The 56,086-nt window shown below is 62.4% G+C and carries 55 protein-coding genes (1 of these 55 cut by a window edge); 40 read left to right on the top strand and 15 right to left on the bottom strand.

Going from position 1 to position 56,086, the window contains the following annotated elements; translation table 11 throughout:
* The 16 genes from ACMLHZ_RS03895 to ACMLHZ_RS03820 form a co-directional block, all read left to right on the top strand.
* Positions 1-572: the 3' end of a hypothetical protein gene (locus tag ACMLHZ_RS03895; protein WP_418666488.1), read on the top strand. The gene continues 1,282 nt to the left of window position 1, outside the view; only the last 572 of its 1,854 coding nucleotides appear in the window; its start codon lies beyond the left edge, outside the window; its stop codon occupies positions 570-572.
* Positions 573-606: 34 nt separating this feature from the next.
* Positions 607-2,475, top strand: a complete 1,869-nt coding sequence (locus tag ACMLHZ_RS03890; RefSeq protein ID WP_418666487.1) for a hypothetical protein — start codon at positions 607-609, stop codon at positions 2,473-2,475.
* A 9-nt stretch (positions 2,476-2,484) separates the two neighbouring features.
* On the top strand, positions 2,485-3,417 hold the full coding sequence (locus tag ACMLHZ_RS03885) for a DUF1385 domain-containing protein (RefSeq protein WP_418666486.1): 933 nt from the start codon (positions 2,485-2,487) through the stop codon (positions 3,415-3,417).
* Positions 3,411-4,280 (top strand): peptide chain release factor N(5)-glutamine methyltransferase, encoded by an 870-nt coding sequence (gene prmC, locus ACMLHZ_RS03880; RefSeq protein ID WP_418666485.1) that lies wholly within the window; start codon positions 3,411-3,413, stop codon positions 4,278-4,280. Before ACMLHZ_RS03885 ends, prmC begins: the two co-directional genes overlap by 7 nt.
* 147 nt (positions 4,281-4,427) lie before the next feature.
* The gene (gene recA / locus ACMLHZ_RS03875; RefSeq protein WP_418666484.1) at positions 4,428-5,579 is read left to right on the top strand and encodes a recombinase RecA; all 1,152 of its coding nucleotides are present in this window, start codon (positions 4,428-4,430) and stop codon (positions 5,577-5,579) included.
* 6 nt (positions 5,580-5,585) lie between these two features.
* Complete coding sequence (locus ACMLHZ_RS03870; protein WP_418666483.1) at positions 5,586-6,242, top strand: regulatory protein RecX; 657 nt, start codon at positions 5,586-5,588, stop codon at positions 6,240-6,242.
* 121 nt (positions 6,243-6,363) lie between these two features.
* On the top strand, positions 6,364-7,692 hold the full coding sequence (gene rimO / locus ACMLHZ_RS03865) for a 30S ribosomal protein S12 methylthiotransferase RimO (protein ID WP_418666482.1): 1,329 nt from the start codon (positions 6,364-6,366) through the stop codon (positions 7,690-7,692).
* Between the two features lie 4 nt (positions 7,693-7,696).
* Positions 7,697-8,269 carry a CDP-diacylglycerol--glycerol-3-phosphate 3-phosphatidyltransferase gene (pgsA, locus tag ACMLHZ_RS03860; RefSeq protein WP_418666481.1) on the top strand — a complete coding sequence of 191 codons (573 nt, stop codon included), beginning with the start codon at positions 7,697-7,699 and terminating at the stop codon, positions 8,267-8,269.
* Between the two features lie 343 nt (positions 8,270-8,612).
* Positions 8,613-9,572, top strand: coding sequence for a uroporphyrinogen decarboxylase family protein (locus tag ACMLHZ_RS03855; protein WP_418666480.1), 960 nt, complete (start codon positions 8,613-8,615; stop codon positions 9,570-9,572).
* A complete protein-coding gene (locus ACMLHZ_RS03850) occupies positions 9,573-10,256 on the top strand; it encodes a GntR family transcriptional regulator (protein ID WP_418666479.1) in 684 nt (227 codons plus the stop codon).
* Between the two features lie 57 nt (positions 10,257-10,313).
* Positions 10,314-11,270: an ABC transporter permease gene (locus ACMLHZ_RS03845; RefSeq protein WP_418666478.1), complete on the top strand. Its 957-nt coding sequence runs from the start codon at positions 10,314-10,316 to the stop codon at positions 11,268-11,270.
* Positions 11,271-11,288: 18 nt separating this feature from the next.
* Entirely contained in the window at positions 11,289-12,170 is an 882-nt protein-coding gene (locus ACMLHZ_RS03840) for an ABC transporter permease (RefSeq protein ID WP_418666477.1), read from the top strand.
* An 81-nt stretch (positions 12,171-12,251) separates the two neighbouring features.
* The gene (locus tag ACMLHZ_RS03835; RefSeq protein ID WP_418666476.1) at positions 12,252-13,886 is read left to right on the top strand and encodes an ABC transporter substrate-binding protein; all 1,635 of its coding nucleotides are present in this window, start codon (positions 12,252-12,254) and stop codon (positions 13,884-13,886) included.
* 166 nt (positions 13,887-14,052) lie between these two features.
* Positions 14,053-15,033: an ABC transporter ATP-binding protein gene (locus ACMLHZ_RS03830; RefSeq protein ID WP_418666475.1), complete on the top strand. Its 981-nt coding sequence runs from the start codon at positions 14,053-14,055 to the stop codon at positions 15,031-15,033.
* The gene (locus ACMLHZ_RS03825) at positions 15,023-16,018 is read left to right on the top strand and encodes an ABC transporter ATP-binding protein (RefSeq protein ID WP_418666474.1); all 996 of its coding nucleotides are present in this window, start codon (positions 15,023-15,025) and stop codon (positions 16,016-16,018) included. The genes ACMLHZ_RS03830 and ACMLHZ_RS03825 overlap by 11 nt, the downstream gene beginning before the upstream one ends.
* Entirely contained in the window at positions 16,015-17,415 is a 1,401-nt protein-coding gene (locus ACMLHZ_RS03820; RefSeq protein ID WP_418666473.1) for a Sapep family Mn(2+)-dependent dipeptidase, read from the top strand. Before ACMLHZ_RS03825 ends, ACMLHZ_RS03820 begins: the two co-directional genes overlap by 4 nt.
* 71 nt (positions 17,416-17,486) lie before the next feature.
* Here ACMLHZ_RS03820 and ACMLHZ_RS03815 read toward each other — a convergent pair whose 3' ends face one another.
* Both ACMLHZ_RS03815 and ACMLHZ_RS03810 read right to left on the bottom strand, forming a co-directional pair.
* Complete coding sequence (locus ACMLHZ_RS03815; protein ID WP_418666472.1) at positions 17,487-18,578, bottom strand: YhcH/YjgK/YiaL family protein; 1,092 nt, start codon at positions 18,576-18,578, stop codon at positions 17,487-17,489.
* Positions 18,579-18,624: 46 nt separating this feature from the next.
* Entirely contained in the window at positions 18,625-19,482 is an 858-nt protein-coding gene (locus ACMLHZ_RS03810) for a MurR/RpiR family transcriptional regulator (protein WP_418666471.1), read from the bottom strand.
* 336 nt (positions 19,483-19,818) lie between these two features.
* Here ACMLHZ_RS03810 and ACMLHZ_RS03805 point away from each other — a divergent pair, with 336 nt between their 5' ends.
* From ACMLHZ_RS03805 to ACMLHZ_RS03790, 4 genes are all read left to right on the top strand, one after another.
* Positions 19,819-21,165: an ABC transporter substrate-binding protein gene (locus tag ACMLHZ_RS03805; protein WP_418666470.1), complete on the top strand. Its 1,347-nt coding sequence runs from the start codon at positions 19,819-19,821 to the stop codon at positions 21,163-21,165.
* Positions 21,166-21,278: 113 nt separating this feature from the next.
* Positions 21,279-22,205: a carbohydrate ABC transporter permease gene (locus ACMLHZ_RS03800; RefSeq protein ID WP_418666469.1), complete on the top strand. Its 927-nt coding sequence runs from the start codon at positions 21,279-21,281 to the stop codon at positions 22,203-22,205.
* 13 nt (positions 22,206-22,218) lie between these two features.
* Complete coding sequence (locus ACMLHZ_RS03795; RefSeq protein WP_418666468.1) at positions 22,219-23,046, top strand: carbohydrate ABC transporter permease; 828 nt, start codon at positions 22,219-22,221, stop codon at positions 23,044-23,046.
* Positions 23,047-23,137: 91 nt separating this feature from the next.
* Complete coding sequence (locus tag ACMLHZ_RS03790; RefSeq protein WP_418666467.1) at positions 23,138-24,121, top strand: alpha/beta fold hydrolase; 984 nt, start codon at positions 23,138-23,140, stop codon at positions 24,119-24,121.
* A 63-nt stretch (positions 24,122-24,184) separates the two neighbouring features.
* Here the strand turns inward: ACMLHZ_RS03790 and ACMLHZ_RS03785 are convergent, their stop codons facing one another.
* Positions 24,185-25,045 (bottom strand): MurR/RpiR family transcriptional regulator, encoded by an 861-nt coding sequence (locus tag ACMLHZ_RS03785; RefSeq protein WP_418666466.1) that lies wholly within the window; start codon positions 25,043-25,045, stop codon positions 24,185-24,187.
* A 277-nt stretch (positions 25,046-25,322) separates the two neighbouring features.
* On the opposite strand from ACMLHZ_RS03785, the gene ACMLHZ_RS03780 reads away from it, so the two are divergent.
* The 11 genes from ACMLHZ_RS03780 to ACMLHZ_RS03730 all read left to right on the top strand — a co-directional run bounded on the left by ACMLHZ_RS03780 (position 25,323) and on the right by ACMLHZ_RS03730 (position 36,577).
* Positions 25,323-26,240, top strand: coding sequence for a dihydrodipicolinate synthase family protein (locus ACMLHZ_RS03780; protein WP_418666465.1), 918 nt, complete (start codon positions 25,323-25,325; stop codon positions 26,238-26,240).
* 83 nt (positions 26,241-26,323) lie between these two features.
* Positions 26,324-27,535: an AGE family epimerase/isomerase gene (locus tag ACMLHZ_RS03775; protein WP_418666464.1), complete on the top strand. Its 1,212-nt coding sequence runs from the start codon at positions 26,324-26,326 to the stop codon at positions 27,533-27,535.
* Between the two features lie 60 nt (positions 27,536-27,595).
* Entirely contained in the window at positions 27,596-28,477 is an 882-nt protein-coding gene (locus tag ACMLHZ_RS03770) for an ROK family protein (protein WP_418666463.1), read from the top strand.
* Positions 28,478-28,759: 282 nt separating this feature from the next.
* Positions 28,760-30,766 carry a 1,4-alpha-glucan branching protein GlgB gene (glgB, locus tag ACMLHZ_RS03765; protein ID WP_418666462.1) on the top strand — a complete coding sequence of 669 codons (2,007 nt, stop codon included), beginning with the start codon at positions 28,760-28,762 and terminating at the stop codon, positions 30,764-30,766.
* Between the two features lie 70 nt (positions 30,767-30,836).
* A complete protein-coding gene (locus ACMLHZ_RS03760; protein ID WP_418666461.1) occupies positions 30,837-32,051 on the top strand; it encodes a glucose-1-phosphate adenylyltransferase in 1,215 nt (404 codons plus the stop codon).
* Positions 32,045-33,169, top strand: a complete 1,125-nt coding sequence (glgD, locus tag ACMLHZ_RS03755; protein ID WP_418666460.1) for a glucose-1-phosphate adenylyltransferase subunit GlgD — start codon at positions 32,045-32,047, stop codon at positions 33,167-33,169. The genes ACMLHZ_RS03760 and glgD overlap by 7 nt, the downstream gene beginning before the upstream one ends.
* Positions 33,170-33,278: 109 nt before the next feature.
* Entirely contained in the window at positions 33,279-34,697 is a 1,419-nt protein-coding gene (gene glgA, locus ACMLHZ_RS03750; protein ID WP_418666459.1) for a glycogen synthase GlgA, read from the top strand.
* Positions 34,698-34,739: 42 nt separating this feature from the next.
* On the top strand, positions 34,740-34,931 hold the full coding sequence (locus tag ACMLHZ_RS03745) for a hypothetical protein (RefSeq protein ID WP_418666458.1): 192 nt from the start codon (positions 34,740-34,742) through the stop codon (positions 34,929-34,931).
* 24 nt (positions 34,932-34,955) lie between these two features.
* The gene (locus ACMLHZ_RS03740) at positions 34,956-35,156 is read left to right on the top strand and encodes a hypothetical protein (RefSeq protein WP_418666457.1); all 201 of its coding nucleotides are present in this window, start codon (positions 34,956-34,958) and stop codon (positions 35,154-35,156) included.
* A gap of 95 nt (positions 35,157-35,251) precedes the next feature.
* Positions 35,252-35,455, top strand: a complete 204-nt coding sequence (locus tag ACMLHZ_RS03735; RefSeq protein WP_418666456.1) for a hypothetical protein — start codon at positions 35,252-35,254, stop codon at positions 35,453-35,455.
* A 168-nt stretch (positions 35,456-35,623) separates the two neighbouring features.
* A complete protein-coding gene (locus ACMLHZ_RS03730; RefSeq protein WP_418666455.1) occupies positions 35,624-36,577 on the top strand; it encodes a serine hydrolase in 954 nt (317 codons plus the stop codon).
* A gap of 58 nt (positions 36,578-36,635) precedes the next feature.
* Here the strand turns inward: ACMLHZ_RS03730 and ACMLHZ_RS03725 are convergent, their stop codons facing one another.
* Positions 36,636-36,953, bottom strand: a complete 318-nt coding sequence (locus tag ACMLHZ_RS03725) for a hypothetical protein (protein ID WP_418666454.1) — start codon at positions 36,951-36,953, stop codon at positions 36,636-36,638.
* Between the two features lie 184 nt (positions 36,954-37,137).
* Here ACMLHZ_RS03725 and ACMLHZ_RS03720 point away from each other — a divergent pair, with 184 nt between their 5' ends.
* Together ACMLHZ_RS03720 and ACMLHZ_RS03715 are read left to right on the top strand one after the other, a co-directional pair.
* Entirely contained in the window at positions 37,138-37,350 is a 213-nt protein-coding gene (locus ACMLHZ_RS03720; protein WP_418666453.1) for a helix-turn-helix domain-containing protein, read from the top strand.
* The gene (locus ACMLHZ_RS03715; protein WP_418666452.1) at positions 37,347-37,559 is read left to right on the top strand and encodes a helix-turn-helix transcriptional regulator; all 213 of its coding nucleotides are present in this window, start codon (positions 37,347-37,349) and stop codon (positions 37,557-37,559) included. Before ACMLHZ_RS03720 ends, ACMLHZ_RS03715 begins: the two co-directional genes overlap by 4 nt.
* 126 nt (positions 37,560-37,685) lie before the next feature.
* On the opposite strand, the gene udk is transcribed toward ACMLHZ_RS03715, so the two are convergent.
* From udk to ACMLHZ_RS03680, 7 genes are all read right to left on the bottom strand, one after another.
* Complete coding sequence (udk, locus tag ACMLHZ_RS03710) at positions 37,686-38,306, bottom strand: uridine kinase (protein ID WP_418666451.1); 621 nt, start codon at positions 38,304-38,306, stop codon at positions 37,686-37,688.
* Between the two features lie 93 nt (positions 38,307-38,399).
* Entirely contained in the window at positions 38,400-40,136 is a 1,737-nt protein-coding gene (locus tag ACMLHZ_RS03705; RefSeq protein WP_418666450.1) for an ABC transporter ATP-binding protein, read from the bottom strand.
* Complete coding sequence (locus ACMLHZ_RS03700; protein ID WP_418666449.1) at positions 40,133-41,899, bottom strand: ABC transporter ATP-binding protein; 1,767 nt, start codon at positions 41,897-41,899, stop codon at positions 40,133-40,135. The genes ACMLHZ_RS03705 and ACMLHZ_RS03700 overlap by 4 nt, the downstream gene beginning before the upstream one ends.
* Before the next feature lie 244 nt (positions 41,900-42,143).
* A complete protein-coding gene (gene fumC, locus ACMLHZ_RS03695; protein WP_418666448.1) occupies positions 42,144-43,520 on the bottom strand; it encodes a class II fumarate hydratase in 1,377 nt (458 codons plus the stop codon).
* A gap of 10 nt (positions 43,521-43,530) precedes the next feature.
* Positions 43,531-44,709 carry an NAD(P)-dependent malic enzyme gene (locus ACMLHZ_RS03690; protein ID WP_418666447.1) on the bottom strand — a complete coding sequence of 393 codons (1,179 nt, stop codon included), beginning with the start codon at positions 44,707-44,709 and terminating at the stop codon, positions 43,531-43,533.
* A 58-nt stretch (positions 44,710-44,767) separates the two neighbouring features.
* A complete protein-coding gene (locus ACMLHZ_RS03685; RefSeq protein ID WP_418666446.1) occupies positions 44,768-45,466 on the bottom strand; it encodes an aspartate/glutamate racemase family protein in 699 nt (232 codons plus the stop codon).
* A gap of 6 nt (positions 45,467-45,472) precedes the next feature.
* Positions 45,473-46,897: an aspartate ammonia-lyase gene (locus ACMLHZ_RS03680; protein ID WP_418666445.1), complete on the bottom strand. Its 1,425-nt coding sequence runs from the start codon at positions 46,895-46,897 to the stop codon at positions 45,473-45,475.
* A 152-nt stretch (positions 46,898-47,049) separates the two neighbouring features.
* Between ACMLHZ_RS03680 and ACMLHZ_RS03675 the strand changes: the two genes are divergently transcribed.
* Positions 47,050-47,982 carry a LysR family transcriptional regulator gene (locus tag ACMLHZ_RS03675; protein WP_418666444.1) on the top strand — a complete coding sequence of 311 codons (933 nt, stop codon included), beginning with the start codon at positions 47,050-47,052 and terminating at the stop codon, positions 47,980-47,982.
* Positions 47,983-48,144: 162 nt separating this feature from the next.
* Here the strand turns inward: ACMLHZ_RS03675 and ACMLHZ_RS03670 are convergent, their stop codons facing one another.
* The 4 genes from ACMLHZ_RS03670 to ACMLHZ_RS03655 form a co-directional block, all read right to left on the bottom strand.
* Entirely contained in the window at positions 48,145-49,002 is an 858-nt protein-coding gene (locus ACMLHZ_RS03670; protein WP_418666443.1) for an NAD(P)/FAD-dependent oxidoreductase, read from the bottom strand.
* Between the two features lie 118 nt (positions 49,003-49,120).
* Complete coding sequence (locus ACMLHZ_RS03665) at positions 49,121-49,384, bottom strand: sporulation transcriptional regulator SpoIIID (protein WP_418666442.1); 264 nt, start codon at positions 49,382-49,384, stop codon at positions 49,121-49,123.
* Between the two features lie 85 nt (positions 49,385-49,469).
* Positions 49,470-49,877, bottom strand: coding sequence for a hypothetical protein (locus ACMLHZ_RS03660; RefSeq protein ID WP_418666441.1), 408 nt, complete (start codon positions 49,875-49,877; stop codon positions 49,470-49,472).
* 17 nt (positions 49,878-49,894) lie between these two features.
* The gene (locus ACMLHZ_RS03655) at positions 49,895-50,140 is read right to left on the bottom strand and encodes a helix-turn-helix domain-containing protein (protein WP_418666440.1); all 246 of its coding nucleotides are present in this window, start codon (positions 50,138-50,140) and stop codon (positions 49,895-49,897) included.
* A gap of 488 nt (positions 50,141-50,628) precedes the next feature.
* Here ACMLHZ_RS03655 and ACMLHZ_RS03650 point away from each other — a divergent pair, with 488 nt between their 5' ends.
* The 6 genes from ACMLHZ_RS03650 to ACMLHZ_RS03625 all read left to right on the top strand — a co-directional run.
* Positions 50,629-51,918, top strand: a complete 1,290-nt coding sequence (locus ACMLHZ_RS03650) for an adenylosuccinate synthase (protein WP_418666439.1) — start codon at positions 50,629-50,631, stop codon at positions 51,916-51,918.
* A 187-nt stretch (positions 51,919-52,105) separates the two neighbouring features.
* The gene (locus tag ACMLHZ_RS03645; protein ID WP_418666565.1) at positions 52,106-52,789 is read left to right on the top strand and encodes a DUF554 domain-containing protein; all 684 of its coding nucleotides are present in this window, start codon (positions 52,106-52,108) and stop codon (positions 52,787-52,789) included.
* A 71-nt stretch (positions 52,790-52,860) separates the two neighbouring features.
* Positions 52,861-53,373 carry an N-acetyltransferase family protein gene (locus tag ACMLHZ_RS03640; RefSeq protein WP_418666438.1) on the top strand — a complete coding sequence of 171 codons (513 nt, stop codon included), beginning with the start codon at positions 52,861-52,863 and terminating at the stop codon, positions 53,371-53,373.
* Positions 53,374-53,595: 222 nt separating this feature from the next.
* Complete coding sequence (locus ACMLHZ_RS03635; RefSeq protein ID WP_418666437.1) at positions 53,596-54,288, top strand: TetR/AcrR family transcriptional regulator; 693 nt, start codon at positions 53,596-53,598, stop codon at positions 54,286-54,288.
* A complete protein-coding gene (locus tag ACMLHZ_RS03630) occupies positions 54,281-55,864 on the top strand; it encodes a biotin/lipoyl-binding protein (protein ID WP_418666436.1) in 1,584 nt (527 codons plus the stop codon). The genes ACMLHZ_RS03635 and ACMLHZ_RS03630 overlap by 8 nt, the downstream gene beginning before the upstream one ends.
* Before the next feature lie 11 nt (positions 55,865-55,875).
* Positions 55,876-56,086, top strand: a 211-nt coding sequence (locus ACMLHZ_RS03625) for a hypothetical protein (RefSeq protein WP_418666435.1), incomplete at its 3' end; no start/stop codon positions are given.

The raw sequence follows: 56,086 nt of genomic DNA, 5'->3' as shown, positions 1-56,086 counted from the left end.
TCAGCCGTTATATGGCCCCGCTGCCCGCCGCCATGCTGCTGCTGGCCCTGGGGCCGGTGCTGGGCACGGTGAAGGGGTTGAAAAAACGGCCGCGCGCAGCAATCTGTGCGGGCTGCGCCGCGGCACTGCTGGTGTGTGCCGGCCCGCTGGCCTACTGGACGCCCGCCGGGTATGAGGCGGCGGCAAAGGGCATCGACCGGCAGCAGTATGAGGAGGCCGGGCGGCAATGCAGCGCTGTGCTGCAAGATCTTAATGCCCCGGAGCGCGCGCGCATGGTGCTGGTGACCGATGGCCTTGCCACCGACCGGCCAAACCAGCTGCGCAAGTATTTTTTGCTGCCTGTGCAGACCCTGAACTGGTCCGAGGCGCAGTACGGGAGCTGGGAAAAGACCGGGGAGATCTGGCAGAATGCTCTGGTGGAAGCCGGTTACAACTATGTGTGGTGCGCGCCGGAAAGCGGGCCCACCCTGGAGGTGTATGGCATGAGGGACGCCTTGGGCAGGCCGCTGGAGCCCGGCGCGGTGTACGCTGTAACACAGGACGGGCGGTTTGAGCTGGAGCGCCTGGACTGAACCCGCAAACCAGAAAGAAAGGAGATGGGCCCCGGTGATACCGCTTTTGTTGCTGCTTGCGGCTGCGGTCGGCTTGGCCGCCCTTGCGCGCCGCAGTTTTGCCGAGACCCTGCCCCTTACGGTGCTGGCCGCGGTGCTTGTGACCTACCTGTGCACCGGGGCGGGATATAAAAGCCTGGCCCTGCCCCTGGTCGGGGCGGCGGCCTTGACGTTGGTGCTGCTGGCGGGGATAAAAAGCGCGAAAGAGGGTGGCGCGTTGCGGTGGCGCGCACTGGCAGGCCCCGCGCTGGCCGCATTTTTGGCGGCTGCAGCGGCCGCATTTTTCTGTGCGGGCCATATGCGGCTGATCAATTTTGACGATGTGGCTCACTGGGCCCTTTACACCCGCCAGCAGTGCGGGCTGGAACATTTTCCAAATGTGCTGGAAAGCGCCTCGGATTTTGCCGATTATCCGCCGGGCGTGCAGTTGTTGGCGGTGTTTTTGCAGATCGGCGCGCCCTTTCGGCATGCAATGCTGTTCACAGCCCAATTTTTGTGGGCAGCGGCCCTCGCTCTGCCGTTGCTGAAAGAGGCGCAGTGGAAAAACCGCTGGTGGAAAAATGCCCTGTGGGTGGTGGGCGGCGGCTTGCTGCTTCTTGGCCTGCCCGCCTGGTTCACAAAATTTTATACATATTCGCTCTCCGCCGAGGCGGTTATGGGCTTGCTGCTGGGGTATGCGCTGGTCACGGCCTGGCAGGCGCGTGAGCCCCGGCTGCTGGACGCCGCAGGGGTCAGCATGGCCCTTTCGCTTCTCATGATCGCCAAGAGTACCGGCCCTATGTACGCGGTCTTTGGACTGGCCGCGGTGCTTCTTTTATGGGCAAAACCGCTGTGGACGGCGCTGCACAGACCGATCACGGCGCTCACAGCACTGGTGGCGGTGGCCGCACCCTTTGCGTTTTGGGGCAGCTGGAGGCTGCTGTGTGCGCTCAAGCATACCAGTTCTTATTTTACCCAGGATGCGCCCGATGCGTACAGCGCCGCAAATTTGAAAGAGTTTTTCAGCTTTGGACCCAGGGTGCGCCCGGTAGCGATGCACTATCTGGAATATTTCTGCACGGAGGCCATGAACCAGGCGCGCTTCGGGCTTTCCGCGTTGGCGTTTTTGGCGGCGGTATGGCTTTCGGCGGCGCTGGCGATGCGCTGGCAGCGGGAGCGCCGCCGAAAGGTCCTGGCCGTGTTCGGACTGCTCACCGCCTGCTTTTTGATCTACGCGGTCATGCTGTGTTATTCCTACCTGTACCTGTTTCAGGACTGGGAGGGAGCGGAGCTGTCGGCCTATCACCGTTACATCATGCCCATGCCGCTGGCCATAGGCATGCTGGCAGCTGCAGTTCTGGCGCCGCAGCTGCGGCGCCTGTGGCGGCCTGGCCGCCGCTGGCAGGGCGCGGCAGCTGGGTTGGCACTGGCAATCACCTTTGGCTGGGGCGCTTTCAGCCGGCTGACCCCGGTTGGCTATACTGCACAGCTGGCCGGCAGCCAGCCTGGCTGGTACGCGGAGTACGGGCAGTACGAGGCCGAGTGTGCAGGGGCCGCGGCGGTGCTGGGGCAAACTGAAAACCGGGTGGCTATTTTGACGGAGCAGCCCGCCTGGGGCCATTCCTCCCGGCTGTTCAAGTATTTTTTTGCACCAGCGGGAACCTTTTCCTTAAATCCTCTGGAATATGGGAACCTTGCGGCGGCCCTTCAAGATTTGCTCACAAATCAGCAGTATACTAATGTTTGGTGTGCACCGGATTCCGGGGGCCTGCTCGCGGAGTTCGGTTTCACAGACAGCGAGGGCCGGGCGCTCCGGCCCGGTGCTGCGTACGAAATACAAAACGGCGCCCTGGTAAGGCTGGACCTTCCGGGCCAAGGAGAATAGGAAAAACAGATGGAAAAACCAAAGGCATGTTTCAAGACCAGCGTGGGCGGGCAGGCTCTCATGGAGGGCATCATGATGCGCGGCCCCGAAAAGATCTGCGTGGCGGTGCGCAAGCCGGACGGCTCGATCGACCTGAGCTATGACCAGGTGAAACGCCACCCCTGGCAAAAAATCCCGCTGGTGCGGGGGGCCGCCAACATGATCGAAAACCTGGTGCTGGGCTACCGCTACCTTATGCACTCGGCCGAGATCAGCATGGGGGAGGATTACGAGGCCGAGCAATCGAAATTTGACAAATGGCTGGAGGCGCACGCCGGGCCCCGCATGCAGAGCTTTCTGCTGGCGTTGGCGGCGGTGTGCGGGGGCCTTTTGGCCATTGTGCTGTTTTTGGTGCTGCCCACCGCCATTGTGGGGCTGATCGACCGCTTTTTGCCGCTGGGCGGCTTTAAGGTGGTGGTGGAGGGGGCGCTTAAGCTGGCGCTGTTCGTGGGGTACCTGTTCCTGTGCACCCGCATGAAAGAGATCCACCGGGTGTTTGAGTACCACGGCGCGGAGCACAAGACCATTGCCTGCTACGAGGCGGGCGAGCTGCTCACGGTGGAAAACGTGCGCACCAAAAGCCGCTTCCACCCCCGGTGCGGCACCAGCTTTTTGATCCTGGTACTGATCGTCAGCATCGTGCTGTTCAGCGTGCTGCCCTGGACCAGCACCGGCCTGCGGGTGGTGCTGAAGCTTCTTCTCCTGCCGCTGCTGATGGGCATCAGCTACGAGCTCATCAAGTTGGCGGGCCGGTACGACAACCTGTTCACAAGGATCATCAGCGCGCCGGGGCTGTGGCTGCAGCGGCTTACCACCTTTGAACCGGACGACTCGATGATCGAGGTGGCCATTGCTGCTGTGACCCCCGTGCTGCCCGAAACCCCCGAAGGGGCCGCATGGTGAGGAGCCGGGAGGCTTTTCGCGGCGTGCGCGACCTGCTTTTGCAGGCGGGCGTGCCCGACGCCGCGTTTGACGCGGGCGTTCTGATGGAACTTGCCGCCGGCAGGGATTGGCGCTGGCGGGAGGAGCCTCTCACTGGGGGCGAGCAGGCCCGCCTGAGCGAGCTTGCCCAACGCCGCGCCGCGCGGGAACCGCTGCAATACCTTGCGGGCCGGTGGCCTTTTTTGGATTTTGAACTGCAGGTGGGGCCGGGGGTGCTTGTGCCCCGGGCAGACACCGAGCTGCTGTGCGAAACAGGCGCTGGCCTTTTGGCGGGAAAACCGGAGCCCGCGGTGCTGGACCTGTGCGCCGGCAGCGGCTGTGTGGGGCTGGGGCTGAAACGCCTTGTGCCCGGCGCAAGGGTGACAGCGCTGGAAAAAAGCCCGGAAGCGTTTCACTGGCTGCAAAGAAACGCCGTCTCTGCGCTGCCGGGCAGCAGCGCGGCGGCCCCGGCCCTGCGCGCGGTGCAGAGGGATGTGTTCGGCTTTGAGGCGCAGCTCACCCCCGGTGGGCTGGATTTGATCCTGGCGAATCCGCCCTATGTCACAGAAGCCGAGCTTGCCCTCCTTGCGCCGGAACTCAGCTTTGAGCCGAGGGAGGCGCTGTACTCCCCCGGGGAGGGCCTGGCGTTTTACCGGCACATCGCGCCTGCCTATCGGCCCGCACTGGCGCCCGGCGGTTGGCTGGCCTTTGAGATCGGCTGGCAGCAGGGCGCGGCGGTGCAGCAGTTATTGCTGGCGGCGGGGTATCAAAATGTGGAGTGCCGCCGGGATCTTTCCGGAAACGATCGGGTCGTTTTGGGTCAGAAAACAGAAATTGACCTTTAAAACGGTCTTTTAAGAAGTTTTTACAACTAAAGGTTGTAAAATGCGGCGAAATCGTGTATAATAAACAGGAAAGATCATTTGGGCGGCGGCCGGGCCCCTGGGCCTTCAACGCGGCTGCCGCCGGCATGTAAGGAGCAGTGTTTAGCTATGGCAGAAAAGAAACCCATTCCCTCCCCCGAGCGCAAGGCGGCCGGGGACAAAAAAGACGCGCTGGAAACCGCCCTGGCACAGATCGAAAAGCAGTTTGGCAAAGGCGCCGTGATGAAGCTGGGCGCCAACGTGGCCATGCAGGTGGACGCCATCAGCACCGGCAGCCTGTCGCTGGATATTGCGCTGGGGGTAGGCGGTATGCCCCGCGGCCGCGTGATCGAGGTTTACGGCCCTGAATCCAGCGGCAAAACCACCCTGGCGCTGCATGTGCTGGCAGAGGCGCAGAAGGCCGGCGGCGAGGTGGCCTTTATCGACGTGGAGCACGCGCTGGACCCGGTGTATGCCCGGGCTTTGGGTGTGGACATCGACAGCCTGCTGGTCAGCCAGCCGGACACCGGCGAACAGGCCCTGGAGATCTGTGAAGCGCTGGTGCGCAGCGGCGCCATCGACGCCATTGTGATCGACTCGGTAGCCGCCATGGTGCCCCGCGCCGAGATCGAGGGGGAGATGGGCGACTCCCATGTGGGACTGCAGGCCCGCCTGATGAGCCAGGCCCTGCGCAAGCTCACCGGCGTGATCGGCAAGACCGGCACCGTGTGTATTTTTATCAACCAGCTGCGCGAAAAGGTGGGCATTGTGTACGGCAACCCGGAGGTCACTGCCGGCGGCCGCGCGCTGAAGTATTATTCCAGCGTGCGCATCGACGTGCGGCGGATCGAGGGCCTGAAGGATTCCAGTGGCCAGTTTATCGGCAACCGCACCCGGGCCAAGGTGGTCAAAAACAAGGTTGCGCCTCCCTTTAAGGAAGGCGAGTTCGACATCATGTTCGGCGAGGGCATCAGCAAGGTGGGCGAGGTGCTGGATTTGGCCGTCAAGCTGGGCATTGCGCAGAAGAGCGGCGCCTGGTTCAACTACGGCGAAACCCGCCTTGGCCAGGGCCGCGACAACGCCAAGATCTACCTGAAAGAGCACCCTGAACTGATGGAGGAGATCGAGACCCAGGTGCGCGCCAACGCCGACAAGCTGCTGGCCGCCGGCAAAAAGCCCATTAAGGGCGGCGTTGCCCCGGTGGCTGCCCCCGCGCCGGCACCCGCCGCAAAGGCGGCCAAGGCCAGCGAGGACGATCTGGACATCATGGTGGAAGATTAACCGGGCGTGGAAACGATCACGGTCACCCGCATCAGCCAGACAAAACGAGGGCGTTTTGCCCTGTTCTGCGGGGAAGAATTTTTGTTCAGCGTGGACAGCGAGACCTTTTTTGCGGAGCGCCTGGAGGAGGGCCGGGAGTTTGAGCCGGCCGGGCTGGACGAGCTGCGGGCCAAAAGCGACACCCGCAAGGCAAAGGATAAGGCGCTGGAGTATCTCTCGCTGCGGGACTACGCCTCGGGCGAGTTGTACGACAAGCTCTGCCTGAAATTTGACCCTCACTCTGCGGCTGCGGCGGTGGCGAAAATGGGCGAGCTGGGCCTGTTGAACGACGAGGCGTTTGCCCGGCACAGGGCGAAATATCTGCTGGGGCAAAACAAGTCCCGCAGCCAGATCGCCCGGCATTTGGCGGGAAAAGGCGTGGACCGCGCCATCGTGGACGCGGTGCTGGCTGAATTTTACGACGACGCGGGGTGTGACGGGGAGGAGCTGCCGCCCGACGCGGCGGCGGCCCTGCGGCTTGTGGAAAAGAGCTATGGCCGCAGGCTGGCCGAGGGGAAGCGGGAAAACGTGCTGGCCGCCCTGGCGCGGCGGGGCTTTTCGCTGCGGGACGCGCGGGCGGCCATTGAGCGCTGGCAGCAGGAGAACCCCGGCGCGGGGGAGTGAGGGCGCGGGGCAGCGCTGGACATTTGCCCCCCAAGCGTGCTACAATAAAGGGCGGAGAGCCGGAAACGGCCCTCCGCCCCTTGCTTTGAATTTATCAACTTTACCATAAGGAGAAACGGATTTGAAGATCGCCCTTATCTCGTTGGGGTGCCCCAAAAACCAGGTGGACGCGGACGTGATGTGCCACGCGCTACTGAAAGCAGGGCACACCACCATCGCCGACCTGGCTGAGGCGGACGTGATCATCGTGAACACCTGCGGCTTTATTGAGAGTGCAAAGGCCGAGGCCATTGAGAATATTCTGGATGCCTGCGCCCACAAACAGCACAACCCGGCGCTCAAGGTGGTGGTGACCGGCTGCCTGGCCGAGCGCTACCAGGCCGAAATCCGGAAGGAAATACCCGAGGTGGACGCGGTGGTGGGCATCGGCTCCAACACCGCGCTGCCCGCCATTCTGGAGCGGCTTGCCGGGCCTGCCGCCCGCCCCGAGGAATGCTATGGCCCCAAGACAGACCTGCCCCTGGGAGGCAAGAGGGTCATCAGCACCCCTGCCCACTACGCTTACTTAAAGATCGCCGAGGGCTGCAACAACCGCTGCCATTACTGTGCCATCCCGCTCATCCGGGGCCCGCTGCGCAGCCGCCCGCTGGCCGACTGTGTAGCCGAGGCCCGCTGGCTGGCAGGCGAGGGGGTCAGGGAGCTGGTACTGGTGGCGCAGGATCCCACCGCTTACGGCAGCGACTGGGGCAAAAACAGCATCTGCGAGCTGCTGGACGAGCTGAACCGGGTGGAGGGAATCCGCTGGATCCGCATCCTGTACGCTTACCCCGAGCGCATCACGGATGAATTCATTGCCGCGCTGCGCCGCAATGAAAAGGTGGTGCCGTATCTGGATCTGCCCATCCAGCATTGCAGCGACCGTATTTTGAAAGCCATGAACCGCCGGGGGGACCGGGCGGTGGTGGAGAGCGCCATTGCCTGGTTGCGTGCCGGCGTGCCCGGCATCACCCTGCGCACCACCCTGATCGCGGGCTACCCGGGGGAAACCGAGGCCGAGTTCGACGAGCTGTGCCGCTTTGTGCGGCAGACGAAGTTCGACCGGCTTGGCTGCTTTGCTTTCAGCCCCGAAGAGGACACGGTGGCCGCCGCCCTGCCCGGCCAGGTTCCGGAGGAGGAAAAGCAGCGCCGGGCCGACGCCATTATGCGTATCCAGGCAGAGATCAGTGCCGGGGCCCTGGCCCAAAAGGTGGGCCGCACCCTCGAGGTGCTCTGCGACGGAGTGGACGAGGAGAGCGGTTTGTACCTGTGCCGTTCGGCGGCCGACGCCCCCGAGATCGACGGAAATGTGTGTGTAAAAAGCGACAAAACGTTATATCCTGGCGAATTTTACAAAGTGTATATTGAGGAGAGCGACCTATACGATCTGTACGGATCGATTTTGGAGGAGTAACGCCATGAATCTGCCCAACAAGCTTACCCTGGCCCGCATCGCTCTGGTTCCGGTTTTTATGTTCTGTGCAAGCCACCCCTTTCACCCGGCCTGGATGCTGGCGGCGGCGTTGGTATTCACCCTTGCCAGCCTGACCGACTTTTTGGACGGCTACCTGGCCCGCAGGTGGAACATGGTCACTGACTTTGGAAAATTTGCCGACCCCCTGGCCGACAAGCTGCTCACCACCACAGCCTTTTTGTACATGATGACCATGAACGCCTGCAGCCCGGTGGTCCTGGTCATCATTCTGACGCGGGAGTTTGCGGTGTCCGGCGTGCGCATGCTGGCAGCGGCGCAGAACCGGGTGGTGGCCGCCAACCTGTGGGGCAAGGTAAAGACCGTGCTGCAGATGCTCACCATCATCGTGTTTTACTTCGGCATGGCCCTGGAGGCCTGGCAGGGAAGTGTGGGCGTGAGCGTCTACCTGAGCCAGATCGCGGGATATGTGCTGTGCTGGCTGGTGGCGGCGGTGACCCTTTTGTCCGGCGTGATCTACCTGTGGCAGAACCGCGACTGTTTTATGCGCGCAAAATAACAAGGCGCTTGCTGCCCGGCAGCCCAATGCCGGCGTTTAGCGGCGATGCTTCGGCCCCCTGGGGGAGCGGCCGGAACAGGTGCAGGAAAGGTTTTTTAAAACAGCCCTTTCGGTGAAAATGTTTTACCGAAAGGGCTGTTTTCTGTGTAAAAAGCTTAAGGTTTGTGCAAGCGGACGAATTTTGTCGAAAAAGCTTGTGGATGTAGGCCATTGAAAGCTCGGGAAAGAGGTGCTATTATTTCTAGTATAATCACTGATACGCTTAGAGAACGCACCAGAAAAACAAAATCGTTTTCGCCCTTCCGGGGGCGTAACGGATCAATCGAGAGCGAGGAAAAAACAAATGACCAAAAAGGAACGCGTGCTTGCGGCGATCCGCGGCTGCCAGCCGGATGCGGTGCCCACCTGCTTTTCCATGCACTTCCCGAAAGACCAGAACGCGGGCGAGGCGGCCATCCGGCAGCATCTTGACTTTTTTCGGCAGACCGACACGGATGTGCTCAAGCTGATGAACGAGAATCTGATCCCGGATATGGGGCCCATCCGCAGCCCCGCTGATTGGGCGCAGGTGCGCACCCTTTCCATGAAGGACGGCTTTATGGTGCGCCAGATGGAGCTGTGCCGCCGCCTGCTGGAAGAGAGCCCGGCGGAGGCCTTCCGGGTGGGGACCCTGCACGGCATCTGCGCCTCGGCCATCCACCCCATTGAGCACCGCTATGGGTACCGCGAGGTGCGGGAGATGCTGTGTGGGCACCTGCGCGAAAACAAGACCCCCGTGCTGGACGCCATGAAGCGCATCAACGAGGTATTGTGCCAGCTGGCGCGCGCCTATGTGGAGGCGGGCATGGACGGCGTGTTTTTTGCAAGCCTGGGCGGCGAGCGCCATTTTTTTACCGACGAGGAGTTCGCCGAGTACATTGAACCGCTGGATCTCGCCGTGCTGGAGACCGTGAAGCGCGCGGGGGGGCGCACCATTCTGCATATCTGCAAGGAGAATTTGAACATGGAGCGGTACGCCCGCTATGCCCCGCTGGCCGATGTGGTGAACTGGGGCGTATATGAGACCGGGTTTTCCCTGCGGCAGGGCCGGGAGCTGTTCCGCGGGTGCGCGGTGATGGGCGGGTTTGCCAACCACGCCGGCACCGTGCTGGTGGACGGCCCGGCCGAGGCGGTAAAGGCGCAGGCCCGCCAGGCAATGGCGGAGGCCGGCCGCGCCGGGTTCATCCTGGGGGCGGACTGCACGCTGCCCACCGGCATTGATTACAGCCTGATCCGCGCCGCCGTGGAAGCGGCGCGGGAATAAATGGGAAAGGGGAGCAGCGGCGTGTACGCTTCACGACCAGACCGCGAGGAGAAAAAATCCATTAAGGAGCAGATCTCTGAGAGCATTTTTGAGGATATTACCACCGGCATTTACCCGCCGGGCACGGTGCTCAACGAGGGCACGCTCATGGAAAAATACGGGGCCAGCAAATCACCCGTGCGGGAGGCGCTGGTAGAGCTGTGCAACGAGGGGGTGCTCACAAACATCCCGCGCTTCGGCTACCAGGTGGTGCCCATCACGCCGGGCCAGTTCCGCGACATGCAGGAGCTGCGCCTGATCATTGAGGAGAGCGCGCTGCGCCGCACCGTGCCCTTTATCACGGACGATCAGCTTGCTGAGCTGGAAGAAAACGTGCGGGCCGGGGCGTACCTGGCCGAGGAAAAGGACGTGCTCAAGCACTGGCGGCACAACATGAGCTTTCATCTGCTTTTGTGCAAGCAGTGCCAGAACCTGTATCTCTATAAAACGCTGGTGGGGATTCTGCGTTTTTTCTCCCGCGGGGCCCTGCAATACTATACCAACTCTTGGGAGAAGAGCAAGCGCACCGACACCACTTCCCACGAGCGCATTCTGGAGGCCCTGCGCGCCCGTGACACCGAGACCGCCGCGGCCCTGCTGCGCAAGGACATCGCCTGTATGGAAGAGGAGATCATCCGCCCCTGACCGGGAGCCGCGCCCACGGGCCCCGGGCCCGGCGGCGGGGAAAGAAGGGAAGCTGCCATGAAAACAAAATACGTTTTAAAACGCCTGCTGATCGCCATTCCCACCTTTTTCGGCATCACGATCCTGGCGTATATCATTTCCTCCATGGCGCCGGGCAGCCCGCTGGACATGCTGCTGGCCGACCCGCGCATGACCGCCGAGGAGATTGCCCGCCGGGAGACGGCCCTGGGGCTGGACCAGCCGGTCATCGTGCAGTATTTTACCTGGCTTGGGCAATTTTTGCAGGGCAATCTGGGCTTTTCCTACCGCACCGGCCGCGGGGTGCTCACCATGATCGGCGAGCGGCTGGGGCCCACCCTGCTGCTCACCTGCTCCTCGCTGGTGCTCTCGCTGGCGGTGGCGCTGCCGCTGGGCATTCTGGCGGCAAAAAAGCCCTATTCCGTGTGGGATTACAGCGCCTCGGGCCTGTCGTTTTTGACGGCGGCCACCCCGAACTTTTTTGTGGGGCTCATCTTTATCTACTGGTTCGTGGTAAAGCTGGGCATTCTGCCCATGGGCGGCATGTACGACACCACCGGCGTGCGCACCTACGCCATGCTGGCGCGGCACATGATCATGCCCACGGTGGTATTGTCGTTTCAGCAGATGGGCAGCTGGATCCGCTTTACCCGCAGCAGCATGTTGGAGGTGCTGGGCGAGGATTACATCCGCACCGCCAAGAGCAAGGGCCTGCGCTGGAACACGGTGGTATACCGCCATGGGCTGCGCAACGCGCTCATCCCGGTGGTCACCGAGATCGGCATGTCCATCCCGGCGCTGGTGGGCGGGGCGGTTGTGACCGAGCAGATCTTCAACTGGCCGGGCATCGGCTCGCTGATGGTGCAGTCCATCAATGCGCGGGATTACCCTGTGATCATGGGCATCACGGTCATGGTGGCCGCGGTGGTGCTGGTGGGAAACCTGCTGGTGGATTTGACCTATGGCCTGCTGGACCCGCGCATCAGCTACAAATAAGGAAAGGGGCGCTTTTGAATGAGCAAGAAAAACAGCCCTGCGGGCAGTGCAAAGGCGACCTATTTCCGCAACGTGCTGGAGCGCTTTTCGGCCCACAAGCTGGCGGTGGCGGGCCTGTGCATCCTGGGGCTTGAGATTTTACTGGTAACGGTGCTGCCGCCGCTGCTGCATCTGGATCCCTACACTTCGGACATTTTGGCCTTTGGCGCCCAGCCCGGGCCGGGGCATGTGCTGGGAACCGACGATGTGGGCCGCGACCTGCTGGCGCGCCTGGTATACGGCGGGCGGGTTTCTTTGATGGTGGGCCTGGCCTCGACCTTGATCAGCCTGTGCTTTGGGGTGCCGCTGGGGCTCATTGCAGGCTACTTCCGCAAATGGCCCGAGACCATCATCATGCGGGTGGCGGACGTGTTCATGTCGTTCCCGGCCATGATCCTGATCCTGGTGCTGGTGGCGGTGGTGGGGCCCTCGGTCTGGTCGGTCACGCTGGTGATCGGCGTGATGGGCTGGCCCCAGTTCGCCCGGCTCATTTACGGCAACGTGCTGGCCGTGCGCGAAAAGGAATATGTGGAATCAGCCCGGGCCATCGGCACAAAAAGCACAGGAGTCATTTTAAAATACATCCTGCCCAACGCCTTTACCCCGGTGCTCATCGCCATGACCTTTCGCACCGCCCAGGCAATTATTATGGAATCGGCCCTGAGCTTCCTGGGCATGGGGGTGCAGCCGCCGCAGGCGTCCTGGGGCAACATGATGTATGACGCGCAGTCCATCACCGTTTTGTCCAGCCGGCCATGGATGTGGGTGCCGCCCGGCATCTGCCTGATCCTGACCGTGCTCAGCATCAACTTTTTCGGCGACGGCGTGCGCGACGCGCTGGACCCCAAAATGAAGATCTGAGCAAGCCGCTCTTTGTCACCCGCCCCGGAGGGGGCTGAACGATACACCGTGACCCCAAACATTTAAGGAGGAAAAACGACCATGAAACTGAAAGCCATATTCGCAGCGTTACTGGCAGCGCTGATGTTCACCGCCTGCGCGCCCCCGGCGGCGCCCACCGACTCCACCCCGGCCGGAGGCCCCTCTTCCACCACGGCGCAGCCTGCCGGCGAAAAGGTGGTCACCATGGCCATCAGCTCCACCTGGGAGACCCTGATGCCCTTCAACACCTCCAGCAATTATGGCGACGTGATCTTTGACCAGCTGTATGACCGGCTGGTGTTCAACCGGGGCGACAACACCTTTGAACCCCGCCTTGCCTCCGCCTGGGAGGTGGGGGAGGACGCGAAGTCCATCACCTTTACCATTGACCCAAACGCCAAATGGCACGACGGCCAGCCTGTGACCGCCGAGGACGTGGCCTTTACCGCGCAGCTGGTGAGCGACCCGGCCATCAACTCCTCCAAGCGTTCCTTTTTGAATTACTTTGAGGGCGTGGACGACAGCGGCGCCGAGCTCTCGGCCGATTCCATCGGTGTGGAGGTGCTGGAGGGCAACAAGGTGAAATTCAACCTGAAGCGCCCCATGGACCCGGAGATCATTCTGGGCGTGTTCAATAAGAATTTCTTTGTGCTGCCCAAGCACATCCTGGAAGACAAGACCGTGGAAGAGGTGAACGGACCCGACCTGTGGGAGGCGCCCATCGGCAGCGGCCCCTTCAAGTTCGGCAGCTCGATCGCCGGCGAAGAGATCCAGCTGGACTGCAACGAGAGCTATCACCTGGGCAAACCCGATTTTGACAAGCTGGTGATCCGGGTGACCCAGTCGGCCAATTTGGTGGCCGGCCTGATGAGCGGCGACATCGACATCCTGGCGGGCAGCGGCCTGGCCGCCATTCCTCTGGAAGACTGGGAGACCGCCCAGGCGCAGGAAAACCTGAACTGCGTTTCCATTGAGAACTACTCCTACCAGTACATGGTGTACAACACCCAGCGCGAATATATGACCGCCGAGGTGCGCCGCGCCATCGACATGGCCATCAACCGCAGCACCATCGTGGATCAGCTGCTCAAGGGCGAGGGCCAGATCCTGGCCACGCCCTGGGGCCCCAACCACCCCTACTGCAACAAGGAAGTTTATCCCCCCGAGTATGACCCCGAGACCGCAAAGCAGATGCTGGAAAACGCCGGCTGGGATACGGGCCGCGAGCTGCTCATGATGGTGCCCACCGGCAACAAGGTGCGCGAGCGCAGCGCTGTGCTGATCCAGCAGGACCTGGAAAAGGTGGGGGTGAAGATCAAGCTGCAGAGCGTAGACTTTCCGACCCTGATGTCCTCCATGCAGAACGGCGAAACAGATTTCGGCCTGGTGGGGGCCAGCCCCGCGGCGGATCCGGACGACCACAAGCCCGCGCTGGAGCCCGGCTCCTCCACCAACTTTTCGCTGCTCACCGACCCCACCCTTTACGAGCTGATGAAAAAGGGCCTGGAGGCCACCAGCTTTGAGGCGCGCAAGGCCATTTATGACGAGGAACAGGTGAAATTCCGCGAGATCTGCAACCTTTCCATGCTCTATTCGCCCAACACCCTGTTCGCCTACAACAAGCGCATTCAAAACGTGCAGCCCACCGACTCGAACTTTTTGAACTGGGCCACCTGGGAGTGGAAGGTGGACTGACACCCCGGGCGGGCCTTTGCACAGCAAACGAACCATTTCCCCATGTGTGGGGCCGGGGGAGGCAGAGGGCCCTCCCCCGGCCCTCACCCGGGCGCACGGCCTTTGCGGCGCGCCCGGGTGAGGGCAAACCTGCCCGCAGACCCAATGAGTGCAGCGAGGTGCTACCATGGAACTACTCAGCGTAAAAAATCTTGAGACCCGCTTTACCACCCGCAAGGGAACGGTGACCGCGGTGGCCGGGGTGAGCTTTGGCGTGGACAAGGGCGAGATCCTGGGCATTGTGGGAGAGTCGGGCTGCGGCAAAAGCGTCACCTCCCTGTCCATTATGGGGCTGCTGCCTAGTTCCGGCACGCTGGCCCCGGGCAGCAGCATTGCCCTGGAGGGGCAGGAGCTCACCGCCCTGAGCGAGGGGCAGATGTGCAAAATGCGGGGCAACCGCATCGCCATGATCTTTCAGGATCCCATGACCAGCCTGAACCCGGTCATGACCATCGGCCGCCAGATGATGGAGCCGCTCATGATCCACCAGGGCATGGATCGCGCCGCCGCTGCCCAGCACGCCGTTTCCATGCTGGAAAAGGTGGGCATCGCCGCACCCGAGCGGCGCATGAAGGAATATCCGCACCAGTTTTCCGGCGGGATGCGCCAGCGGATCATGATCGCAATGGCACTGTCCTGCAACCCGGCACTGCTCATTGCCGACGAGCCCACCACCGCCCTGGATGTGACCATCCAGGCGCAGGTGCTGGAGCTGATCCGCCAGCTGCGCGACGATCTGGGCACCGCCGTGATGCTGATCACCCACGACATGGGCGTGGTGGCCGAGATGGCGGACCGCATCCTGGTGATGTATGCCGGCAAGGGGGTGGAATACGCCCCGGTGCGCCGGCTGTTCCGGGAGCCCCTGCATCCCTACACCCAGGGGCTGCTGCGATCCATTCCCCGGCTGGACGGCGGCAGCGAAGAGCTGTATACGATCCGGGGGCAGGTGCCAAACCAGTACGACATGCCAGCAGGCTGCCGTTTTTGCGACCGGTGCCCCTATGCGAAAGAGATCTGCCGGGCCAGACAGCCGGATCAGTATCAGGTGGGCGAAAGCCTGGTGAGCTGCTGGAAATACGAGGGAGGCGGGGAATATGGCGAGTGAAGCGCGCGCGCAGAGCCCGCTGCTGGAAACACGGCAGCTGACCAAATACTTTTACTCCTCCGGCGGGCTGCTGAAAGGTCGGAAACGGGCGGTGCGCGCGGTGGACGGGATCGACCTGGCGATCCGGGAGGGCGAGACCTTTGGCCTGGTGGGGGAATCCGGCTGCGGCAAGTCCACCCTGGGGCGCACGATCCTGCGGCTGATCGAGCCCACGGGCGGCAGCGTGCTGTACCGGGGGCAGCCCATTGAGGCGCTGGGGCGGGAGGAGCTGCGCCTGCTCAAGCGCAAAATGCAGATTGTGTTCCAGGACCCCTACGCCTGCCTGAACCCGCGCATGACCGTGCTGGACCTGGTCAAAGCCCCCCTGGATGTGTTCGGGATCGGCACGGGTGAGGAGCGGGTGGCCAAGGTGGTGGATATGCTGGAATATGTTGGCCTGGGCGGCCAGCACCTGAACCGCTATCCACACGAGTTTTCGGGCGGGCAGCGGCAGCGCATCGGCATTGCCCGCGCACTGGTGCTGGAACCCGAGTTTATTATGTGCGACGAGCCGGTGAGCGCGCTGGATGTTTCGGTGCGGGCGCAGGTGCTGAACCTGATGGGCCGCATCCAGGCTGAGCGCGGGCTGACCTACCTGTTTATCTCCCACGATCTGTCGGTGGTGCGGCACATTTCCGACCGCATCGGCGTGATGTACCTGGGCCGCCTGGTGGAGGTGGCCGGAAAGGACGAGCTGTACCGGCGGCCGCTGCACCCCTATACAAAGGCCCTGCTCTCCGCCATCCCCATTCCGGACCCGGAGGTGAAGCGGGAGCGCGTTCTGCTGAAAGGCGATGTCTCCTCGGCCTACGACCCGCCGGCGGGCTGCCGGTTTGCCGCGCGCTGCCCCTACGCCACCGACCGCTGCCGGAACGAGACCCCTGCGCTGCGTGAGCTGGCACCGGGGCACCAGGCGGCCTGCGTGCGGGCGGAGGAACTGGCGTGAGCGCCGCGGTGAGCCGCGGGGCGGCGCGCGCCTGGGCGCTGGAACACAGGGAGGAAATGGTGCGGGACGTGATGCGCCTGGTGCGCATCCCCAGCGTGGCTGATCCGGCCGGCAGCGGAGCCGCGCCCTTTGGCCCCGCCTGTGCCGAGGCGCTGGCCGAGGGCCTTGCGCTGTGCCGGGAGCACGGCTTTTTGGCCCGAAACCTTGCGGGCCGCTGCGGGGTGGCCCTGTGGCCGGGCAAAACGGCGGAAAGCCTGGGCATCTTCAGCCACCTGGATGTGGTGCCCGCGGGGGAAGGATGGGCTTCGCCGCCCTTTGAGCCGCGGGTGGAAAACGGGTATATTATAGGCCGCGGCAGCGGGGACAACAAGGGCCCCGCGGTGGCGGCGCTGTACGCCCTGCGATGCCTGAAGGAGCTGGGCGCCGGGCTGGAGCACTCGGTGCAGCTGTATCTCGGGTGCAGCGAGGAGACCGGCATGGCAGACCTTGTGTATTACACGCAGCATGAACCGCAGCCTGTTTTCAGCCTGGTGCCGGACGTGAATTTTCCGGTGTGCTGCGGCGAAAAAGGCATTCTGACCGCCGATCTTACCTGCCGGGTCGAGGGCTCGAATCTGCTGGACTTTGGCGGCGGGGTGGCCTCCAACGCGGTGCCGGACCGGGCGTTTGCCCTGCTGGCCGGCGTGCCGCTCACAGAGGTGGAGCCGCTGCTGGCCGGGGCGCCGGGTGTGGAAGCGGCGGCCGAGGGCGGCAAGCTGCGGCTGACGGCCCGGGGGATCGCCGGGCACGCCGCCTTCCCGGAGGGCACCGAGAGCGCCATTCAGAAGCTGGCGGCCTTTCTGGCCCAAAATGCGCTTGTTACCGGCCCGGCCGCCGGGGCCATGGCCTTTTTGGCCGCCGCCTTTGGCGACGCGTACGGCGAGGGGCTTGACATCGACTTCCGGGATGAAGTTTCGGGCCGCACCACCCACGTGGGCGGTATGGCACGGCTGAGCCAGGGTGTGCTCACCCAGAACATCAACGTGCGCTACTGTGTGCGGGCCGACCAGGCCGCGCTCATCCGCCGCCTGAAGGCACGGTGCAGCGCGGGCGGCTTTGCAGTGGAGCGGCTGCACAACGACCCGCCCTGTTACACCCCGCCCCAGCACCCGGCCATTGCGGAGCTGCTGCGGGCCTATGAGGCGGTGTATGGCGGCGGGACGGAGCCCTATGTGATGGGGGGCGGAACCTATGCGCGCAAGCTCAAAAATGCCGTGGGGTTTGGGCCGGGCGTGCCGGATCCGGCGCCCCTTTACGGGGGCGGGCATCAGCCCAACGAGGGGGTGCGCATCCAGCTGCTCACCAACATGATCGAGATCTACGCAGACGCACTGCAGGCCATTGACAGGCTGGTCTGAAACGGCCTTTTCATACAAACGAAGGCGCCCGCCGGGGAACATTCCCCGGCGGGCGCCTTCGTTTGCGTATTCTATTTCAGAAGTTCTGCCAGCGCGCCGGCAAGGGCGGCGTGCGCCCCGCTTGTGAGGTGCATGCCGTCCAGCCCGTGCACCTGAATGCCCGGGATCTGCCCTGCGTCCAGAAAGCGGCAGCCAGCGGCCCGGGCGACTTTTTGGTATTGGGCGGCAAGGCCGGCGGCGCGCACGGCGCAGCCTCTGCCCATTTCATCTGCGAACATCAGCCCCTCATAGGCGGGCTGGATGGGGGCGGGGCAGACCACCAGGATATCCGGCGCCTCACGCCAGGCCAGGGTGGCCTTTGCCTTTTCCAGCAGCCGGGCCAGCCCCTTGCCGATCAGGTAGCTGTTGGCGCCGAACCGCTCCTTGCAATCGTTGGTGCCCAGCATGACGACCAGCGTGTCGATGGGCATGTGGCTATTCATGACAGGGGTGATGGCCTCCAGCCCGCACAGCCCCTCGGTGAGGGGGTCGCCGAACACGCAGGTACGGCCGGGCAGGCCCTCTTCGATCACGTCTGTTTGCGGGCCAAGCAGCGCCTGCAGCAGGCGGGGATAGCGCTCGGCCTCGCTGTAGCGGCCGCCGGAGGCGGGGTCGTAACCGTAGGTGTTGGAATCGCCGAACACCAGAATGCGGCGCCTGGCGGCCGGGCGGTAGCCCAGCGGTATTTTTATCACGACCTTTTCCACCGGGCCGGGGGCCGTGTCCATCATGCCCACCCGGTGGGCCTCGCCCGGCCAGCATACCAGGAACTGCCCGGGGCCGACCAGGCAGTCGACACCGGGCCCGCCCGCGTAAAAGCCGATGTCCTCCTGCTCGCGGAAGGGCTCGAGCGCAGAAAGCCCCTCCACCGGCCGCACAGAGATCTTTTCAGTGCCGCGCACGGTGTAGTGCACATCCACAAAGCGGCGGTGCGCTTCGTATCTGCACTCGGCCCCAGGGCGGGTGGTAAGGCGCACGGGGGAGGCCTGAAGCCTGCCCCCGCCCAGCCCGGCAGGGCTTTCCGGCAAAGCGCCGGGGGGCAGGCCCTGCAAAAATTCCAGCGCCTCGGCCACGCCCGGAATATCGGAATACCGGGCGGCATGTTCCAACCTGTCAAATAACAATGAGGTTCTCTCCTTTCGTGTGCGAAAAAATCCGGGGCGGGCCCGCTCAGAGCATCTTGCCCGCCAGGACGGCCGCTGTGGCCTCCTGATTGGCCATGGCCTGCTCGGGAACCCGGCGGCAGTAATCGTTGAACAGCACGTCCACCACGAACAGCAGCGCCACCTTGGCGGCCACGCTGCCCATCTGCAGGGGGCCCTCCCGGGCGCAGCACTGCAGCACGGCGCTGGCGTAAGCGGCGGCCGGGGATTTGGCAAAACGGGTGAGAAGGATCACCTTTGCGCCCCGCTCCCTGGCGGCGCCCAGCACGGCCTCCATATCCTTTGTGGCGCCGGAATAGGAGCAAAACAGCACCACGTCCCGCCCGGTGAGAAGGGCGGCGGCAACCGCCTGCATGTGGGCGTCCTCGATGCAGTAAAAATTGGGGGCGATGGTGGAAAAGCGCGCCCATGCCTCCATTGCCAGGATCAGTGAGCCCCCCTGCCCAAAGCAGAACACCCGGTCCGCCGCCAGCAGCAAGGCGGAAGCCTTTTCCACCTCGCCGGGGCGCAGGGTGGCGAGGGTTTGCTCCAGGACCTCCATGTGGGAGGAATATACCTTTTGATAGACCTCTTCCATGGCGTCACCCGGCCCCACCGCGCCATAGGCGCCGCCGGGCTGGCTGCCGCCTGCCTGGCCCTGGGCCTTGGCCAGCGCCAGCTTGAATTCATTGTAACCCTTGAAGCCGAGCGTTTTGCAAAAGCGAAAGATCGTGGCCTCGGCCACGCGGCACTCCTCTGCAAGGGAAGTGATGGACATGAATTGGGGGTTTCGATGATGGGCAAACACATAATCCGCAACTTTTTTTTCAGACTTTGTCAGTTTTTCGTAGCGGCGGGCCAGTTCTTCGATCACATCCCCTTGCATTGCGGCGCTCCTCCTTCCTGGGTATCTCTGAAAATGCTGGTATGAACGTGCGTTGTGAAAAAAATTTGCAAAGCGGAAAACGCGCTTTTTATCTGCGAAATATGGATGATTATCCAGTGTTTCAGCGGTTTTTATTATATAGTAGCCAAAAGCGCAAAAGCAATCAAAAATTAATTTGTTACCAAATTTTGTAGCACTGTACAAAAAATGAAGAAATTTTTCATCAGATTGGAGGATTGAAAATTTTTTTCGTAAGTGGTACCATAAGACTGCAATGGAACAGGGCACATGGGCCTTGTTCCGCACACGACAGTGAGATATCAGGAGGAGAAAAGCATGAAAAAGAAGGCCCTTGCACTTTGCCTGGCCGCTGCGCTGGCAGCCAGCGCGTTTACCGCCTGCGGCGGTAAAACCCCCTCTAGCAACGCCCCGGCCTCCAACCCCGGCAGCGCGCCGGCGTCCGCCCCGGCTGAAAATGTGGAGATCACCTGGTGGGCGCCCCCCACCTTCATCCAGGACGGCGACGATGCCGCCGGCACCTACGAGCAGACCATCATCGACGCGTTCCAGGCAAAATACCCCAACATCAAGGTGACCCTGGAGACGATCGACTTTACCAACGCCGGTGAAAAGATCACCGCCGCGATCGAGGGCGGCACCGCCGCTGACGTTCTGTTCGACGCCCCGGGCCGCATCATTGAGTACGGCAAGAACGGCAAGTTGGTCAGCCTGGACGACATGTTCACCGACGACTTTGTAAAAGACGTGAACAACAACGACCTGCTGAGCTCCTGCCAGGGCAACGGCACCTACTACATGTACCCCATCTCCGCATCCCCCTTCTACATGGCCATCAACGAAAAGATGTGGACCGACGCCGGCGCCATGGAATATGTGAACCTGGAGGGCGACCGCAGCTGGACCACCGACGACTTTGAGAAAGCCCTTGAAAAGCTGCACGCGGCCGGCTACAACCCCGGCGTTCTGTTCTGCTCCGGCCAGGGCGGTGACCAGGGTACCCGCGCTTTTATCAACAACCTCTACGGCGGCAGCACCGCGAACGCGGACCGCACGCAGTATACCTTTAACAGCGAAGAGGGCATCAAGGCCCTGACCAAAGCCCAGGAATGGATCAAAAAGGGCTGGCTGGGCAACGGCGTTGCCTACAACGGCGGGCAGTCCATCGAGCTGTTTGTGGCCGGCACCACCTCGTTTGAGTTCTGCTGGGGCACCTCGGCTGCGGGCAACAACGCCGCCACCATGGAAGCCAACGGCGTGACCCCCATTTCGCTGCCCTTCCCCTCCGACGACGGCAAGGCCAGCCTGGAATACCTGGTGAACGGCTTCTGCGTGTTCGATAACGGCGACGCCGCCAAGGCCGAGGCCGCCAAGACCTTTATCCAGTTCATCTGCGACGACAGCGAATGGGGCCCGCAGAATGTGATCCGCACCGGCGCGTTCCCCGTGCGCACCTCCTTCGGCAACCTGTACCCCAACGACGCCGAGCGCGAGCTGCTGGCGAAGTTCACCACCATGTACGGCCCCTACTACAACACCATGGACGGCTTTGCCAACATGCGCACCGAGTGGTGGAACATGCTGCAGGTGGTCACCGGCGGCGGCGATGTGACCGAGGCCGTGAACAAGGCTGTGGAAGCCTCCAACGCCGGCATGGCCGGTTGATCCCCGCATTTTAAGACGTTTCAGTTAGACCGCAATGTGTGAGGCCGTCCCGCCCTCCCATGAGGGAGGACGGGGCGGCTTTTGCTTATCCAACATCGCATGGAGGGATCGCAATGGCGAAAAATAGGAAAAATCAGGACGGCAGAAGCCATGCTCTGCAGCGCAGGGAGAACATTGTTTCGTACCTGTTCCTGGCACCGGCGCTGCTGTTCTTTGTGTGCTTTGTGGTGCTGCCCATGGGCATGGGAATCGTCACGAGCCTGTTTAATTATACCATGAAATCACCGGTATCCGCGGATACTTTTGTAGGACTGAAAAATTACATCACCCTGTTCCAGGACGATATTTTTCTGAAAGCGCTGCGGAACACTTTTGTTTTGGTGATCGTGGCGGTGCCGGCGGTCACCCTGTTTTCGCTCTGGGTGGGCGCCTCGATCTACAATATGCGGGGCGGCGTGCGCTCGTTTTTCCGGTGCGTGTTCTACCTGCCGGTGGTCACCGGCACGGTGGCCGTGGTGGTGGTCTGGCGCTGGATGTTCGACAGCTACAACGGCATCTTCAATTACATCCTCAAGGCCGTGGGCCTGATCCACGAGAACATCCAGTGGCTGGGCGACGCCCGCTTTGCCCTGGGGTGCATCATTCTGATCCTGTTCACCACCAGCGTGGGCCAGCCCATCGTGCTGTATGTGGCCGCCCTGGGGAACGTGGACCAGTCGCTGGTGGAGGCCGCCGAGGTGGACGGCGCCACCAAGCTGCAGACCTTCTGGCGCATCAAGTGGCCCAGCATCATGCCCACCACCCTGTACGTGCTGGTGATCACCACCATCAACACCTTCCAGTGCTTCTCGCTGGTGCAGCTGCTCACCTCGGGCGGGCCGATGCACTCGACCGACACGGTGATGTACTACCTGTACACCAACGCGTTCAGCCTGTATAAGTACGGCTTCGCCAACTCGATGGGCGTTGTTCTTGCCATCATCATCGCCATTCTGAGCGCGGTCCAGTTCAAGGTGATGAGCAAAGACGTGGAATATTAAGGAGGGCAGAGCGATGCTAAAAAAGAAAATCACGCCGTATTCGGTGTTTTCGATGGTGGTGCTGGCAGTGGTCGCCTTCACTTTCATCTTCCCGTTTTACTGGATCATCACCGGCGCGTTCAAGACCCAGACCGTGGCCATTCAGCTGCCGCCCCAGTGGTTCCCCACCGAACCCACGCTGGATAACTTTGTGAAGCTTTTCAAAAACCCGGCCCTGAACTGGTTTTTAAACAGCGTGGTCACCTCGTTGGGCAGCATGGCCCTGGTGTGCATCACCGCCTCGCTGGCGGGGTATGTGCTGGCCAAAAAACGCTTTTGGGGCCAGAAGGTCATGTTCAGCCTGATTATCTGCGCCATGGCCCTGCCAAAGCAGGTGGTGCTGGTGCCGCTGGTGCGGATCATGTCGACCATTCATCTGTCCGATACGTTGTGGGCGGTGATCCTGCCCACGGTGGGCTGGCCGTTCGGCATCTTTTTGATGAAGCAGTTCTCCGAAACCATCCCCACGGAAATGCTGGAGGCTGCCCGGATCGACGGCGCGGGGGAGCTGCGCACCTTCCTGAGTGTGGTGTGCCCCATCATCAAGCCCGGGTTCGGCGCTCTGGCCATCTTTACCTTCATCAACACCTGGAACGATTACTTCCTGCAGTTGATCATGCTGCGCTCCCGCTCGAAGCTCACCATTGCGCTGGGCATTGCCACCCTGCAGGCGGAGTTCGCCACGAACTACGGCCTGCTGATGGCGGGCGCGGCGCTGGGCGCAGTGCCGATCGTGACGGTGTTCCTGTGCTTTCAGAAATACTTCACACAGGGTATTACAATGGGCGCGGTGAAGGGCTGAGCCGCCCGCCGGCAGGACCCGGCGAAAAATAAGGCAAGCCGGGCCGCCCACCAGGGCGGCCCGCATTTTGAGTGGAAAGGGGCGTGCTTTTATGCCGCAAATCGACTGGCCCTTGGAACAGCTTAAGACCTACCGGGGCAAAAGCCCGAGACCCGCCGATTGGCAGGCCTATTGGGCCAGGGCCCTGGGCGAGCTGGAAACGGCCGATTTGAGTTACACCTACGAAAAGGACCCCATCCGGGTGCCGGGGGTGGAGTGCGGGCATTTGTGGTTTCGGGGAGTGGGCGGCGCGCGGGTGCACGCCCAGCTGATGCGCCCCACCGGCTTTTTGGGGCCGCGCCCGGCCATGCTGCTGTTTCACGGCTACGAGGGCCACTCGCACGACTGGTACGAAAAGCTGCCCTTTGCCCAGAGCGGCATCGCGGTGGCGGCGCTGGACGTGCGGGGCCAGGCGGGCCTTTCGCAGGACACGCTGCAGATCGGGGGCAGCACCTTCCGCGGGCACATCGTGCGCGGGGTGGATGAGGAGGACCCCGACAAGCTGTTTTTCCGCAGCGTCTACCTGGATACGGTGCAGCTGGCACGCATTGTGGCAGGGCTGGAGTTTGTGGATGAACGGCGCCTGGCAAGCGTGGGCTTTTCGCAGGGGGGAGCGCTGGCCATTGCCTGCGCGGCCCTTTCCGGGCAGATGGAACGCACGGTGGCGGGGTACCCCTTTTTATCCGACTTCCGCCGGGTGCGGGAACTGGATTACCCGAACCCCGCCTACGACGAGTTGAAGCTTTATTTCCGCCTGCGGGATCCCCGCCACGAAAAAGAGACCCGGTTTTTTGAACGCCTGGGTTACCTGGACGTGCAGTGGATGGCGGAGAAACTCACCGCCCCGGTGCTGTTCTACACCGGCCTTGCGGATATGATCTGCCCGCCCTCGTGCCAGTTTGCGGTGTACAACCGCATCACGGCCCCGAAACGCCAGGTGATCTACCCGGACTACGGCCACGAGCTGCTGCCCGGCGCCTGGCAGGAGATCCTGCTGTGGCTGCTGGCGGAGGGCGCGCCCGGCCAGACGCTGTGAGAGCGCGGCGCTTTGGGACAAAAAACTCCCGCCGCACGGGGCGGCGGAAGGAGCGTTTGCGTTTTACAGATGGCGGCAGGCCAGCGCGCTGGTGGTGAGGTCCTTGTTGCGCATGGTGGCCTGCTTGTTGCGGCGGCAGTACTCGTTTACCAGCAGGTCCACCACAAACAGCAGCGCCATTTTGGCAGCGATGCTGCCCGCCTGCAACGGCCCCTCGTGGCCGCCGCACAGCAGCACCACATCGGCCAGCCCGGTGGCGGGCGAGTCGGCGTCGTGGGTCACGAGCAGCACCTTCGCGCCGCGGGCGCGGGCGGGCCCCAGCACGTCTGCCGCCTCCCGGGTGGAGCCGGAGTACGAGACATACAGCACCACGTCATCCGGCGCCAGCAGGCTGGCGGCCATGACCTGGGCATGACCGTCCTGGATGGTGAAGAATTTGGCCGATATGGTCAAAAAGCGGCTCCAGGCCTCCATGGCGATGATCTGGCTGCCCCCGCTGCCAAAACAATATACCTTGCCGGCTTTTTCCAGCAGATCGCCCGCCTTCAGCACGGCCGCCTCGTCGGTGCGGGCCAGGGTGCCGGCCAGAGCCTCCATGTTGGCGGTGTACAGCCGGTGGGCCATGGTTTCCACCGTGTCGGCCGCGGTGATTTCGCCGTAAGAGGTGTAAGCCGCATAGGGCTGGCTGGTATCGCCCAGGCTCGCTTTTGCCATGGCAAGCCGCAGCTCGTTGTAGCCGGAAAAGCCCAGGGACCGGCAAAAGCGGAAGATGGTAGCCTCGGCCACGCCGCACTCCGTGGCAAGCTCCGAGATCGACAGGTACTGCGCCTCGGCGTAGTGGATGCGCAGGTGGTCGGCGATCTTGCGGGCCGAGGGGGTCAGGTTATCGTAGTTTTGTGTGATTCGAAAGGTCAGATCGTTCATAACGAATGTCCTCGCCGACCGGAAACCCGGCCTGTTCCAGAATTTTTTGCAGAGGAAGCTTTTTCGGGGGCGTTCCCTATATTTCCATTATAGGGGAAAGGGCGGGCGGTGGCAAGAAAAACGGGCAAAATTTCTGCCTGCCCGCCCTCCAACGGACAAGCGGAGGCCCCGGGTTTGTGGCAAAAAACAGAGGCGCTGCAAAAAAATATATTTTTTGCATAGAACTTGAATTGAAAAAAGTTTTTATTGATGTTACTATAAAAGGAGAGAATCAGTTATGAAAGACAGTTCCAAGTACCAGGGCGTTATTCCCGCCTTCTACGCCTGTTACGACCAGCAGGGGGCCGTGAGCGCCGAGCGGGTGAAGCTGCTCACCCGCCATTTTATTGCCAAAGGGGTCAGGGGAGTCTATATCTGCGGCTCTTCCGGCGAGGGGATTTACCAGAGCGTTGCGGAGAAAAAGACCATTATTGAAGCGGTGATGAGCGAGGCCAGAGGAAAGCTTACGGTGATCGCCCATGTGGGCTGCAACAACACGGCCGACAGCATGGAGCTGGCCGCCTATGCCGAGAGCCAGGGTGTGGACGCCATCGCTTCCATCCCGCCCATTTATTTCCACCTGCCCGAGCACGCCATCGCCCAGTATTGGAACGATATTTCGGGCGCGGCCCCGAACACCGATTTTGTGATTTATAACATCCCGCAGCTGGCGGGGGTGGCGCTTACCATGCCCCTGTTCCGCGAGATGCGCAAAAACCCCCGGGTGGTGGCTGTGAAGAACAGCAGCATGCCGGTGCAGGACATCCAGATGTTCAAAATGGAGGGCGGGCCGGACTTTGTGGTGTTCAACGGCCCGGACGAGCAGTTCATTGCGGGCCGGGCCATTGGCGCGGACGGCGGCATTGGCGGCACCTACGGCGTGATGCCCGAGCTGTTTTTAAAGGCCGACGCCCTGCTGCGCGAACAGAAAATGGACGAGGCCCTGGCGGTGCAGTACGCCATTGACGAGATCATTTACGCCATGTGCGAATGCCGGGGCAACCTGTACGCGGTGATGAAGGAGATCCTGCGCATCCGCGAGGGGATTGACATCGGCGGGGTGCGCAAACCCATGCCGAACCTTTTCCCCGAAGATATGCCCCAGGTGCAGAAATGCGCCGGCATGATCAGCGCCGCGATCGAAAAATACTGCTGAAAACGCACCCCCGCCAGGGCCCCGCTGCGGAGCCCTGGCGTTTGGAGATTTTGCGGGCAAAGCCCCCAAAGGAGAGAAGTACCATGGACAAACACGCACAGGAACTAAAAGCCACCCAGGCCTGGGTGCGGCAGGAGCTGGACCGCTGCCTTGAGTTCTGGCTCAAAAACGGCATGGACCACCAGCACGGCGGCGTTTATACCTGCCTGGACCGCACCGGAAAGGTCTTTTCCACCGACAAGAGCGTGTGGATGCAGGGCCGCTGCGGCTGGATTTTTGCCTACCTATGCCGTGTTTACGGCAAAAAGCAGGAGTGGCTGGACGCCAGCAAAAGCTGCATCGACTTTTTGGAAGAGCACTGCGTGAACCGGGCGGCGGGCGGCCGGCTGTATTTTACTGTTACGGCGGACGGCAGGCCCCTGCGCCAGCGCCGCTACTGTTTTTCCGAGGGCTTTTACGCCATGGCCAACGCCGAGTATTACGGGGTGACCGGCGATGCGGCCTGCCTTGAGCGGGCCCGCGCGGCCTATGAGCTGATCTACCAGCTCAACAACGGCCTGATCCAGGACCCCACCGGCCTTGGCCCCAAGACCATCCCGGAGACCCGGACCGGCCGCGCGCTGGCCGACCCCATGATCTACCTGAACATCACCGCCGTGATGCGCCGCTGCGACCCCGAGCGCACCGCGCTGTACGACGCGCGGGCCAGGGAATGCTGCGAGACCATTTTTAAATACCATCACAAGCCGGAGATGAAGTGCACGCTGGAAACCGTGGGCATGAACGGCGAATTGCAGATGGATTTTACCGCGGGGCGGGTGGTGAACCCGGGGCACGACATTGAGTGCAGCTGGTTTTTGATGGAGCAGGCGAACTACGAGCAGAACGCTGCGCTGCACCAAAAAGCCCAGAACGTGTTCGATTACGCCTATGAGGCCGGCTGGGACAGCGAGTACGGCGGCCTTTTGTACTTCATCGACTGCAAGGGCCTGCCCCCTGAGGCCTACGAGCACGACATGAAGCTGTGGTGGCCCCACGACGAGCTGCTGATCGCCAGCATGATGCTGTACCGGGACTTGGGCGACGACAAGTACCTGGCGATCTTTGACAAGGCGCTGGACTACTGCAAAAAGGTGTTCAGTGACCCTGAATACGGCGAGTGGTACGGCTATCTGCGGCGGGACGGCAAGCCCACCGAGCCCCCCTGCAAGGGTTCCACCTTCAAGGGGCCCTTCCACCTGCCCCGCATGCTGGTGATGGTGGACCAGACCATCAGCCAGATCCTGGCCCGCTGAGCGGGTGTGTTTGAAAAACGGCCGGCGCCCGGACCGGCTTTAAAAGGGAGGAAAACGCCAATGCGAGTTGGATGCATCGACATCGGCGGGACTGCCATCAAGAGCGGCGTGCTGGAAAACGGCGCGCTCACGGACCTTGCCAGCGCGCCCACCAGGGCCGCCGAGGGCGGCCGCGCCGTGCTGGAGCAGGCCGCACAGATTGCGGCGGGCATGCGGGGAATCGGGGCGCTGGGCGTTTGCACCTGCGGCGAGGTGGACACCGACGCGGGCGCAATCCGCCTGGCCGACAACATTCCCGGGTATACCGGCCTGCCCGTGCGGGAGATCCTGTGGCAGCTCACCGGCCTGCCGGTCACCGTGGAAAACGATGCCAACGCCGCCGCCGTGGGCGAGGCCAGGTTCGGCGCGGGCCGCGGTTTGGAGCATTTTGTGTTCGTGAGCTACGGCACCGGCGTGGGCGGCGCGCTGATCCTTTCGGGCGGGCTTTACCGGGGCAGCCGGTTTTCTGCCGGCGAGGTGGGCGGCCTTGTGACCCACCCCGAGGCGCTTCGGCCCGGGCAGGTGGGCACCGGCACCTACGAGCGGTATGCCAGCGCCACCGCGCTGGTGGCCCGGGCAAAAGCCGCCGACCCGGCCCTCACGGACGGACGGGCCATTTTTGCGCGGCTGGCCGAGCCGCAGGTAAAGGCCGTGGTGCGCGCCTGGCTGGCCGAGGTGGCGGCGGGGCTCATCAGCCTGAACCACCTTTTGAACCCCGAGGCGCTGGTGCTGGGGGGCGGCGTGATGGAGCAGCCCTGGGTGCTGGAGCAGCTGGAGGCGCTGTGTGCGCCCAACACAAAACCCAGCTTTCGGGAGCTCAGGCTGCTGGCGGCGGAGCTGGGCAACCGGGCGGGGCTGCTGGGCGCGGGCTGGCTTGCGCTGGAGGGCGGCCCGGCATGCTGAACCGCTGTGGGCGGGGGACGCGGTGCGTTCCCCGCCCTTTTTGCCGCGCTGCAGCGGCGGGCCTGCCAGGGGCGGCGGGCGCGTTTGGGAAAGTTTTGATGGCGGGGCAATAAAACGACAGTGAAACCGTTCTTCGGCGTAAAACTGAAAGAATCTCCAAGGAACATTCAACAACATTGTTAAAAGTGTATAAAACACAAAAGATTGATTTTACATTTTTAGCTGTTTATGACAGAAAACCCTTGAAAAATGCCCTTAAAATGAGTAAGATAGAGGTAACGAATGGGGCGTTTGCGCCCCCGGGAGGGAGACAGCTTGAAAAACCAACATAAACAGGCGGAGCTGCCCGTATATCTGTTCAAGCAGGGCAACAATTTTGAGGCATATCGCTTTTTTGGCGCCCATTTTGAAGAGCAGGGCGGCGAGCGGGGCGTGGTGTTCCGCACCTGGGCCCCCCATGCCAGGGCTGTGAGCGTGGTGGGGGATTTCAACCGTTGGGTGCCCGGCAGCCACCCCATGCAAAAGCTGGAAGACGGCGTGTGGGAGGCGTTTATCCCGGGGATTCAGGAATACGATGTGTACAAGTACTGCATTACCTCTGCCGGCGATGAGCTGCTGTTCAAAGCCGACCCCTACGCGCTGCACGCCGAAACCCGCCCCTCCAACGGGAGCAAGGTGTACGACATCGGCGGCTATGCCTGGGGCGACGAGGCCTGGGAAAAAGCGCAGAAAAAAGCCGACCCGGTGAACAGCCCCATGAACATTTACGAACTGCACGCGGGCAGCTGGCGCATGAAGGAGGACGGCTCGCCCTACAATTACGCCGAACTGGCCGACCAGCTGGTGCCGTACTTACAACAGATGGGCTACACCCACCTGGAGCTGCTGCCCATTACCGAACACCCCTTCGACGGCAGCTGGGGCTACCAGGTCACCGGCTACTTTGCGCCCACCAGCCGCTACGGAACCCCCAAGGATTTTATGACGTTTGTGGACAAGTGCCACCAGGGCGGTATTGGGGTGATCATGGACTGGGTGCCCGCACATTTTCCGAAAGACGGGTTCGGGCTGTACATGTTTGACGGCGCGCCCTGCTACGAGGACCCGAACCCCCGCCGCGGGGAACACAAAGAGTGGGGCACCATGGTGTTCAACTATGGTATGCCGGAGGTGGAATCGTTTTTGGTGTCCAGCGCGCTGTTCTGGGTGGAGCAGTACCACATCGACGGTTTGCGGGTGGACGCCGTGGCCTCCATGCTGTACCTGGATTACAACCGCAGGGACGGCGAGTGGGAGCCCAACTGCCACGGCGGCAAGGAAAACCTGGAGGCCATCGCCTTTTTGCGCAAGCTCAACGAGACCATTCTGGGCCGCCACCCCCACAAGCTCATGATCGCCGAGGAATCCACGGCCTGGCCCATGGTGTCGCGCCCGGCGGCGGATGGGGGCCTGGGTTTCAACTTCAAGTGGAACATGGGCTGGATGAACGACATGCTGGCCTACATGAGCACCGACCCGCTGTTCCGGGCCGGCAATCACAACAAGGTCACGTTCAGCTTCTTTTATGCCTTCAGCGAGAATTTTGTGCTGCCCATCAGCCACGACGAGGTGGTGCACGGCAAGTGCAGCCTGATCAATAAAATGCCGGGCGACTACGAGGCGAAGTTTGCGAACCTGCGCACGTTTTACGGGTACATGATGGCCCACCCGGGCAAAAAACTGCTGTTTATGGGGCAGGAGTTCGGCCAGTTCATCGAGTGGAACGAGGCAAAGCCCCTGGACTGGATGCTGATGGACTACCAGGAGCACCGCCAGCTTGCGGCTTATGTGAAGGCGCTGAACCATTTTTATACCGAGACCCCCGCGTTCTGGCAGGTGGATTACAGCTGGGAGGGGTTCCAGTGGATCGTGCCGGACGACAACCAGCAATCGGTCATTGCGTTCCTGCGGCGGGATGCGGCGGGCAGAATGGTACTGGTGGTCTGCAACTTCAACCCCGTTCAGCGGGATGGTTACCAGATGGGCGTGCCGGCGCCGGGCTGCTACAAAGAGCTGCTCTCCAGCGACGATGCGGCTTACGGCGGAAGCGGGGTACATAACAAAACGGTCCGCAGCCGCAAGGTGCCCCTGCACGGGTTTGAACAGAGCATCTCGCTTACCCTGCCGGCCATGAGCACCGTGTATTTTGCCGTGCCCGCGCCGGAAAAGCCGGCCGCAAAAAAGAAGCCGGCCGCAAAACGCACCGGGGCAAAACAGCCCGCGGCAAACAAGGCGCCCGCCGAAAAATAAAGGCGCCGGGGGCTCTGCACATGTAAAAACGGCGCGGCCGAAAGGCCGGGCCGAAAAGGGGAGAAGAAATATGAAAGAATGTATTGCAATGCTGCTGGCAGGCGGCCAGGGGTCGCGCCTGTACGCGCTGACCCAACGGCTGGCCAAACCGGCGGTGCCCTTTGGCGGGAAGTACCGCATCATTGATTTCCCGCTTTCCAACTGCGTTAATTCGGGCATCGACACGGTGGGCATTCTGACCCAGTACCAGCCGCTGGTGCTCAACGAGTATATCGGCAACGGCCAGCCCTGGGACCTGGACCGGCTGTACGGCGGGGTGCATGTGCTGCCGCCCTACCAGACCGCCACCGGCTCGGATTGGTACAAGGGCACGGCCAACGCCATTTACCAGAACATCAACTTCATCGACCGGTATGAGCCCAAGTATGTGGTCATTCTTTCGGGCGACCACATTTATAAGATGGATTACGGCAAAATGCTGGACTTCCACAAGGAAAAACAGGCGGACTGCACCATTGCTGTGATGGAGGTCCCCTGGGAGGAAGCAAGCCGGTTCGGCATTATGACTGCCGACGAAAACGGCGCCGTTACCAAGTTTGAGGAAAAACCTCAGGAGCCAAAGTCCAACCTGGCCTCCATGGGCATCTATATCTTCACCTGGGAGAAGCTGCGCAGGTTTTTGGTGGAGGACGAGGCAAACCCCGCATCGGACAACGACTTCGGCAAGAACATCATCCCCGGCATGCTGGCCGCGGGCGAGCGGATGGCGGCGTTCCCGTTTGAGGGCTACTGGAAGGACGTGGGCACCATCGACAGCCTGTGGGAGGCCAACATGGACCTGCTGAACCCCAAAATGCCGCTGGATGTGTGGAGCGACGAGTGGAAGATCTACTCCCGCAACTCGGGCATGCCCGGCCAGTGGGTGGGCGCCGAGGCCAGTATCGACAACTCCATGATCACCGAGGGCTGCCGCGTGGAGGGCAAGCTGGTGCAGAGCGTGCTGTTCGCCGGGGTCAAGGTGGGCGAGGGCGCTGTGGTGCAGGATTCCATCATCATGCCCGGCGCGGTGATCGAACCGGGCGCCACGGTCAAGTATTCCATCATTGCCGAGAATACGGTGATCCGCACCGGCGCGGTGGTGGGCGAGCGCCCCGAGGACATGGAGGATCTTACCAAATGGGGCATCGCCGTTGTGGGCGAGGGCGTTACCATTGGCCGGGGCGCCAAGGTGGGGCCCAAGGCCATGGTGGTCAAAGACGTGAAGGACGGTGAGGAGCAATGGTAAAATCGAATACCGATGCCCTGGGCATCATTTTCCCCAATGCGAGCGACAGCCTGGTGCCCGAGATGGTGACCGACCGCACCATGGCCTCCATCCCCTTTGGCGGGCGCTACCGCCTGGTGGATTTTATGCTTTCCAGCATGGTGAACTCCGGCATCAGCAATGTTTCGCTGGTGGTCAAGCAGAACTATCATTCACTGATGGATCACCTGGGCACCGGCCGCGAGTGGGATCTCTCCCGCAAGCGGGGCGGGCTGAACCTGGTGCCGCCCTATGCCGGGGCGGGCGTGAAGATGTACCGGGGCCGCGTGGAGGCCCTGGCCAGCATCGTGGACTTTTTGGAGGACCAGAAAGAGGAGTTCGTGATCATGTGCGACTCCAACATTGTGTTCAACTTCGACTTCAACCAGCTGATTGAGGCGCACATCTCCACCGGGGCGGACGTGACCGTGATGTATGAAAAACGGCCCATTCCCCAGGGGCTGGTGAACGACAACTTTACCCTGCGCATGCAGGAGGGCCGGGTGAGCGAGCTTTTGTCGAACGATTACCGCCCCGGCGTGCAGAACCTCTCGATGAATGTGTACATCATCCAGCGCGAGGCGCTGATCACCATGATCCGCGACGCCAGCATCCGGGGGCTTGTGTATTTTGAGAAGGACATCCTGGCCCGCAACCTGGAGCTGCTGAACGTGCAGGGCTACGAATACACCGGCTACACCGCCCGCATCGCCGACCGCAAAACCTATTTTGACGAGAACATGCGCCTGTTGGAGCAGGTAAACCTGGACGCGCTTTTCCCCGAGGAGCTGCCCGTGTATACCAAGGTGCACGACAACGCCCCCACGCGCTATGCGATGGACAGCCGGATCAAAAACAGCCTGGTGGCCGACGGCTGCATCATTGAGGGCGAGGTGGAGAACTGCGTGTTGTTCCGGGGCGTGCGGGTGAAAAAGGGCGCCAAGGTGAAAAACTGTGTGCTGATGCAGAACACCATTGTGGAGCCAGGCGCCCAGGCGGAGTATGTGGTCACCGACAAAAACGTGAAGCTGACCACCGACCGCAAGCTTTCCGGCACCGATACCTTCCCGATCTACGTGGCCAAGGGCCATACCGTGTAAAAAGCCTTACGAGGGCTGAAAGGTCCTCTGTCTCTCTCCCCAGGGGCGGGGGCCCCTGAGCCGGGCTCCCGCCCCTTCCCTTGTGCCACACATCTTAAGGAGGAAAGCTATGAACGTTCTTTTTTGTGCCAGCGAGGCAAACCCCTACGCCGCGTCCGGCGGCCTGGGCGACGTTGCCGGAAGCCTGCCCAAGGCCCTTGTGAGAAACGGGGTGGACTGCCGGGTGGTGCTGCCGCTCTACGGCGATTTGAAATATCGGGATGAGCTGGAATATGTGACCAGCTTCAGCGTGCCGGTGGGCTGGCGCAGCCAGTACTGCGGCCTGTTTACCGCAAAGCGCGACGGCGTGTCGTTCTATTTTCTCGACAACGAATATTATTTTAAGCGCGGCGGCCTGTACGGCTTTTACGACGACGGCGAACGGTTTGCGTTTTTCAGCCGGGCTATTTTGGAAATGCTGTTTTACACCGATTTTATGCCGGATGTGCTGCACGCCAACGACTGGCAGACGGCGCTGGTGCCGGTGTATCTGAACCTTTACTACCGGCATCTGGACAAATACAGCCGCATCAAGACGGTGTTCACCATCCATAATATCCAGTACCAGGGCAAATACGGGTTGGATATTTTGGAGGACACCTGCGGCATTGGCAAGCGGGACGCCCATATTGTGGAGTACGACGGCTGCGCCAACTTTATGAAGGGCGCGGTGGAAACGGCCGACAAGGTGAGCACCGTGAGCCCCACCTACGCGGGCGAGATCCTGGATCCCTGGTTCAGCCATGGGCTGGACGGCCTTTTGCGGCAAAAGCAGTATAAGCTGTGCGGCATTTTGAACGGCATTGACACCGACGTTTACAACCCCGAAACCGACCCGAACCTTGCCGCCCACTACAATGCCGACACCTTCCCGGAGGGCAAGGCGGCCTGCAAAAAGAACCTGCAGGAGCAGTTTGGCCTGCAGCAGGACGGCAGCCCGGTGATGGGTATGGTGACCCGGCTGGTGGGGCACAAGGGGGTGGACCTGGTGCGCAGCGTGGCCGAGGGCCTGCTGGACCAGGGCATTCAGCTTGTGATCCTGGGCAACGGCGAACACGCCTACGAGGCGTTTTTCGGCGATCTGGAGACCCGCTACCCCGGCCGGGTGGGGGTATGCATCGGGTTTGTGCCGCCCCTGGCCCGCAAGATCTACGCCGGCGCGGACCTGTTCCTGATGCCCTCGAAATCGGAGCCCTGCGGCCTGGCCCAGATGGTGGCCTGCCGGTACGGCACCATTCCCATTGTGCGGGAAACCGGCGGCCTGAAGGACTCGATCCACGATTCCGGCGACGGGGCCGGCAACGGCTTCACCTTCCAGCAATATAACGCCCACGATCTGTACGAGGCCTGCTGGCGCGCCAAGGAAGGTTACTGGAAAAAGGAAGGCTGGCCGGTGCTGGTGCGCCGGGCCATGCAGTGTGATTTCAGCTGGAACAACTCCAGCCGCTCTTACATCGACATGTATGAGCAGATGATGAATTTGTGGTAAAGCGCAGGGCAAGAGGCAGGCATGTTTGCCTGACAGGGTGCAATGAGCAACATCCGATTCAACATGAACATGGAACTTCGCTACGGAGAGCGGGGCAAAATGGGCCCGCAGGGCAGCAAGGACGCCCGCAAGGCCATGCGCGCCGCCGAGATCGCCTACCAAAAGGAACTGGGGATTTATAAGCCCACCCTGGGCGAGCGGGTCCGGGCGCTGTTTCAAAAGGGAAAAAGGTGACACCCCGAAAGGAGGCGCAAAAACATGTTTGAAAGCACAAATATGCGCATTCAGCAGAATATGAACGCAGAACTGATTGTGGACACCAAGGGCATTGGGGCGGCCGGCGCAGACAAAAATGCCCGCAAGGCCATGCGCGCCGCCGAGATCGCCTACCAAAAGGAACTGGGGATTTATAAGCCCACCCTGGGCGAGCGGATCCGGGCACTGTTTGCAAAGCGTTAGGAGCAGAAGCGGAGCTTTTTTGCATTCTTTGTTTCCCCGCAGGCCGGGGGCCTGCGAACGGTTGGCAGAGTTTTGTAGGAAAGGAGTGCGCGTTTATGTTCTTTGTGGCAGCTCGTGCCGAGCAGGAAAATGCATCCATTGACGTGGAGGTGAACTCCAGCGGCATGATCTTTTTCACCCCCGAGGAAAAAGAAGCCGCCCGGGCAATGCGCAGGGCCGAGATCGCCTACCACAAGCAGCTTGGCATCTATCGGCCCACGCTGATGGAACGTGTAAAGGATTTTCTGGACATCGCTTGAATCCTCTGCCAACCGGGGCCGGGGCAGCGCAAAGCTGCCCCGGCCTTGATGCTGCTCCGGTTCGGCGAATTGTGCCAAAAACATTGCATTTTCGCCGGCTGAAAGCTATAATAGGCAGGAAAAGACCTGCCCGGCAGACTGCCGGGCTTTTGCACCGGGGGGAAACGTATGGCAAAACAAAAACAGCACGGGGGGCCGCGGAGCTTTAAGGGAGCGCTGGCGGCTCTGGTGGTGTTTGTGGCGCTGATTCTCATCTTTTTGTGGCGTTACAGCGGCCTTGCCACCGTGCCCGCCGAGGCGCCGGCCGCGCAGAGCGCGGTTCCCACCGCCACGCCTGCGCCCACCGCCGCGCCCACCCCCCGGATTACCCCTGAGCCGACCCCTGCACCCGCGGTGGCGGCCCAGGGCTTGGGCAGCGAGGCGCGCCAGATGCTGGACGATTTTTTGAATGCCCAGCCGGGCAGCGTTTCGGTGTGGATGCAGAACCTTGTGACCGGCGCCTCGTACAGCTACAACCCCTCGGCGGGCTTTTACTGCGCCAGCACCCTGAAAGCGCCCTATGCGCTGTGGCTGTGCCAAAGGGACGACGCGGGCGAGATCGACCTCGCTGCGGACGTGGGCGGCGCCACCGGCTGGCAGCGCATCCACGCCATGCTCTCGAAAAGCTCCAACGGGGCGGCGCACGCTTTGGGGGCGGCTTACCCCGGCACGGCGGAGACGGGTTTTTCGGAGTTTTTGCGGGGGCTGGGTTTTGCCTCCCCGGATGGCTGCGACGTGACTGAGGAGGGCATCCACGGCTGGGTCACCGCCGCGGACGGCGGCAAGGCCATGCAGGCCATCTACGATTACACTCAACAGGACACCGAGAACGCCCGCATGCTGAAGGAGGCGCTGCTGGCGGCGGATCACGAGCTGCTGTGGACGCCCGCCCCCGCGGCCAAAAAGTACGGCAGCTGGGACCAGGTGCTGCACGATATGGCCATTGTGTACGCCGACGAGCCCTATGTGGTGGCGGTGTTCACCAACTGGGGCAGCACCGAGGTGGACTTTCCGCCCGAGGGCGTGGAGATGATGCAGCAGCTGGGGCACCTGGCCGCCGGGGCCATGGGCGCGGAGGGCTGAGCGCCGCCAGAACAGGCGGCGGGGCAACACAGACCGGCACGGCAAAGCCATGGAAGCTTTATTTGGCATCCTTCGCGAAAGCCGTTTTCAGGTTGCCGCCCGCCTGCGAAGCCAACAGCGCGCCCACCTGCAACCCGATCTCCATGTAGACCGCCTGCACCGCGTCCACATAATCGTACATCAGGCCGGTGATCTCTTCAAATTCCTCTTTATTCGGATATTCTTTCTCCAGCCGGTCCAGCGCACGCTTTTCGGGGATTTTTATGCGTTCCAGATAAGGGCGGGGGTCTATATCGCACCCCACCCCCTGCAAAAGAAATTCACGCACCTGCTGCAGATCGGCCCTCAAAAAGATTTCGTCGATGTAATTCGTCATAAAATACTCCTCTGGTTTACACTATAAAGTATTGTATCAAACTTTAAAGTTTGATATTACACCATAAAATTTGTTAAGTCAAGCGCGCTTTGCGATTTTTAAGTTTGATAAGTTTTGAAAAATTGATGGATCGTACGTTTTTTCAGATAATAACACTAAATTTGGAAAGAGGGAAAGTGAAGTTATGGGAATGGCGTTGAAAATAAAAACGATACTTTTAGAACGAGGTATGACAATAAAAGAATTGGCTGCAAAAATTGGCACCAGCGGAAATAATTTGAGCAACAAATTGTCCCGCGATAATTTATCGGAAAAGGAGCTGCACGCCATAGCCGAAGCGCTGAACTGCGATTATGACGGTATTTTTATCTTTCGGGATACAGGTAAACAGATATGAGCATGGCGAAAAAAATAAGGTCTATTCTCATTGAAAGAGACATGACCATCAAAGAGTTAAGCAAAAAAATGGGCTATACGGACACATATCTGTATAACAAACTCAATCGGGATAAGCTGACGGAAGAAGAATGCAAGGCCATAGCCGAAGCGCTGAACTGCGATTATGACGGCATTTTTACCTTTCGGGATACGGGCAAACAGATTTAACCCTGCCGCTGCAAAACGGTCGAAAAAGAAAAACGAGGCAGACTTTTCCTTAAAGGGAAAGCCTGCCTCGTTTTTGGTCAGGATGGGAACCGGGCGTTCTCAAGGCCGGGGGAGGTACCAGCGCGCCTAGCCCTGCGCGTTCAGGTGGCTTTCGAGCCGGTGGATGAGCATTTCCACCGCCACCGCGTTTTTGCCCCCCTCGGGGATGATCAGGTCGGCCCGGCGCTTGGAGGGCTCGACAAACTGCTCGTGCATGGGCTTTACGGTGGTGAGGTATTGGGTGACCACGCTGTCGAGCGTGCGGCCGCGCTTTTTTACGTCCCGCACGATGCGCCGCAGGATGCGCACGTCGGCGTCGGTGTCCACAAAGACCTTGATGTCCATCAGATCGCACAGCTCGGGGCTGGCGAAGATCAGGATGCCCTCGACAAGGATGACCGGCGCGGGCCGGATCTCCAAAAGATCGGCCGAGCGGTTGTGCTGGGAAAAATCGTACACAGGGCACAAAACGCTGGCGCCCGTTTTCAGCTGGGCCAGGTGGCGGACCATCAGGTCGGTGTCGAAAGCGTCGGGGTGGTCGTAGTTGGTCTTGCAGCGCTCCTCGTAAGTGAGATGGTCCTGGCGCTTGTAGTAGTTGTCGTGGCTGATCACGCTGATCTGGCCGCCGAAACGCTCTTTGAGGGTGCGGGTGAGGGTGGTCTTTCCGCTGCCGGTGCCCCCGGCAACGCCCAATACCATGATGTTCATGCGCGCCTCCTGCATTTGGGCGCGGCGGGCCGCCGCGCCGCTGGTGTACGGCTTTTCTACCATTATATCACGGCGCGGCGCGGGTTGGAAGATCTATTGTGCCGCAAACTGGCTGTTGTAGAGCTTTGCGTAAAAGCCGCCCCTTGCCAGCAGTTCGGAGTGGGTGCCCTGCTCCACAATGCGGCCGGCGTCCATTACAAGAATGGTGTCGGCCGTTTGGATGGTGGAGAGGCGGTGCGCCACCACAAAGCTGGTGCGGCCCTGCATCAGGCGCTCGAAGGCGGCCTGCACCAGCATTTCGGTGCGGGTGTCGATGTTGCTGGTGGCCTCGTCCAGGATCAGCATTTGGGGGCGGCACAGCAGGATGCGCGCGATGCAGAGCAGCTGCTTTTGCCCGGCCGAAAGGTTGCTGCCGCCGGCGGCCAGCACCGTGTCGTACCCCTGGGGCAGGCGCTGGATGAAGCCATGGGCGTGGGCGGCTTTGGCGGCGGCGACCACCTCTTCCAGCGGAGCGCCGGGCTTGCCGTAGGCAATGTTTTCCCGCACGGTGGCGCTTTTGAGCCAGGTTTCCTGCAGCACCATGCCGTACATGCCCCGCAGCGAGGCGCGGGAGAGGCGGCGGATGGGAACGCCGTCCACCCGGATCTCGCCGCCGGTGACGTCGTAAAAGCGCATGAGCAGGTTGATGAAGGTGGTTTTGCCGCAGCCGGTGGGGCCCACGATGGCCACCCGCCGGCCCGGCTGCACCTCCAGGCAGAGGTCCCGGATCAGCGGCGTTTCGGGCCGGTAGCTGAAGTCCACGTGCAGGGCCTCGACCCGGCCCTGGCAGGCGGCCGGCGCCAGGGCGCCTGCGGGGTCCGGCGGCTCGGGCTCCAGGTCGATCACCTGGAACAGCCGCCAGGCGCTGGCCATGGCGGTCTGCAGCTGGGTCAGCACGCCGGTGACCTCGTTGAAGGGCTTGGTGTACTGGTTCGCGTAGGTCAGAAAGGCCGAGAGGGTGCCCACGGTCAGCCGGCCCGAAATGGCCGCCAGCGCGCCGAATACCCCCACCGCCGCATACACAAAATTGTTCACCAGCCGGGTGCCGGGGTTTGCCACAGCCGAGTAGAACACCGCCCACAGGCTTGCGTGGCGCAGCTCCTGATCGATGGCCTCGAACCGCTCCATGCAGGGCGCCTCGTACCCGAAGGCCTTGATCAGCGACTGGCCGTTCACCATCTCGCTCACATAGCCCGAGAGCCGGCCCTGGGCGGCGGCCTGCCGCTGGAACAGCGCGTGGGTGCGGCCCGCCACGAATTTGGCAAAAAAGATGGACAGCGGGGTGACCAGCGCCACCAGCAGGGCAATGCCCCAGTTCAGCCGAAGCATGATACCCAGCACACCAACAATGGTGGCCGCCCCTGGCAGCAGCTGGGTGAGCCCCTGCAAAAGGCCCTCGGAAACCGCATCCGCGTCGTTTACGAGACGGCTCACAAGGTCGCCGTGGGGGGTGGAGTCGATGGTGGAGAGGGGAACCTCGTTCAGGCGGTCAAAGGCTTTTTGGCGCAGGTCCTGGGCAGCCAGGGCGCTGGCGCGCCGGGTGCATACGTTCATCGCCCACTGAAACGCCGCCGCCAGCAGGATCACCGCGGCCAGCTGAACCAGAAGGGGAATAAGGGCGTTAAAATCAACCCGGCCGGGGCCCAGCACGCAGTCCACCCCTTTGCCCACCAGGACGGGGGCGGCCAGGGTGAACGCGACCTGTAAAACGGCTGCCAGGCACCCCAGCAGAAGGGTGCCCGCGTAGGGCCGCAGATAGGGCGCAAGGCGCCGGAAAACATGCTTTTTCACAGGGGCTTCACCTGCCTTTCCGCGGTGGGCGCGGCAGGCGCGTCCACCAATTTTTGCGAGATGCAGATCTCCCGGTAGACCGGACAGGTCTGCAGCAGCTGCCCGTGGGTGCCCTGGGCGGCCAGCACGCCATCGTCCAGCACCAGGATCAGGTCGGCGTTTTTGATGGCGGAGGCCCGCTGGCTGATCATCATCACGGTCATGCCGGCCGCGTGCCTGCGCAGCGCGCGGCGCAGGGCCGCATCGGTGGCAAAGTCCAGCGCGCTGGAGGCGTCGTCCAGGATCAGCAATTCCGGCCGGCTGACCAGAGCCCGGGCAATGGTGAGGCGCTGGCGCTGCCCGCCCGAAAAGTTTTTGCCGCCCTCTTCCACCGGGCTGTCCAGCCCCTGGGGCTTTTGCCGCACGAATTCTTCCCCTTGGGCCAGTTTCAGGGCCGCCCACAGATCTTCCTCGCCGGCGTTCCTGCAGCCCAGGGCCAGGTTTGAGCGGATGGTGCCGGAAAAGAGCTGCACCGCCTGGGGCACATACCCCACCTTGGCGCGCAGCGCCGCGGGGTCGCAGGTGCGGATGTCCTGCCCGTTCAGCAGGATGCGCCCGCCGGTCACGTCGTAAAAACGCAGGATCAGACCCGCCAGGGTGGACTTGCCGCTGCCGGTGCCGCCGATCACCCCGATGGTCTGCCCTTTCTGCGCGCAAAAGCTCACGCCGGTGAGCGCGTTGCGGCCAGGGGTGTAAGCAAAGTCCACATTTTCAAAGGCCAGCCAGGCGCCGCCCGCCGGGGCGCTTTGGGCCGGGAGGTTCCACACAGGACCGCTCACCGCGGGCTCCATATCGAGCAGGGCGGCCAGCCGCCTGGCGCTGGCGATGGCGCGGGTGAACTGCACGATCAGGTTTGCCAGCACGATCAGGGCCAGCAGGGTCTGGGTCATGTAGTTTACAAGGGCGATGATCTCGCCGCTGGCGATCAGGCCGACCTGGGCCGAGCGGGCGCCCAGCCACAGGATAAGCAGAACGCCCAGGTTTGCGATCACATAGGTGATGGGGTTCAAAGCGCCGCTCACCCTGCCCACCGCCACCGTGACGGCGCTGAGGGCCTGGCCGGCCGCGCCAAAGCCCTGCTTCTCGCTGGCCTGGCGGGAGAAGGCGCGGATGACCCGCGCCCCCTCCAGGTTTTCGCCGGCAAGGGCGCTGAGGGTGTCCTGCCCTTGCTGGATCTCGGAGTAGCGGGGCAGGGTGGCCCGCATGATCCCATAGAGCACCAGCACGATGAGCGGGGTGGAGAGCAAAAACACCAGCGCGATGCGGGCGTTGATGGTAAAGGCCATCACGATGGAGCCGATGGCCAGAAACGGGCTGCGGGTGGCAAGCCGAATGAACATGTTCACCCCGTTCTGCACCTGGTTCACGTCGTTCGTGATGCGTGTGACAAGGCTCCCCGCGCCGAGTTCGTCCATCTCGCGGCCTGAAAAGCGCAGCACCTGGCCGAACACCTGCCTGCGCAGGCTGGAGCCAAAGCCGAAGGCGGCAACGCTGGCAAAATACTGGCAGGTGCAGCCTGCCAGCCCGCCCAGCACCGCCAGCAAAAGCAGCAGCGCGCCGCCTTTCAGCACATAGGCCGTGTCGCCGCTTTGGATGCCGTTGTCGATGATGGCGGCCATGATGAGCGGCACGCACAGCTCAAAAATAGCTTCCAGCAGCTTAAAAAGGGGGCCGAGGATCAATTCCTTATAATGCCCCCGCAGGTTCGATGTGAGCTTTTTCAAGTGCGAAGCACCTCGTTCTGTAAAAAATATTCCTGTGCGCCGGGGCCCCCTGGCAGGACGCGGCCGCAAAAGCTTTTCTTATTATAGAAGAAATTTGCACAAAAATAAATCATGCGGCCGGATTTGCAGCAAAAAAACAGCGGCCCCGCCGGATTTGGCGGAGCCGCGCGAAGGTTTGGAATGCCGCGCAGGCGTTTTTTTGAACATTTGGAAAAAACAGGGGAAGATCCAAAGGGAAACGCCGTTATACCATGGCCTCCGGGCGAACGGCCTGATCGAACTGCTCGCCGGTGAGCAGGCCCAGCTCCACCGCCGCCTGCCGGAGGGGCAGGTCCTCGGCGTAGGCCTTTTTGGCGATGCAGGCGGCGTTTTCGTACCCGATGAGGGGGTTGAGGGCGGTGACCAGCATCAGGCTGCGGGCAAGATCCTGCTTCATCTTGCCCGGCTTTGCCCGGATACCGGCCGCGCAGTTGGCGTTGAAGGACAGCGCGGCCTCGGCCAGCAGCCGGGCGGATTGGAGAAAGTTGTAGGCCAGCACCGGCATGAACACATTGAGCTCGAAATTGCCCTGGCTGGCCGCCAGGCCCACCGCTGTGTCGTTGCCCATGACCTGCACTGCCACCATGGTAACCGCCTCGCACTGGGTGGGGTTGACCTTGCCGGGCATGATGGAGGAGCCGGGCTCGTTTTCGGGGATGGTGATCTCGGCCAGCCCGCCCCGCGGGCCGGAGGCCAGCCAGCGCACGTCGTTGGCGATTTTCATCAGGTCGGCGGCCAGGGCCTTGAGCGCCCCGTGGGCAAAGACCAGCTCATCCTTGGAGGTGAGGGCGTGGAATTTGTTGGGAGCCGTGCAAAAGCGCCTGCCGGTGAGCTCGGATACCTTTTTGGCGGCCAGCCCGGCAAACCCCGGGGGAGCGTTGAGCCCGGTGCCCACCGCCGTGCCGCCCAGCGCCAGCTCTTTCAGGGGCTCCAGCGAGAGCAAGAGCAGCTCCCGGTCCCGCTCCAGGCTGGCGCGCCAGCCCGAAATTTCCTGCGAGAATTGGATGGGGGTGGCGTCCTGCAGGTGGGTGCGCCCTATTTTGATGATCCCCTCGTGTTCCGCCTCCAAACGCCGGAAGGTGGCCGTCAGTGCGTCGATGGCGGGCAGGACCCGGTCCTCGACCGCAAGCACGGCGGCAATGTGCATGGCGGTGGGAAAGGTGTCGTTGGAGGACTGGCTCATATTTACGTCGTCGTTGGGGTGAAGGAGCTTTTTGCCCGCAAGGGCGTTGCCCCGGCCCGCCACCACCTCGTTGGCGTTCATGTTGCTCTGGGTGCCGGAGCCGGTCTGCCAGACCACCAGCGGAAAGTGATCGTTCAGCGCCCCGGCGATGACCTCGTCACAGGCGCGGGTGATGGCCAGAAGCTTTTCTTCGGTCATGCGCCGGGGCAGCAGGATGCGGTTGGCCCGGGCCGCAGCCTTTTTTAAAATGCCGAAGGCGTGAATGATCTCGCAGGGCATGGTCTCAAGCCCTGCGCCGATGGCAAAGTTCCGGCGGGAGCGCTGGGTCTGCGCCCCCCAATATTTGTCTGCGGGGACCCTTACTTCCCCCATGGAGTCGTGTTCAACGCGGTATTCCATGGTCGGCACCTCACACCCGGGCCACGCCGTCCCGGCGGGCGGCGGCGGCCACTGCCGCGGCCACGGCGGCGCGCACGCGGGGATCGAAGGCTTTGGGAAGGATGTAGTCAGCACAGAGCTCGGCCTCGCTGACCAGCCCCGCGATGGCCTGGGCCGCGGCGATTTTCATGTTCCCGGTGATCTGGCTGGCCCGCACGTCCAAAGCACCGCGAAAAATGCCGGGGAAGCAGAGCACGTTGTTGACCTGGTTCGAAAAATCGCTGCGGCCGGTGCCCACCACCGCCGCCCCGGCGGCCCGGGCGAGTTGGGGCATGATCTCGGGCACGGGGTTTGCCATGGCAAAAAGGATGGGGTCGGGGGCCATGGCCCGGACCATGGCGGGGGTGACGAGGTTTGGCGCGGAGACCCCGATGAACAGGTCGGCCCCTTCCAGGGCGGCAGCCAGGCCGCCCGTGGTGACCCCGGGGTGGGTCATGGCGGCCAGTTCGGCAAGGTAGGGATCGCCCGCAAGGTCGGGCCGGCCCGGGTACACGATGCCCTTGATGTCGCACAGGGTGGCCTTTCGCAGGCCCATGATGCGCAGCAGCTTGAAGATCGCGGTGCCCGCCGCGCCGGCGCCTGAAAATACCACCCGCACTTGGCCCAGGTCCTTTTTTACCAGCTTGAGAGCGTTGATCACGGCGGCGGCCACAACTACGGCGGTGCCGTGCTGGTCGTCGTGAAAGACGGGGACGTCGCAGCAGCGCTTGAGCTTTTCCTCAATCTCGAAGCAGCGGGGAGCCGAGATGTCCTCCAGGTTCACCCCGCCGAAGGAGCCGGCCAGCAGGGCGACCGTTTTTACGATGTCGTCCACCTCTTTGCTGCGCACGCACAGGGGCAGAGCGTCCACGCCGCCGAACTGCTTAAAGAGCACGCACTTGCCCTCCATGACCGGCATGCCCGCCTCGGGGCCGATGTCGCCCAGACCCAGCACGGCGGTGCCGTCGGTGACCACGGCCACCGTGTTCCACCGGCGGGTGAGCTCGTAGCTCTTGTTCACATCCTTTTGAATCTCCAGGCAGGGCTGCGCCACGCCGGGGGTATAGGCCAGGGCCAGGGCTTCCTGGGTGTCCACCGGGGCACGGGCGGTAATTTCCAGCTTTCCTTTGAGTTTGTAGTGCAGCTTCAGGGATTCTTCTGCGCAGTTCATAAAAAGCACCTCAACGATTGTGATTGTGTGTGCGGCGGGCGGAACCTGCCGCGCTTTTTCAGCCTGCGGTCAGCAGGCCGCCGCAGGCCGCCACCGCGGCCCGGGCAAGCACCGTGGTGGGGTCGATGGTGCGGCCGGGCAGGTCATACATGGAAAAGGCAGGGGGCAACTCGGTGCAGCCCAGAATGAAGGCACCGGCCCCGGCGGCCTCGAGCCGGGCCAGGGCGGCGCGGATGGCCGCAGTGTTGAAGTGGGCCTTGCCGGCCTTGACCCCCTCGTAGATCAGGGACATCACCGCCTGCTGCCCCGCGTCATCCGGCATAAGCAAGTCCACCCCGCTGCCCGCGAACGCGGCCTGGTAAATGCCGCTCTGAACCGTGCCGTCGGTGGCCAAGAGGGCCGCCCGGGTAAGCCCGGTGCGGCACAGCCAGCCTGCCGTGAGCCGGGGCATATGGAGCACCGGCACGGACACGGCGGCGGAAACGTCCTTGTAAAAATAATGGGCGGTGTTGCAGGAGATGGCCAGCACCCCGGCGCCCGCCGCTTCCAGCCGGCAGGCGCTGGCCTGGAGCTGGGGGCGGGGGTCGCTGCCGCCGTGCAGGATGGCGGCGGTGCGGTCGGGGATATGGGTGTTGCTGTCGAGAATGACGTGGATGTTGTCCTGATCCTTTTTCGCCTGTGTGTTCTGAACGATCTTTTCCAGCAGGTCGGCCGCGGCCAGGGGACCCATGCCGCCTATGATACCCAGCGTTTTCATGGCCGTTTATCGCTCGAGCAGCTCTTTGGCAGAGATGCCGGGAGTGGTCATGGAATAGGGGTCCAGGATTTTTTCCAGGGTCGGCCGGTCCAGCACGCCCTTGCTCACGATCAGGTCTTCCACCGAAGCGCCGGTGCGGATGGCCTCCTTGGCAATATTGGCCGCCGCCTCGTAGCCCAGGTGGGGGGTAAGGGCGGTGATGACGCCCACGCTGCCGTCCACCATTGCCTTGCACCGCTCCCGGTTGGCGGTAATGCCCGACACGCAGTTGTCTGTGAGGGTGTTCACGGCGTAGGTCAAAAATTCCACCGCGTGGGTGAGATTCCAGAAAATGATGGGCTCAAAGGCGTTGAGTTCCAGCTGCCCCGCCTCGGCGGCCATGGTGATGGTGAGGTCGTTGCCCATGATGTTGAAGGCCACCTGGTTGACCACCTCCGGGATGACGGGGTTTACCTTGCCCGGCATGATGGAGGAACCGTTCTGTTTGGGAGGCAGGTTGATCTCGCCCAGGCCGCACCGGGGGCCCGAGGAGAGCAGCCGCAGGTCGTTGCACATTTTGGAAAGGTTCACTGCACAGGTCTTTACCGCGCCTGACACCGCCACAAATCCGTCCAGGTTTTGGGTGGCGTCGATGAGGTCGAAGGCCTGGACAAGCCGCAGGCCCGAGACCTTGGACAGGGTTGGCACGACCTGGCGCAGGTACATCTCGTCGGCATTGATGCCGGTGCCGATGGCGGTGCCACCCAGGTTTAAGCAGCGCATCTCGTCCTGCGCGCGCTCCAGGCGGGCAATGTCGCGGCGCACGGCCTCGCGGTAGGCGCGGAATTCCTGCCCCAGGCGGATGGGCACCGCATCCTGCAGCTGGGTGCGGCCCATCTTGATCACGTCGTCAAACTCGGCGGCCTTTTGCGTCAAAGCGTCGTAGAGACGCTCCAACTGGATCTGGGCCTTGATGAGGAGCTTGAGCACCGCCATTTTGCCCGCAGAGGGGAAAACGTCGTTGGTGGACTGGCCGCAGTTCACATGGTCGTTGGGGTTGACCAGGGAATAATCGCCCTTTTCGCCGCCGAGCAGCTCGATGGCGCGGTTGGCAATGACCTCGTTGGCGTTCATGTTCAGGCTGGTGCCCGCGCCGCCCTGGATCGGGTCCACGATAAAGGCGTCGTGCAGCTTGCCAGCGGCGATTTCGCCGCAGGCCTCCACGATGGCGCCCGCCACCTTTTTGTCCAGCAGGCCGATCTCGTAGTTGGCAATGGCCGAAGCTTTTTTGATCTCGGCAATGGAGTTTACGATCTCCGGGTGCATGGTCAGACCGGTGATGTGAAAGTTTTCCGAGGCGCGCAGGGACTGCACGCCGTAGTAGACGTCGCGGGGGAGAGTGCGCTCGCCGATGGAGTCGTGTTCCACACGGAATTGCCTGTCTGTTTTCATAAGTAACCTCACGCAGCTTTTTTATAAATTGTGAACGGCCGCCCGGCCACTTGTTTTGGGCTTGATTAAAGTGTACTGCGGTGTTATGATATTTTCAAATACCAATATTATTATTTGCAAGATAGGCGATAGGCTATATCAGGAGGGCGCTCATGTTTCAGTCCATGCGCTACGTTTACGAGGTCTACCGGGAGATGAGTTTTTCCCGCGCCGCCAGGAATTTGTTTATCAGCCAGCCCTCGCTGAGCGCGGCTGTGAAAAAGGCGGAGGAACAGATCGGGTTCCCCATTTTTGACCGCAGCACCAACCCCATCCAGCTCACCGAGCTTGGGAAAGAATACATCCGCGCGGTGGAGATCATTATGGATGTGGAAAATGGGTTTGAAAACTACGTGAGCGATCTGGCCGAGATGAAGAGCGGCTCCCTGGTGATCGGCGGCACCAACTTTTTTGTTTCTTACGTTCTGCCGCCCCTGCTCAGCCGGTTTACCGCGCAATACCCCCTGGTGCATGTGCAGCTGATCGAGGCCACAACGGCGGAACTGACCGAAAGGCTGGGGGCGGGAACGCTGGACCTGCTGATCGACAACAACGTGCTGGACCAGGGGCTTTACGGCCGGAAAACGCTGCAGCAGGAGCATCTGCTGATGGCGGTGCCCGCCGGTTTTGCATCCAACGCCGCCGCGAAAAACTATGCGCTCACGGCTGCCGACATCAAGGCCGGGCTGCACCTGAACACGCGCATCACCCCCGTGCCGCTGCAGTATTTTAAGGAGGAACCGTTTCTTCTTCTGCGGGAGGGGAACGACACGCGGGAGCGCGCCATGAATATCTGCCGCGGCAGCCATTTTACCCCCCGGATCAAGCTGGAGCTGGAGCAGCAGATCACGGCCTATAACCTGTCCTGCTACGGCATGGGCATCTCGTTTATCGGCGACTCGCTGATCCCCAATGTGCCCGAGGCCGGGAACCTGTTGTTTTACAAACTGGACAACAGGGACGCCGTGCGCGAGGTGAACCTTTACTATAAACGGAACCGCTACATTTCCAAAGCGATCCACGCGTTTTTGGATATGATCGGCTGAAAGGAAGATAGAAGGAAATGGCTTGGATCACAAGATCATATAGATAAACAACTATACTATCTATAGGCAAAAAGCTGAGCGCCCCGCACGCTGCGGGGCGCTCAGCTTTTGTTGTGCCTGCAGAAAGAGCCGCTGGGGGCGAAGGATGGTTCCCCCAGTTGGTTAAACGCCGGAAGCGGAAAGGTAATCGGCCGCGGAAAGGCCCGCGATCAGCCCTTCGCCCACGGCCTTTGCCACCTGCAGGGGCGCGCCGGTCACGTCGCCTGCGGCAAACACCCCCGGCAGGTTGGTGGCCATGGAGCGGTTCACTGTTACAAAGCCGTTCGCCAGGCTGAGGCCGGGCAGCAAGGTGTCCGGCGCGATGGCGGCCCGCAGGATAAACACGCCGTCGGCAGCATGCTGCTGCCCGGCCACCCGGGCCCATTCCAGCTTCATGCCGCCGCCCACGCCCTGCAGGCTGCCGGGCAAAAATTCAATGGCTGCATCCAGCGTTTCGGGGCGTTTGGCCGCCACAAACCGCACCCGGCAGCCGATGGAAGCAAGAAAGTTCGCCTCGCCGGCGGCCTCGGGGGAAAGGCCCCAAACCAGCACAGCCTTGCCCCGGTAGAGCATGCCGTCGCAGGTGGCGCAGTATGAAACGCCCCGCCCCAAAAACTCGGTCTCCCCCTCCACAGGCTTTGCCTTGGCCACACCGCAGGCCAGCACTACCGTGCGCGCCTCCAGAATATCGCCGCTGAAATTCAGCATGAAGTGGTCGCCCATGGGCAGAATATTTGCCACCCGCCCCGGTTCCGGGCGGATGCCCAGCTGCGCCGCGTGGCCCGCAAAGGCGCGCAGCATCTCGCCGCCGGAAAGGCCGGGCAGGCCGAGGTAATTGTCCACCCGCTCCGCTTTTTCCAAAAAGCCGGGCGCCGCGCCCAGCACCCGCACGCTTTTGCCCCGCTGATGCAGGTTGACGGCCGCCGAAAGGCCGGCCGGACCGCCGCCCACCACCGCGCAGTCGAGCATTTTTTGTTCCATGGATCGTATCTCCTTTTTTGCGCCGCGGGCCTTGGCCGCGCCTTGCTTTTTTTTCATTATAACACGGGGCGGCCGGGCGGGGTGTGACTTTTGTCACAAAAAAGGGGGCGAGCTGCGCTCACCCCCGCTGTTTTTGTATCCCGTTGTATTTTTCTTTGGTGGCCGCGCCCCCCCGCAAATGCCGTTCTGCCTTGTTGCGGCCCAGCACCTGCTGTACCTCGCGGAACAGCTCCTGGTTTTGGCAGCGCAGCCGGGTGGTCACGTCCTTGTGCACCGTTGACTTGGAAATGCCGAACCGCTCGGCCGCCGTGCGCACGGTCGCGCCGGTGGCCACGATGTATTCGCCCAGGCGCACCGCCCGTTCTTCCGGGTTGCCCTTCATGGTCATTCCTCCCCGCTCAGCGTTTGTTACAAACTATGCGGGCAGGCGGGCGGATATGAGCGGGACGGGCCGCGGGCGGCGGCTTTTAGGGTTCCGGCGTGTGGGAAAAGAAGCCGAGCTTGGCCAGCAGCGCCGCCTTTTCCCGGGCGGCGGCCAGCTCCTCGTCGGAGCAGGTGATCCAATCGAAGGCCTGCAGGCTGCTTTTTGTGGCCTCGACGCGCGAGGGCAGCGCGCGCAGTTCTTTCAGGGTAAGGGGCTGGCCGGGGGCCGGCCCGCAACCGGCGTCGATCCGCTGGTACACCCCGGGCGCCACGCGCTCGAGGTAGCCGTCGAATTTGCGCAGGTTATAAATGGCGGTGCGCAGCGCGCTGCTCTGGGGCGGCAGAACGATGTGACGCGCCTGCACGGCGGCCTTGATCTCGTCGAGCGTGTGGGGGCGGCCGTCGTCCAAAAGGGCGCGGACGAGCTGCTTGAGCTGGTCGATCTGAGACATGGCGAAGCTTCCCCCTTTCAGGCCTGTTGCCGGTCAGAGCCGCCCTGCTCGAGCTGCTGGGTGGTAACGCCCAGCGCCCGGGCAATGTCGGCCACGATCTGATAGGAAGGGCGGCAGGATACGCCGCTTTCCAGCCGTGCGAGCTGCGAGCGCGAACAGCCCACCCGCTCGGCCAGCTCCTCCTGCGAGAGGCCGCGGGACCTGCGGAGCACCGACACGTTTTGCCCGATCACGCTTGCCTGTGTGGAATCGCTTTTGTTCACTGTATACAACCTCCTTGACGCGCTGGCGACGCTGTCTTTTCTTTATCATACAGGTGAAAAGACGCACAGTCCATATCGTTTATGACACAAAGCGGCTTTTTTGCAAAAATTGAGAGGAATACCCCGAGACAGGGGGCGCTGCAAAAAAACATCGGGGCCGCATGCGGCCCCGCCGTCAAGGGCGGCCGCCTGGATTTTGCCATTTGAACAAAAAGTTGCGGTGGTTGTCTTTTCGGCTTTGTGGGAAATGAGGAAAAAATGTACTTTTATTGACACCGCGCGCTCTGGGTGATATTCTTAAACACAGTGAACAAGGGCGTTCAACAAACCTGCCGGATCTCACGGTGGGTTTGTTGAACGCTTTTTTTGTTGTGCGGCCCGCCGGAAAAGCAGCCGGGCAAAGGGCGGTTCAATGCAGCGCAAACCGGCAAAAATAAGATATGAGACAACAGGCTGGGTAAAAAAGCCCGGCCCGAAAGGGGAAAAATATGTTAACAGCAATCACCGGGGTCAACTGGGGCGACGAGGGCAAGGGCCGCATGGTGGACCTGCTCAGCCGGGATTACGACATCGTGGTGCGGTACCAGGGGGGCAACAACGCGGGCCACACCGTGAAGAACGAGCGGGGCAAATTTGTGCTGAATCTGCTGCCCTCGGGCATTCTGCGGCCTGAGGTGGTGTGCGTGATGGGTGCAGGCATGGTCATTGACCCTGCCCACCTGAAAAAGGAGATCGCAGCGCTGCGCGCCCAGGGGGTAAAGGTGGGCCCGGAGAACCTGAAGATCAGCGACCGGGCCACCCTGTGCATGCCCTACCATGTGGCCGAGGACGCCCTGGAGGAGGACCGCCTGGCAAAGACCGGCAGCCAGTTCGGCTCGACCAGGCGCGGCATTGCCTACGCCTACGGCGATAAATATATGAAAAAGACCCTGCGCATGGGGGACCTTTTGAACCTGGACGCGGCGCTGAGGCAGCGGCTTGCCACCATTGTGGAATGGAAGGGCCTTACCATGGAAAGGGTGTACGGCGCGCCCGCGCCGGAGCTGGAGGAGCTGTGGGCCTGGTGCGGCGAATATGCCCGGGAGTTTGGGGATTATATCTGCGATGCGGGCGCGTATCTGGACACGGCGGACCGGGCGGGCAAAAAGATACTGTTCGAAGCGCAGCTGGGCGCGCTGCGCGACATTGACTATGGCATTTACCCCTACACCAGCTCGTCCAGCGTGATCGGGGCCTACGCGCCCATTGGGGCGGGTATCCCCGGCCGCAGGCTGGACAGGAGCATCGGCGTGATGAAGGCCTATTCGTCCTGCGTGGGTGAGGGACCCTTCGCCGCCGAGCAGGCCATGACCGAGGCGGAAAAGCACGCCCTGCGCGAGGCGGGCCACGAGTATGGCGCGGCCACCGGCCGCCCCCGGCGGGTGGGCCCCTTCGACGTGGTGGCGAGCCGGTATGGCGCGGCCTGCCAGGGCGCGGACGAGCTGGCCCTCACCCTGCTGGATGTGCTGGACTATATGGAGCGCATCCCGGTGGTGGAGGCCTATGAGGTAGAGGGCGAGGTGACGGCCCGCTTTCCCATGGGCGGGGCGCTGGCCGCGGCAAAGCCGGTGGTGAAATACCTGCCTGGCTGGAAATGCGGGATCTCGGCCTGCCGCAGCTGGGCGGCTTTGCCCGCCCCCGCGCGGGAGTATGTGGAATACCTGGAACGGGCGGTGGGCCGCCCCATCCGGTATATCTCGGTGGGCGCCGAGCGGGAGGCATATCTCGTAAAGGAATAAGGGGAAAAGGTTTTATAAGGGTGGGTGCGCATGGACATCCATGCCGCGGGCCTGAGCGGCACGGCAGCTTTAAGCCCCCCTGAACCGGCGGCGCCCTGCCCCGGTTGCGGCAGCCGGGCAGGCGCTGTATAATAAAAAGCATGCTTTGGATTTTGCCGTTAAAAGGAGTGTGCACTTTATGATCCCCATGCTGGGCACCTTTGTAAATACCGCCGCCATTTTGGCGGGCAGCCTTGCGGGCAGCGCCCTGAAAAAGGGGCTGGGTAAAAAGTATCAGAACGCCCTGTATGATGCTATGGGGTTTGCCGCCGCTTTCCTTGGCGTCAATGCCGTGGCCTCCAACCTGCCCCACAGCGAATTTCCGGTGCTGTTCATTCTGAGCCTGGCCGCAGGCAGCGTTGTGGGCGAAAGGCTGGACCTGGACGGAAGGTTCCAGCGCCTGGTGGACCGGGTGTCCGGCGGGGGACTGGCGCAGGGGCTCTCCACCGGTATTTTGCTGTGCTGTGTGGGGACCCTTTCGATCCTGGGGCCGATCCAAAGCGCCCTGGGGGGCGACAACACCTACCTTTTTACCAACGCCACGCTGGACTTTGTTACGTTTCTGGTGCTGGGGTCCACCTACGGCGTGGGGATGTGCGCCGCCGCCGGCGTGCTGTTTTTGTGGCAGGGGGCGATCTACTTGGGGGCAAGCGCGCTGCATGGCTTTTTGCAAGGCGGCCTTTTGTGCGAGCTGTCGATCGTGGGCGGGGTGCTGATCGCCGCGTCGGGGCTGTCCATTTTAAAGATCAAGCACACCAAAGCCCTCAACATGCTGCCCAGCCTTTTGGTGCCGGTGCTGTGGTACGGCGGCCGCGCGCTGCTGGGGCTGTGAGCGGCCAGGCCACCTGTTTGAATGTATGCCCGGTGCAGCCGGCTGCCCGGACCATTGAAAAGGAGAAAATCATGGAAGTAAGACTGGCCGTACCGGCCGATCTGCCGCAGCTCAAGGCGGTATACCAAAAGATCATCCGGCATATGGATGAAAACGGCGTTCCGATCTGGGACGAGGTTTACCCCTGCGCGCTTTTTGCCGCTGACATGGAGGCGCGCCGCCTTTACGTTCTGGAAAAGGATGGCCGGATCGCGGGAGCATTCGCCCTGTGCGATTCCAGCGCGGGCGCGGGCTGTGTGGAATGGAAAGAGCCGCCGGCAAAGGCGTTTTACATCGACCGGCTTGGGGTGAGCGTGGAGCACCGCAGAGAAGGGCTTGGCAGTGTGCTGCTGCGCAGGGCGGCGGAGCTGGCAAGGGCGAAGGGCGCTTGCTGGCTGCGGCTTTTTGTGGTGGACATCAACCGGCCCGCGATGGAGCTGTATGTTAAAAACGGGTTTCAAAGAGCCGGCGGTGTTTACGAGGAAAAAATCGCCGGGGATATGATGCTGCGCGAATTTGGGTTTGAGCTGGGGCTTTGCCCCTGAGCGTTTGCGCATTGCCGCAAGGCTTTAAGCACAGCGAGGGAGGAATGGCTTTGCCGTTTCCCCCTCGCTGTGCTTGCCTATGGGAAGGAGTTTTTTGGAAAGCGCGCAGGGGCAGAAAACAGCCTTTGTTTTCCTGCAGCTATTTTTTACAGCCTGTTCACACATCAAACAGCGAACGGATGTATATTGTTATTATACAAACGTGAACGGAGGTTCATTTTTATGCCGCAGATTTTGAAAGATGAGGTGCGCGCGCGCATCCTGCAGGCCGCTACCCAGGAGCTGCTGACCCACGGCGAGAGCGCGGGCATGCGCCAGATCGCCCGGGCCGCAGGCATTACGCCGGGCAACCTGTACCGTTATTATTCCGGCAAGGAAGAACTGGTGGCGGCCATTACCGCGCCGGTGGTGGAAGGGCTGGCCAGGATCGTGCGCAGGGCCAGCGGCGAGGCCCTTGCCCTGGGGCAGGCCGAGCTGCCGCCCCTGCCGCAGGGCGAGGGCTGCGTGGGCCTGGTGGAAAATGAGTTCCGCGCCCTGATGCGCGAGATTCTGGTGCATCTGGCGGTGCTGTGCCGGCAGTATCCCGAGCCCGCGGCGATTTTGCTGCACACCGCCAGTGCGGGCGAAAGCCTGATCGGCTGGTTCCGGCAGGTGGTGGACCAGGCCATTGTGCGGATGCTGCGCCCGGCGGGGTGCGGCGCAGAGCAGGTCAAAGCGCTGGCCGACGCCGAGTGCCAGGCGTTCTGCGCCGGGGTGGGGGTGCTGCTGGAAGCCTGCTGCGCCCGGCAGCAGGTGGACGCGGAGCGGCTGATCGATGGATATCTGGAGCTGCACGTGGGGGGAGTGGCCGGCCTTTTGCGCCGGGGCTTTGCCAGCGGCGCGATTCTGCCGGGGGAGGTGGAGCAAAATGCCTGAGCTCAAGGAGCGATTTTTGAAAAACCGGCGCGGGCTGTGCAAGCTCGCCTTTGCCGCGGCGGTGTGCGTGGCGGCGCTGGCCCTTACGGGGGCGGCCCTGGGGCGCACGGCCAGCGCCCAGCAGCAGACCCCCGAGGAAAAGGTGTACCGGGTGGGTACCCTGCAGGCGGCCCCCACCGGCAACGACGTTTACCTGCACTACACCGGCCTGGTGCAGCCGGCGGCAACCGAACAGTGCACCTTTGGCGCTGTGGGCACCATCCGGACCATTTATGTAAAAGAGGGCGACGCGGTTCAAAAGGGCCAGGTGCTGGCCGAGATCGACCCGGACGACGCGCAGCGCCAGGCCGACAATTTGAAGCGGGTGGCGGAGCAGGCCGACAGCACTGCCGCCACAGCCCAAAAGGCCCGGGACGAGGCTCAAAAGGATTACGAGAAAGCCTGTGAAGGGGCAAACGGCGACGATCTGGCCAACGCAAAAAGCGCCCGGGACACCGCGCAGGCCAGCCGGGACGCAAAGCAGGCCGAGCTGGAGGGCTACAACGCCCAGGTGGAGGCGGACCGGCGGCAGCTTGCCGGGGCGGAGGAAGAGGTGACAGCCGCCCAGGCCGCACTGGATGCTGCACAGAAAAAACTGGAGGCGGCAGAGGAAAAAAAGGCGATGTTGCCGCAGGATGCCCCGCAGAGCGATATAGACAGTGCGGAAGCGGAAATAAAAGCTGCCCAAGTAGAGGTAGACACCGCCCAGGGGGATTTGGAAACCGCCAAAGGAAACCAGACCGCTGCCGCCGCCGCCCTTGCCACGAGCCAGGGCCTTGCCGCAAGCGCCCAGACCCAGCTTGCGGCGCTGGAAACCGAACTCACCGCCCGCCAGGCCGCGTATGACGCGCTGAAAGGCCAGGGGGGCGGTTCCGCCGCGGCCAACCTGCAAAAGCAGCGGCTGGACGCAGCGGAAAGCGCCCTGAGCGCGGCCAAAAGCGCCCAGATCGCCGCCCGCAACAACTACGAAAGCGCCGTGCAGGCCCTCGGGGACTGCCGCCTGAAAGCGGCGTCGGACGGCTATGTGATAAAGGTAGTGGGCAGCGAGGGCGGCCTTGCCACCCCGCTGGCCCCGGTGGTGGTGCTGGGCAGCCACGAAGCCGTGGCCCAGTTCGGCGCATCCCAAAGCGACGTGCGGAGCCTGGCCGTGGGCCAGAGCGCGGCCGTGACGGTGGAGGGGCAGGAGTATACCGGCGTGGTAAAAAGCATTGCGGTGCTGCCGGACGAAACCACCCGCACCTACACGGTGGATGTGGAGATCGGCGGTGACACGGGCGATTTTTATCTGGGTGAGATGGCCGCGGTGAAGATCGGCGTGGGCGAGCGCACCGGCACCTGGCTGCCGCTGGCCGTGGTGATGAACGACGGCGAGGATTACGTGTACCTGGTGGAGAACGGCCGGGCGGTGCGCCGCACCGTGACCCTTTTGGACGTGAGCGATGATATGGTGCTGGTGAGCGGCCTTGAAAACGGGGGACAGGTCATCAGCGAGGGCATGAAGACCGTGCGCAGCGGCAGCGCTGTGAGCGTGGGCTAGGGGGCGGCGGCATGGAAAAGATCGAGCGGGCCCTTTTAAAAAACCGGGGCATCGTGGTGTTCTTTATGGTCATCGTGGCGGCGCTGGGCCTGTTTTGCTACTATATTATCCCCAAGCAGGAGAACCCCACCACCACCCGCTTTTCCTTTTCACCGGCAATGCTCACGCCGGAAACGCCCTTCACCTGTTCCAGCCCGCCCTGGATCGTCTTTGCAAAGCTTT

Origin of the sequence: Allofournierella sp. (assembly GCF_048388525.1) — a bacterium.
Taxonomy (GTDB): domain Bacteria; phylum Bacillota; class Clostridia; order Oscillospirales; family Ruminococcaceae; genus BQOK01.
Note: the sequence above shows the minus strand (reverse complement) of the source record. Positions and strands in the feature narration are given on the sequence as shown.

Excerpts from the sequence above, each read along its gene's own strand:
- ACMLHZ_RS03885 (WP_418666486.1), top strand. The coding sequence starts at position 2,485 with ATGGAAAAACCAAAGGCATGTTTCAAGACCAGCGTGGGCGGGCAGGCT.
- prmC (WP_418666485.1), top strand. The coding sequence starts at position 3,411 with ATGGTGAGGAGCCGGGAGGCTTTTCGCGGCGTGCGCGACCTGCTTTTG.
- recA (WP_418666484.1), top strand. The coding sequence starts at position 4,428 with ATGGCAGAAAAGAAACCCATTCCCTCCCCCGAGCGCAAGGCGGCCGGG.
- pgsA (WP_418666481.1), top strand. The coding sequence starts at position 7,697 with ATGAATCTGCCCAACAAGCTTACCCTGGCCCGCATCGCTCTGGTTCCG.
- ACMLHZ_RS03855 (WP_418666480.1), top strand. The coding sequence starts at position 8,613 with ATGACCAAAAAGGAACGCGTGCTTGCGGCGATCCGCGGCTGCCAGCCG.
- ACMLHZ_RS03850 (WP_418666479.1), top strand. The coding sequence starts at position 9,573 with ATGGGAAAGGGGAGCAGCGGCGTGTACGCTTCACGACCAGACCGCGAG.
- ACMLHZ_RS03845 (WP_418666478.1), top strand. The coding sequence starts at position 10,314 with ATGAAAACAAAATACGTTTTAAAACGCCTGCTGATCGCCATTCCCACC.
- ACMLHZ_RS03840 (WP_418666477.1), top strand. The coding sequence starts at position 11,289 with ATGAGCAAGAAAAACAGCCCTGCGGGCAGTGCAAAGGCGACCTATTTC.
- ACMLHZ_RS03835 (WP_418666476.1), top strand. The coding sequence starts at position 12,252 with ATGAAACTGAAAGCCATATTCGCAGCGTTACTGGCAGCGCTGATGTTC.
- ACMLHZ_RS03830 (WP_418666475.1), top strand. The coding sequence starts at position 14,053 with ATGGAACTACTCAGCGTAAAAAATCTTGAGACCCGCTTTACCACCCGC.
- ACMLHZ_RS03825 (WP_418666474.1), top strand. The coding sequence starts at position 15,023 with ATGGCGAGTGAAGCGCGCGCGCAGAGCCCGCTGCTGGAAACACGGCAG.
- ACMLHZ_RS03810 (WP_418666471.1), bottom strand. The coding sequence starts at position 19,482 with ATGCAAGGGGATGTGATCGAAGAACTGGCCCGCCGCTACGAAAAACTG.
- ACMLHZ_RS03805 (WP_418666470.1), top strand. The coding sequence starts at position 19,819 with ATGAAAAAGAAGGCCCTTGCACTTTGCCTGGCCGCTGCGCTGGCAGCC.
- ACMLHZ_RS03800 (WP_418666469.1), top strand. The coding sequence starts at position 21,279 with ATGGCGAAAAATAGGAAAAATCAGGACGGCAGAAGCCATGCTCTGCAG.
- ACMLHZ_RS03795 (WP_418666468.1), top strand. The coding sequence starts at position 22,219 with ATGCTAAAAAAGAAAATCACGCCGTATTCGGTGTTTTCGATGGTGGTG.
- ACMLHZ_RS03790 (WP_418666467.1), top strand. The coding sequence starts at position 23,138 with ATGCCGCAAATCGACTGGCCCTTGGAACAGCTTAAGACCTACCGGGGC.
- ACMLHZ_RS03785 (WP_418666466.1), bottom strand. The coding sequence starts at position 25,045 with ATGAACGATCTGACCTTTCGAATCACACAAAACTACGATAACCTGACC.
- ACMLHZ_RS03780 (WP_418666465.1), top strand. The coding sequence starts at position 25,323 with ATGAAAGACAGTTCCAAGTACCAGGGCGTTATTCCCGCCTTCTACGCC.
- ACMLHZ_RS03775 (WP_418666464.1), top strand. The coding sequence starts at position 26,324 with ATGGACAAACACGCACAGGAACTAAAAGCCACCCAGGCCTGGGTGCGG.
- ACMLHZ_RS03770 (WP_418666463.1), top strand. The coding sequence starts at position 27,596 with ATGCGAGTTGGATGCATCGACATCGGCGGGACTGCCATCAAGAGCGGC.
- glgB (WP_418666462.1), top strand. The coding sequence starts at position 28,760 with ATGGGGCGTTTGCGCCCCCGGGAGGGAGACAGCTTGAAAAACCAACAT.
- ACMLHZ_RS03760 (WP_418666461.1), top strand. The coding sequence starts at position 30,837 with ATGAAAGAATGTATTGCAATGCTGCTGGCAGGCGGCCAGGGGTCGCGC.
- glgD (WP_418666460.1), top strand. The coding sequence starts at position 32,045 with ATGGTAAAATCGAATACCGATGCCCTGGGCATCATTTTCCCCAATGCG.
- glgA (WP_418666459.1), top strand. The coding sequence starts at position 33,279 with ATGAACGTTCTTTTTTGTGCCAGCGAGGCAAACCCCTACGCCGCGTCC.
- ACMLHZ_RS03745 (WP_418666458.1), top strand. The coding sequence starts at position 34,740 with ATGAGCAACATCCGATTCAACATGAACATGGAACTTCGCTACGGAGAG.
- ACMLHZ_RS03740 (WP_418666457.1), top strand. The coding sequence starts at position 34,956 with ATGTTTGAAAGCACAAATATGCGCATTCAGCAGAATATGAACGCAGAA.
- ACMLHZ_RS03735 (WP_418666456.1), top strand. The coding sequence starts at position 35,252 with ATGTTCTTTGTGGCAGCTCGTGCCGAGCAGGAAAATGCATCCATTGAC.
- ACMLHZ_RS03730 (WP_418666455.1), top strand. The coding sequence starts at position 35,624 with ATGGCAAAACAAAAACAGCACGGGGGGCCGCGGAGCTTTAAGGGAGCG.
- ACMLHZ_RS03725 (WP_418666454.1), bottom strand. The coding sequence starts at position 36,953 with ATGACGAATTACATCGACGAAATCTTTTTGAGGGCCGATCTGCAGCAG.
- ACMLHZ_RS03720 (WP_418666453.1), top strand. The coding sequence starts at position 37,138 with ATGGGAATGGCGTTGAAAATAAAAACGATACTTTTAGAACGAGGTATG.
- ACMLHZ_RS03715 (WP_418666452.1), top strand. The coding sequence starts at position 37,347 with ATGAGCATGGCGAAAAAAATAAGGTCTATTCTCATTGAAAGAGACATG.
- udk (WP_418666451.1), bottom strand. The coding sequence starts at position 38,306 with ATGAACATCATGGTATTGGGCGTTGCCGGGGGCACCGGCAGCGGAAAG.
- fumC (WP_418666448.1), bottom strand. The coding sequence starts at position 43,520 with ATGGAATACCGCGTTGAACACGACTCCATGGGGGAAGTAAGGGTCCCC.
- ACMLHZ_RS03690 (WP_418666447.1), bottom strand. The coding sequence starts at position 44,709 with ATGAACTGCGCAGAAGAATCCCTGAAGCTGCACTACAAACTCAAAGGA.
- ACMLHZ_RS03685 (WP_418666446.1), bottom strand. The coding sequence starts at position 45,466 with ATGAAAACGCTGGGTATCATAGGCGGCATGGGTCCCCTGGCCGCGGCC.
- ACMLHZ_RS03680 (WP_418666445.1), bottom strand. The coding sequence starts at position 46,897 with ATGAAAACAGACAGGCAATTCCGTGTGGAACACGACTCCATCGGCGAG.
- ACMLHZ_RS03675 (WP_418666444.1), top strand. The coding sequence starts at position 47,050 with ATGTTTCAGTCCATGCGCTACGTTTACGAGGTCTACCGGGAGATGAGT.
- ACMLHZ_RS03670 (WP_418666443.1), bottom strand. The coding sequence starts at position 49,002 with ATGGAACAAAAAATGCTCGACTGCGCGGTGGTGGGCGGCGGTCCGGCC.
- ACMLHZ_RS03665 (WP_418666442.1), bottom strand. The coding sequence starts at position 49,384 with ATGAAGGGCAACCCGGAAGAACGGGCGGTGCGCCTGGGCGAATACATC.
- ACMLHZ_RS03660 (WP_418666441.1), bottom strand. The coding sequence starts at position 49,877 with ATGTCTCAGATCGACCAGCTCAAGCAGCTCGTCCGCGCCCTTTTGGAC.
- ACMLHZ_RS03650 (WP_418666439.1), top strand. The coding sequence starts at position 50,629 with ATGTTAACAGCAATCACCGGGGTCAACTGGGGCGACGAGGGCAAGGGC.
- ACMLHZ_RS03645 (WP_418666565.1), top strand. The coding sequence starts at position 52,106 with ATGCTGGGCACCTTTGTAAATACCGCCGCCATTTTGGCGGGCAGCCTT.
- ACMLHZ_RS03640 (WP_418666438.1), top strand. The coding sequence starts at position 52,861 with ATGGAAGTAAGACTGGCCGTACCGGCCGATCTGCCGCAGCTCAAGGCG.
- ACMLHZ_RS03635 (WP_418666437.1), top strand. The coding sequence starts at position 53,596 with ATGCCGCAGATTTTGAAAGATGAGGTGCGCGCGCGCATCCTGCAGGCC.
- ACMLHZ_RS03630 (WP_418666436.1), top strand. The coding sequence starts at position 54,281 with ATGCCTGAGCTCAAGGAGCGATTTTTGAAAAACCGGCGCGGGCTGTGC.